Here is a 54870-nt window from a genome sequence, read left to right as displayed (position 1 = left end):
GTCGTCGACTACGGCACCAGCGACCTGGAAAAGCTCGCGGAGTTCCTGCGCCAGCTTATAAGGCTGTTGCCATCCGACGATGTCTCTGCCTCGGTGAACGTTTCCGGGCTCGAACTGCGCAAGGTCCGCCAGATCGACAGGGGCAAGGCGGACATCGGCCTGTCCGGCGAGCTGGACACTCCGGTGCTCCGTGGATCACCGGCGTCGGTTCGCATGTCTCTAGGCAGGATCCGCAGCAGGAATTGCTCTCGGACATCGTGGCCAGGATCAACGCGCCGTTCGGTGCGGAGTTCGCCGATCCACAGATCCAGGGCTTCGTGGTCGCCGCGGCTGGCATGGCGGAGGATGATCCGCGCATCGGCGAGAAGATCGACCACAACGCGCTCGACCAGTTCATGGCGTCGCCGGAACTGCGGGAGATCCTGACGGATGCGGCAGTGCTCAACGAAGGAGCTTTCGGGAAGCTCACCGGTGCGCTGACCGGCGAGAACGACCGCGCGGATGAATTCATCCGGCTTAGAGGCCGCTATCTCTATCAAACTCGTCGTTCGAGAACTGAGAATTCTGAAGATGAGGGGAACGAGGGATCATGAGTCGACCGCAGCGAGCAGGCTGACTCACTTACAGCCTGACCGAGAGGGACCTTAGAATGTCCAACCCTCGCGGCGCACATAATCGAAGAACTTTAGGACTTCCACGCCGTGCTCAGCCGCGACGTTGGGAATCTTGAGATTCTTCTCAGATGTGTTGGGCCCTTTCCTGCGCTCTTCGGTGACCAGCAACGAGCGCTCGACTTTCGCATGGGCGATCACGAATGGATCGGCCTCGTTGAGCTGGCCTTGTACCCATCCTGGATGCGCGTTAGCGATCTCCGCTACCATGTTGAGTTCGTCTTCAGAAATTGCGCAGACGAAGTCGGGAAGTTCCTTGGCCCACTTGTGGAGGGCGTCACCACTGCGATTGACCTCCCGGTGGACGGCCTCGCAAATGCAGCTGTCTCCGTTGGTTGCTGATACCTCGATACTCTCCCAGATACTAGGGAAGATGTCGCGCGGATACACCCGCTGCAGATTGATGAGGATGTTGCTGTCGAGGGTGTAGGTCACTCCGCACCCCCAGTTCTGTAGTATTCGGTCAAGAGCTGTTCGACCATTGGAACGCGCGCATTGAGGAGATAAGTGGCATCCATCATGTCTACCCGTCGGTCCTCGATTGCATGAGCAACGGCGCCAATGTAAGAAGAGCCGAGATCTCGATAGCGGAGTCGCCATGGTGGCACAATACTGCCAGACTTCTTTCTCAACTCTCGCACTTTGCTCCACTCAGCGTCACTGCGCAACCGGATCGCGGCTAAGCCTTCGTCATCGATGATGTTGAGGGTCCGAAGACGTACGGCGGCGGCAAGCGGACTGACCTTGAAGACCGACGCTAGGTGTCCAGACAGTTCATACGGATCGTCGATCGGGCGCAACTGTCGGCGAACAGAGTTTTCGGGCATTAAGAAATTGGCCGCGAAGCTGTTTGCCAACGCCTCCTCGTTGATGTTTTCTTTGAGTACACAGAGGCCGCTGGTGCGGTTCGCAAGGTGCGCGAGCTCGTGAAACAAGGTGAATGTGCGACCGGAAGCGCTGTCCCCACCGTTGATCAGGATGACAGGCAACCTGTCATGATGGATGGACAATCCGCGGAAGGTCCCCAACGCGATCTTCGTGGTCTGGAACACGAGGATGTTCCTGGCCTCGATTAGTCCGCGCCAGAAGTTGAAGACCTGGTTGATCTGGGACTCGGTAGGGACGAAGGTGTCAAGGAGACCGAACTGTCGACGCACGTCGGCGGCCTGGTCTTTCAAGTTTTCCTAAGACAAGGGTCGCAGCTCCAACTTCTCACCGTGAGTGGTCGCCAGATCGAGCATAGCGTCTCTATGCTGCTCGGCCCGGCGCATCTCTCGGGCGAGGTCCGCCGGCAGCTCGTCGTGTAGGCGACCTCGGAAGTCGGCCGTATCGGGTACGTCAGGCTCCGCCGGGGCCGGGGCGAAGAAGAATCCAAGTGGGCGATCAAGTTTGCTTGCCATCAGGGTAAGCTGTCGGAAGGTAGGAAGACTCTCGCCTGCTTCGAATTCCATGACCCGTTCAGTCTTGACCCCTACAGCCTTTGCGAGGTCTTCCTGCGTCACGCGTCCGAGTTCGCGTGCCCAGTTCAACGTGTCACCATTAATCGGGGCGCGGGCCATGAGCACTCACCTCCGTTCATGACCAGTATGCTTTAAAGTTGGTCTATTTCGACTTATGTCAGTTAATCCTAAGGCGGGACCATCCTTTAAAAGGAAATATGACTCTCGTTTCGGTCCGAGGTTTAGCGCCGGATCCGCGTGTGGGACCGACCGCGGCTTCCCTTCGGAATGTGCGTCGTTCGGCTGCTGTAGTTATCCCACTATTTCGCGCCGATGATCGAGCATGGGACTAAAGGTATGCCAACCGGACTGTACCCGACGCTTGTAGGTCGCAGAAGCATGGGGCGGCCGAGAGTTGGCCGGATCGTGTAGCGAGTGCGTAGCACGTGTAGCACGTTCTTGTTTCGTAATTCAACGATGGTGCCCGTCCTCGTCTCCTGCATGCCTTCTGCGACCAGATGGCAGCACTTGACCAAAACGGGATCATGTCATGCTGTCGATCGCCGCTCGTCTTGGGCCGCATCGCCGATGGTGAGCCTTGAAAGTTAGAGTGTAATCATGTTGAGGTTAGGAGCGTGCCAGTAACTTTCGCTCTTTCCAACGTCGGTCTCTGCTGCTGCCGGTGCCTTACTGGCGACCGACGGAACGAGGATGAACTTCGAACCCGAACTGCGTCCCCGACTCGCCGAGCGCGTGGTTCCTGCCGGCAACGGCGATCATTTCCCACAGGCGTTCGATGGAAAGTGCGATTCGTTCATGGAGCGAACGATGGAAGGAATCCCACAGTTCATTGTCCGATACGGAATTCATGGCCTCATTGAATAAGTCCTTGATCTCCGGTTCGAGCATCACGGCGTCTTCGATGCGCTGCCAGTGTTCTTCGGGACTTTCCCACACCTGCGGCGAGTCCCCAAGAACATCCAGATAGTAAAAGCGACCACTTTGCCCGTATCTGCCCAGCGCCGCGATCAAAGGCTTGACTACGAAATCGTCCTCAACTGAGGAGAGCAGACCACGAACATATTCGGACTTATCCGCTGTTAGTTTCCTGAGTTCGTCGAAGACGGCATCATGCATGTCTACGAGGTTGTGCCCGTGCGATTTCATCTGCGCCTTTGTTGGCCATTTGCCATCGCGTTCCAGGTCGACTAGCCCCAACGTCAGCTTGTATAGCTTTTCCACGCCGATGGAAAGCATGGTGAAGATGGGATCTCGTGTGGTTTCGACGAACGCTGCGGTTCGCATCGCCCGTATCCCGTAGGCCAATAGATTGCGAGTTGAATTCATTTCAGAGATCAACGCGAAAGTCTGATCGCGGTTGAGATTTTCTATCATGAGAGTCCCCTTTTTGTTTTCGGATGGGTAGTTAAGGAGGAATAGATTACACGTAGATCGCTATCGGGATCACTTTGAACGAAGCCCCGTCGATGCGCGCAGAGAGGCCAAGGTCGAAGGCCATTGCTCCAGTGATCTTCGCTTTCTTGAGACCTTGATCCGCCTGCTCCATCAGTTCGTCCACCAGTGTTTCAAAGCTTTCAACAGGAACAGAGCTGAGGAGCTTGTTACGCTCAAGGGTGGGACGGTCGTGTTCGACTGACTCCGCGACCTTGCCCAAAACAGTAAAGCGCCCGTCGAGGATCCGATCGGTGTCCTCGACGGTGAAATAGGCAGCATCGCACATAGTTATCGCCGTGACTTGGTAGTTCTCCGAGCCGAGATTGCCAAAGAACTCACGTGTTCCATCGCTACGGAAGTCCTTCCGAATCGCCCTGGTTACGGATGCCGCAAACTCGGCCTGGGCATCGGCCCGGAATCCAGTTTCGGCGAAGTAGGCCTGCTGCGCATCGAAGTCGCCCCACTTCTCAAAAGCTTTCAGCGCCTTCTGCTTTGCTTGGAAGCGAACGACGGATGCTATGAGTTCTGGCGAAAGTACATCAAGGAACGCTGACATCTGATCTGGCTTGAACTCAGTAGTGTATTCAACGAGATCACCAACTTTCAGAGTCTCCGCGTCGGACAGAGTTGCGACCGTGTGAAGCAACCCGAAATGACGCAACGACTCGCGAACGACATGCAGATAGTATGCCTGGGTGTATTCCCAGACTGAGCGGCGGTTCTGAGTCGAGGCCTGTGCCTCGATAACCTCTTCACCTGCGGACATTCTCGCAGTGAGACCCAATTTCGACCCGAGCCAACCGATGTTTCCTGTGCCTTCCGCCGAACCGTCAACAGTGGTTGTCTCCGTTGCGGTATTGGTTCCGCCGCCTTCAGTCGTATCCTCTTTTACCAGCGGGGCTCGATAAATCTGCTGAAGTATGCCGCTGACATGATCGGGATTCTGATAGACCGTGACTGTGGGAGCTGACTGTTGTTGATTGAACGCGGTGTCCTGAGTCTTTCGGGTGGCCATTCTCTCCCTCTTTCTGAATATTGCTTTTCAGTATATGAATGAGAGGGGACAGTTTAGTTCGAAGGTGAATTCCAGGCACTTTGCGTGAGATCAACGAGCACTTCTGCTGTTCAGAAAATTCGAATACAGGTATACCAAAGAATCATTAGCGGAATTGAGCTTAATTCATAACCTCGTTTAATGAGGTTCCTCAGGCTCGCAGGCAACGAGTTTTACGTGAAAAAATTTCTTGGTGAATCTTCGGGCAATGAGCTAGATTTAGCCTAATCATCAATTCATCGGCGCAGGACAGAGCGACTTTAGCAATCATTGCTATTTTATTCTGTTGTGAGGTTCTTGCGCCGATTCGCACTCTTTGAAGCAGGATAATTGAAAACCAAATTAGGCGCGGCGGCAATGTCGACGGCACTGATCACGGGATTGGTGCTTAGCGGCCCGGCAGCAAATGCAGAAGTGATTTCGGATGAGGTCATCTCAACGCCAGTGGAATCGTCAACGTCAGCGGACGCGCAGGCGGAGCCAGTTGCGTCGCAGTCTCCCGTAGCGGACGTCGTTGAATCCGAGGAAAGCATCCTTCCAGCTGAGCCAGAGACGATGCTCGATGCCGACGAATCCAATGAGACAGAAACGTCGGAACCTGCCATTGACCCCGCAACCGCGTCCTCGGCTGCTCCAACTGCTGTTTCCGATGTGGCCGAAGAATCAAAACCCGCGGTGACGGAATCAGCTGCTTCGTCAGAACCTGAAGCTACACCTGAGCTCACTGCTGAAGTTGTTGAGTCGGTCAAGGCCACCGAAACATCATCGGACGTTGCCGTCCAAGACGAAGACCCTCGCTGGGCCCAAATTGACGCGCTGATGCCCGAAAGTAGTGAGGACTGGGACGAAGCCCAGTGGGAAGCTTTCGATCAGACCGAAGCCGGGCAGGAGATGAACCGACTTCTTGATGAATTGCTTGCTGAAGATATCATCTGGTACGAAGAATTCGACCTTTCTGATGAAGAGCTGGCTTTCTGGCAGTCCATTAACGAGCTTATTCCTGAGGAAAGTTTCGACTGGGACAAAGCCCAGTGGGAAGAATATTTCCAATCCGACAACGGGCTCGAGCTGATTGACTTGATTCTGCCTTTCATGATGGAAGGCATTGAAAGCGATGAAGACGCCGCGGAGATCCAAGCATTCCTCGAAGAGGTTTTTGCTAACGACCCCGAACTGCGAGCGTATTACCTTGAAATGTACTTCGGCATCCAGCCGGAGACTGAAGGCGAAGGTTCGGGAGATCCAGAAACCGAAGAGGAAACAACTCCATCCGAAGATAAGTCTCCAACGGCTGCCGCCGAAATCAAGCCAGCAGGTGAAATTAGCAAGGCTCCTGCAGTCGAGAAACAGTCCATCACGAAGGCTGCCGGTTCCACCGCGCCAGAACTGGCAAACACCGGTTTTGACGGCTTCGCCGCTGCAGGGCTAGGACTTCTCATGGCCCTCGCTGGTGCGGTATTTGTGGCCCGTGGACGCAGGAAGTCCGCCAAGCACTAACTCGCTGCAGCACAAGACCGTCAGTGCAGTCTGAGGCTGTTCGACCGGTGTCCCAAGGGGCAGCGGCCGGACAGCTTCAACTGGTTACCTGCGAGTTTTCATCCAAGCGGTGCCAGGCGCGATTATGGTAAACCAGTCCATTGCCGGGTTGACCGGGTTCGCTATCGCGGTCAACGTGCGACTCAAAGGCGCGCGCGACAAAAACTGTGGATGTTCCTGCCTGAACCCGCTCGATGACCGCGCAACGAACCCAGGCCCGGACGCCATCAAATACCGGTTCGCCGGTGCTCAGCCTTGACCACGTTTGCTTCTGTGCGAAGCGATCGATCCCACTGGTTGCTCCCAATTTAGCCACCTCGATGTCTTGTGCATCCAAGCTGTGAACGACAAGAGATGTTGCGCGGGTGAGCACTTTGGCCGCCGAGGACAGCGCAGAAATCGAGAAGACGAGCAATGGCGGATCAACGCTGATCGAAGCCACGGACGTTGCCGTGAGGGCAACTGGTCCGTCGCCGGCATCGGCGGTTATCAGGCTGACGCCACCGGGATGCCCGCGGAAGATTGCTTTGAAATCATCTGCGGGCAACGATGGTGTCGCCGATTCTGTCACTTCAGACGCGGGCACCAACAAGCTCCTCGCGCAGGATGCCAGCCCCTGCGCTGAGCGCGCTGAGCTTGGCCAGGGCAACATCGCGACGGAATGGAGCCATGCCGCAGTTGGTGCTGGCGATCAGCTTGTCCGCATCCACAAATTCCAGTGCATTGCGCAGAGTCTGCGCTACTTCGTCCGCTGTCTCCACAGCGTCATTGGCCACGTCGATAGCTCCGAGCATCACTCGCTTGCCGCGGACCAATTCGACGACCTCCAGCGGGACATTCGAATGGTGGGATTCCAGCGAAACGGTATCGATGGAGGAAGCCTGCAACAGTGGGAAGGACTTCTCATAGTGGCGCCACTGAGCGCCGAGGGTGGCTTTCCAATCATTGTTCGCCTTGATGCCGTAGCCAAAACAGATGTGGACTACGGTCTCGGCTTTAAGTCCCTGGCAGGCACGCTCCAAAGCTGCGATGCCCCAGTCGGCCACCTCATCGAAAAAGACGTTGAAGGCAGGCTCATCGAACTGGATGACGTCCACTCCAGAGGCTTCCAGTTCGCGAGCTTCCTGGTTCAGGATGGTCGCAAACTCCCAGGCCAGCTTCTCGCGGCTGCGGTAGTGCGCATCGTACAACGTATCAACCATGGTCATCGGGCCAGGCAGGGTCCACTTGATCTGACGGTCGGTCAGCGTGCGCAGGAACTGCGCGTCCTGAACGAATACCGGCTTTTCACGTTCAACGGCACCGACCACGGTGGGGACACTGGCATCATAGCGGTTGCGGATGCGCACGGTCTCGCGCTTCTCGAAGTCGACACCGCTCAGGTGCTCGATGAATGTGGTGACAAAGTGCTGGCGCGACTGCTCGCCGTCGGAAATGATGTCGATGCCGCGCTGGGTCTGTTCAAGCACTGCTGCGCGCATGGCATCTTGCTGGCCCTCGCGCACTTGCGCGCTTTCAAGCTTCCAGGGGGACCAAAGTTTTTCAGGCTCGGCAAGCCATGAAGGTTTGGGCAGACTGCCGACAATAGACGTGGGGATAAGCGGGGAAGTCATAGAAGAATCTTTCGGAATATCAGGCGACAGGAGTCGGGTAGGAGGAAGACCACTGATCGAGCAGTTCCCGATTCGGAATAATGAAATGCTCTTCGGCGAACTTCCCTTGGGTCTTGCCTAGCTGGGTTCGTTCTTCGCGGTCATAAAAAACGCGGGTAGGGGAGAAGTCCTGGGCGCCGAGACTCGGGTGGTACACGGCAGGCGCTCCCGAGTTGGCATTGTAGATTTCCGGGCGGTAGATCTTCTGGAAGGTCTCCATGGTGCTGATCAGGCTGATCAGCTGCAGATTGGTGTAGTCGTTGAGCAGGTCACCGCGGAAGTAGAACGCCAGCGGTGCCACGGCACCTGGCGGCATGAAGTAGCGGACGCTCAAGCCCATTTTCCCGAAGTACGCATCGGTCAATGAATTTTCGTCCTGCTGGTATTCCAAACCGAGCACTGGGTGGCTGTTGCCGGTGCGGAAATAGGTCTTGGAAGTCGAGACGCTGATGCAGATCACCGGTAGCTGCTCAAAACGCTGACCATAGGCCTGCGAGCTAAGGAAGTGCTGGAAAAGTTGCCCGTGGAGATCGCCAAAATCTTCGGGAAGAACTGGGGTGCCGGCGCCACGACTCTGCGCAGGAAGCACCACACTGAAGTCATAGTCGCGGACGTACGACGAAAAATTATTGCCGACTATTCCCTGGGTTCGAGTGCCTAGGAGTTTATCCACGATCGTGGTTTCAAGGACTTCTAAAAGGGGAAATTTCTGGTCGTTATTATCGGCAGTGAAATGCACGTTGGCAGAAATGATTTCCAATTCCAGCGCATATCGGTCTCCTTGGGGATTGTCCCAGTGAGCCAAGGAATTGAAGCGGCGGTTGATCATTGTTAGAGCATTGTTCAGGTTCTCTGCGCGGCGCTCTCCACGCGCCAAATTGGCGAAGTTCGTGGTGGTGCGCGAATTTGCTGACGGGGTGTAATTCTCGTCGAATTTAGTGGTGCTAATGCTGAAGGTCAACGCGTCTGCCATGATGGCCAATCTGTTTCTTTGGGGGCCGTGGTGGGCCGAGGGGAAGTCGATGCGTCAATCATGCAGGGTGATTCTTGATATCGGGTAACTCGATATAACTATGGATTCATATAGACTCTGGCTATGGTTCAGGGAACAAATGGTTTGACGCTGCAGCAACTTCGCTATTTCGTGGCGGTGGCCTCCGAGGGGTCGATTTCGGCTGCCGCCGACCTGATTTACGTCGCACAGCCCAGCATGTCCTCAGCGATGAAGGAGCTTGAATCACGGGTGGGGCGCACCTTGCTGATGCGTTCGGCCAGGGGAGTAACGCTCACCGCCGAAGGCGCCGAATTCCTCGGCTACGCCCGGCAGGTCCTCGAGCAGGTGGAGCTTCTTGAACATCGCTATCTCGGCCGCCCCTCCGCCCGGCGGCTGCTGGGCGTCTCCACCCAGCACTACTCGTTTTCGGTGGATGCTTTTGTTCGGATGGTGCAGGCCAGCGGGGCCGAGGAATACCAGTTTTCGCTGCGCGAGACCCGCACCGAGCAGATCATCGAGGACGTGCGCACGCTGCGCAGCGACATCGGGATCCTGTACCGCAACGACTTCAACCGAAAGGTCATCGACAAGCTGCTGCGCGAATCCCGGCTGGTCTTCCACCCGCTGTTCCTGGCTGATCCGCACATCTTCATCTCGCGCAGCAACCCGCTGGCCACCCGAACCCAGGTCACGCTCGAAGACCTCGAAGACCTGCCCCGGCTGACCTTCGACCAGGGCGCGAATAATTCCTTCTACTTCGCCGAGGAGGTGCTCTCCACGCGCTCCAGCCAACGCGAAATCCAGGTCTCGGACCGCGCCACCATCTTCAACCTCATGATCGGCTTGGGCGGGTACACGATCTCCACCGGCATCATCAGCGACGAGCTGGATCCCTCCATCGTGGCCATCCCGCTGGCCATCGAGGAGCGCATCGAAATCGGCTGGATCGACCACGCCGCTATCCCGCTCACCGACCAGGCCCAGCGCTACCTGCAAGAAGTGCGAACGGTGGTCGCCAGCTTCGGGGTAGAAGTGCTCGGCTGAGCCGCCAGCAGCGTAACCCCCGGTCATCGAGCACCGGCACATCGTCACAAACTTCCAGCAAAACCCCTGCATCACGCCGATTCATCTCAAAAGGTCGCGTCATAAAGTGCTGCCGGCCACCGCGTCATCATGACAACGAGAAGTCATATGAAGCCTGGCGGCCTTGTATGAAGCCGGGCGCCGGATACCGCTTGCACCGTTTGCGGCGGATAGCCAACCATGGAAGAACAACCCATCAAGAGCGGCTGAGAGATCTGGCTCGGAGACGCCGCAGCAACCATCGGGAAACCGAAAGGTGCTACCGCCAGGAACGATGGAGCAGTTCCGAACGCGTTTTTGCGTAGCTTCGTGCCGCCGCACGATGCCAATCGGTGCACTCCCTCGCAGAGAATCGAGGAGGAGCCATGAGCCAGGAAACCGACGCGGTGCACGCAGGGTACCGCCCGAGCGGAGACTTCCGCCCGATGCTGCCGCCACTGCACAATTCCGCGGCCTACCAATTCGCATCGCACGCCGAAGCGGTGGAGAAGTTCGCCCTGCGCCAGGCCGGCTTCACCTACTCGCGCACCGGCAACCCCACCGTTGCGATTCTCGAACAGCGCGTGGCCGCCCTGGAAGGCGGGGCCCACGCGGTGGCCACCGCCACCGGGCAGGCTGCCGTGGCCCTGTCCCTGCTGGCCCTGACCCAGGGACCCAAGCACATTGTGGCTTCCTCCTCGCTCTACGGCGGCACCGTGGATTTGTTCACCGACACCTTCGCCGACTTCGGGATCCGCGTCAGCTTTGTCGACCAAGCCGATCCGGCCGCCTGGGCCGCTGCCATTGAGGAGGACACCCGGGCGTTCTTCTTAGAATCGGTCTCCAACCCGCTGTGCACCGTGGCCGACATCCCGGCCATTGCGGCCATCGCGCACGAGCGCAACATCCCGGTGGTGGTGGACAACACCCTGGCCACCCCGCTGAACGTGCGCCCGCTGGAACTCGGAGCGGACATCGTGGTGCACTCGGCCACCAAGGCTCTGGCCGGGCACGGCTCGGTGCTCGGCGGGATAGTGGTGGATTCGGGAACCTTCGATTTCTCCGATTCCTCCCGCTGGCCGCAGATCGCCGCGCCGCGGGTGCGGCTGAATGGCGCTTCGCTGCTTGAACGCCACGGGCCGGCGGCCTACGCGATGCTGGTTCGTTCCAAGTTCCTGCACGATCTGGGCCCGACCCTCGCACCGGCCAGCGCCCAGGGCATCCTTGCAGGCATCGAGACCCTGCCGGTGCGCGCGGCCCACGTGCAGCGCAGCGTCGCCCGGCTGATCGACGCGCTTGCCGAGTATCCGGGCATTGCCGCCATCCACCACCCCGCGCTGCCCGAGCACCCCAGCCACGAGCTGGCCCGGGCGCTGGCGCCGAAGGGCACCGGCTGCGTGCTGGCCATCGAGCTGGCCCACCCATCCCTGGTTTCCCCGGTCATTGACGGGCTCAAGCTGATCAGCCTGGCCGCGAATGTGGGCGATACCCGCACCATGGTCGCCCACCCGGCCACCATGACGCACTGCCGGCTCTCCGAGGCGCAGCTGGCAGCCGCCGGGCTGAACACCTCGACCCTGCGCCTGTCGGTGGGACTGGAAGACCCAGCCGACCTGCTGGCAGACATCACCCAATCGCTGGATCTCGCGCTGGCCGCAACCACCGCCGACACCAAGGAAGTGAGCTTCGCATGAGCGGCTTCAACACCCTGGCCGTGCACGCCGGCCAGCACAAGGACCCGCACACCGGTGCGGTGATCCCGCCGATCTACCAGACCAGCACCTTCATCCAGGACGGCATCAACGTGCTGCGCGCCGGGCACGAGTATTCGCGCGGCTCCAACCCGACCCGCAACGGCTTCGAATCCCAGCTCGCCGCGCTGGAAGGCGGCGCCGCCGGGTTCTCCTTCGCCTCGGGCATCGCGGCCGAAGATGCGCTGCTGCGTGCAGTGCTTGAGCCGGGCGACCACATCGTGCTGGGCGCCGACGGCTACGGCGGCACCAACCGGCTGATCTCGAAGCTGCACGGCAAATGGGGGATCAGCTCCTCGGCGGTGGACATCACCAACCTGGATGCGGTGCGCGCCGCGCTGCGCCCGAACACCGCGCTGCTCTGGGTGGAGACCCCGTCCAACCCGCTGCTGGGCATCGCCGACCTGGCCGGCTGGGCCGCCATCGCCGCCGAGCACGGCGCCCTGCTGGTCGTGGACAACACCTTCGCCACCCCGTACCTGCAGCGGCCGCTTGACTTCGGAGCGCACGCGGTGGTGCACTCGACCACCAAGTACATTGGGGGGCACTCCGACGTTCTCGGCGGGGCGGTCATCGTGGCAGACTACCTGCACCGCGGCCAATCGTTGGCCGAAGCCGTCGGCTACCAGCAGTTCGCCGGGGGAGCGGTCTCCGGTCCGCAGGATTCCTACCTGGCCGCCCGGGGGCTGAAGACCCTGGGCCTGCGCATGGAACGCCACTGCGCCACCGCAACCACTCTGGCCCGCTGGCTCGATGACCGTCCCGAGGTCGCCCGCGTCTACTATCCCGGGCTGGAAAGCCATCCGGGCCACGAGCTCGCCAAGCGCCAGCAGCGCGGTTTCGGCGGGATCCTCTCACTGCAGCTCTCCGATGAAGCGGCAGCCCGCGCCTTCGCCGAGTCCATGGAATACTTCCAGCTCTCGGTGTCCCTGGGTGGGGTTGAATCCCTGGTCTGCTATCCGCGCGAAATGACCCACGCTTCGCTGATCGGCACACCGCTGGAGATTCCAGCGAACTTGGTCCGCCTCTCGGTGGGCATCGAGGAGCCCGAGGACCTGATTGCCGATCTGGAACGCGGGCTGGCCGCAGCCGCGAAGGCTTCCGAGGCCGACAGCATCCAGCACCGCAGCCTGGCTACCGCCTGACCTGCCGTCGCAGCACGCGGGCCGTCCGCACAGGAAGGCCCGCGTGCAAGACGTCGGCACCGCTTAGCGATTCGCGCCTCCGGGGCACTCCAAGCTTGCAAATCTGGGTTCCAACCTAATGATCTCCGGCATCGCGATCTGCGCCCCTCACGACGATTGCTTTCGAGGAGCCGCCTATGCCGCGAAATCCATTAGTTGGCGATGGCAAGGACGGGGCCGTGGTGCAGTGGGCTCCTCCGAGGAGGTTCAGGCCTTGGAACCCGACTTGCCCAATGCGAAGGTCGGTGCCGTCGGCGCGCACGCCGGGGGATCGCCGCATGCGTTCGAGCTGCACACTTTCTCCCCTGAAGCCAACGTGTTCGAGGATCAGGTATGCGGATCGATGAACGCCTCGGGCGTCCAATGGCTCACCAATACTGCGAAGACACCTGCGAACTATCGAGCCTCCCGGAGAACGCTGATGGGCAGGTCCGGCGAGCACGCAGTCAGATTCCAGGGCAGGATGGTGTGGGCCGGAGGAACGGCCAGTATCCTATACTGAGGCACAACGGCAGTCTGACGACAGTGCGACGTCCATCTGCTCTGAGCAGGCACATCCACGTCAGGAGTTCGCCAGCCGAGACGGCGGAAGATCCTTCGCCCTGGCGCCATGGCTGAAGAGGAAATTCATGCCAAGAACCTCTGTCTGGTACTGGTCTTAGCCGCCGGTCGCAACTAACATTTACCGGCTCCGGCGATAAGCAGGGTCTTTGCATGTCAGAAACGCCGTTTAAAACCAAAATAGGTCGAAGGGCTCAAGGTCCTGTTGTTGCTATGGCAATTATCGGATACGCGCGAGTAAGCCGGCACCAGGGGACCCCAACGCCGCAGGAAGCCAAGATGCGTGCCGCTGGCGCGGAAAAGGTGCTTACCGAGCGCGGGGAATCGAGCCACATCGCCAGCCGGTCGCGATGGGAAGCATGACTGAGATACATGAGGGCCGATAGCAGGCGCGTGATCTGGGCACATCGGATAGCCGGCACCGAACGTACCCTTGAAACGCTCCGCGAGCTGGGAAACGCGGATTAATCCACTCAGTCTCGCCCAACCGCTCCCCGACATCGCGGCGCACACGCCTTTGGGCGATGCCGCAGCAGGGGCACTGACCATGCTGATTCATTTGCGCGTGCTCCACGGTCCGCGAGAACATTCGCAGGATCGCGGAGCACGCGCTGCAGCGGGCCGCCGGCTCGATGACCTATATTCGATCAGTCTCCTAAACACGGTACCTAGCCTCGAAACGCCTATTCCAACACTCGAAGGTCGACGATCAACAGGCAGATAGGCGAATAGTGTGCGGTGGCGGAATGCCTGTGAAGTTATTGAGGCCCCTCCCGGGGTTGGGAACCATACAGTGAGTCGTTGACTTGATCGATCATTTCTTGTATCGCGTGGACTTTGCTCTGCCAGTACTTGTTGTTCTCGCGAGCTTGCGGTCCTTCTGCTTCTTCGTTCAACTCAAGAAGCTCGCTGAAATGGTCTCGGTAGGCGCACAGCGCAGCATTGAGAACTTCGATTTGCTCGTCATTGAGGTGGACGTTGAGCAATGATTCACGCATGGTGCTGATCCTTTCGTTGCCAGGGTGCGTCCGGTGCGTTCCGGACGCACCCCCGAATCAACCACTCCTTAAAAGTTTCCCCGGGAGTCATCTCTTGTTCGGTGGCGAGCGTGAATACACCCGGACGGGACCCGCCCGACGCACTGAACGTTGAATTGTTCGTATTTCGTTAGTTCCTTCCGGGCACCGCTGACTGGGCCGCGGAACATCCTCGATCGAGGTGCAAAGGTGCGATCGAGGCGGCTGATGCTGACGGGAAGCTGTGGATAGCTCGAGCTCGTATATGGCCAGAAGCAACTCGTCATCAGCGACCAGCGGATCAAGTTCCGAATCAATGTGGGCAGACATGACACATCATCTCCGCACAGGCCTCCAAGGGGCCTTTCTTGGGTTAACTGGTGATTTCCTTGGGGTTCTTCTTGCCTTGGCCGACCGCGACCTGAATCCGGCGGGGTTTGGCACTCTCGGCGACAGCGATGTCGACACGTAGCACGCCATCCACGTAGATGGCCCGGATACTTTCAGTGTCCAAATGATCCCCAAGGATAAGTTCCCGGGTGAAATGGCCCCAGAGTCGTTCCGAGCCGGCGATGTGCTGGCGGTCTCCTGGTTTGGCGCGTTCAGCGCGGATGGTCAGGATGTTCTTTTCCACTGCCATGTCGATCTGCTCGGCGTCGACCCCTGGCAGGTCGAACTCAGCGTGAAATCCGGTGTCGTCCTTCCAAGCCTCCATTGGCATTGGGTGGACAGGTTCGGAGCTGAGCTGGGTGTTGAAAGCTCGCTGTACCAAGCGGTCGAAATCGCGAAGTACCTCGGTCTGCATCATCTGAACTCATTCCTTTCTGGTGTGACTCTCTACGATGCTGCAATTCACTTTCCGTTAGATCTATGTCTAACGATGTAGATTTTATAGCATGGGATTCTGAGTTCATGCAAGCCTATTGGAAGCAAGAAATGACAAAAAATTCGCCGCGATCCGTTCCTGTTGCTGGATCGCATTCGATTGCTGCCGCTGCCCAGAGTGTGGGAGTGAGTGTGCAAACAGTGCGGTTGTATGAGTTGCGTGGTTTGATCACCCCGTCACGTACCAGCGGTGGCACGCGCAGGTATCAAGCCAAGGATTTAGCTCGGTTGCAGCAAATCTCAGAGTTGATTGATCGAGGCGTGAATTTGGCAGGCATTGGCATCATCTTGGAGCTGGAATCTGAAAATGAGGGGTTGCGTAAGGCACTTGCAAAGCAGTCTCATCGGCAAGGCGCGGATTGAATTATCAAGACCGTTGAGGGTCTATGCTTCTCGGCAGGGTGCCGACGAATTCTTGCCTAGGCGCCGCGGAGCCTGAAAATGCACGTTCTGCTCGAGCACTTGGCAGTGGCCCTTGCTGTTTGGCGGACTGGTCCCTCCTGAACCTTCTCTATGGAGCAAATAGTGGAGAGTGCTAGTGTTCCGTGTTAATTATTTGGTTGGGTTTCATCCAGCTCCAACACATTAGCCTTCGCCTTGCGAATCATCTTGCCCAAGAGGTGATCCGCGGTCTTCGTCCAGGCAAACGGTTTCGCCTCCTCGTTGTACCGTTCGATATACCGGTGCACCGCGGCCTCCAACTCCGGAATCCAGGCGAAGTTTGATCGCTTCAAGCACTGGCGAGTGATGATGCCGAAGAAGATCTCCACCATGTTCAGCCAGGAGCAACTGGTCGGAGTGAAATGCAAGGTCACCCGTGGGTTCGCTGTCAGCCAGCCCAACACGTTCTGGTACTTGTGCGTGGCGTAGTTATCGCAGATGCACGTGCAAGTCGATCTCCGGGTTCGCCTCGGCGACCTGCTGCAAGAAGTCCACGAACTCGACGTTGGTGTGCTTCTGGTAGAACTTGCTCGCGCTCAGCTTCCCGGTGAGGACATCCAACGCGGCAAACAGCGTGGTAGTGCCATTGCGCCGGTAATCATGAGTTTGCTGCAACGGATGCTCAGGAGCCAACGGCTGCACCGGCTGCGTGCGCGAGAGGGCCTGGATCTGGGTCTTCTCATCAATGCTCACCACCACCGCGTTCTCCGGTGGGGACAGGTGCAGGCCCACCACGTCGCGCAGTTTCGCTTCCAGTTGCGGGTCGGTGGAGAACTTTAACGTCTCGATCCGATGCGGTTGGATTTTCCAGCGCCGCCAGATCCGGGCTACCGAGGAGAAGGAGACCTGATGGCGTTCGGCCATGATCCTGGCTGACCAGTGGGAGATCCCCAGTTCGGCCGGGGGAACCCCGTCGTTGGCCAGGGTGTCGGCGAGGATCGCCAAATCGTCGATCTTCTGCGTCTTGCCTGGGCGCGGCGCGTCGCCAAGACCGTCGATGCCGGATTCTTCGTAGGGGTGCGCCATCGGCGCACCGTCGGTTCCGAGAAGCCGGTGGATTCAACGATGTGGATGGTTTGGTACGCCGTCGGCGGCCAGCAGGACGGTGGTGGCGCGCAAGGCCAGTGAGGCGTTGGAGTCCTTGCCGCGGGTCATGGATTCCAGGGTTGCCCGGTCGCTGTCGCGTAGCTGCCGTGGTTTTGCGTAGTTGGCCATGGAACCAATTGTCCCACCTGCTCAAAACAGGTGGAATTAAAGGCACGCTACACTAGCTCCAAGCCTGCAGGACTATGAATGCACATGGACACAATCGCGGCAGATGATGCCTTGCTTGGTATGTTTTTCGTCCTGGCTTCGATGGCGAATAGTAAAGCACTCCCCGCAGACGAATTCGTCATTCCCTGGCGGAGTCACGTTAATGGAAAGTTCCTCATCAACGATGGCGCCGGGAAGTTCCAACCCGTCAGCGAAATCGTTCTCTTCAAGCTCCGCTGACACGCTCGTCGCCGTGGGCGCATCCATCTTCTGTACATCTTGGAGGGTCTTTTCTGATGCTTCGGCAACGTCGGGTCGTGCCTCCTCGTAGTCAGTAGCAATGGCCAGTCTATTCTCCTGTAGTGAATTATCCTGACGGCATATGGTAATGACGCCCGGGGACCGGGCCAATTCAATGGAGATACGCTCAGGAAAACTCCTTTACTATTTGTCAGAGGTGTTTCATTGGCTGAAGATTCTGATCCAAAATCCAGCGGTATGCGAGGTCCTGATCGCTTCGGATCTTCTGCGATCATAGGAGCCGATGAGGTAGCGAGGGGCCGTTTCCCATAGTCTGCTGGGAATTTCATTGGATGTCGGGGCGGCCGCCGGGGGAAAGATACTCTGCGTGGAGAGTCCTATTCTTCCATGCGAAAACGAACTGAGAACCGGAGAAACCGTGGCATTCCACGTAGTTGATACGCCTGCTCCCTTGAGGATTGCGGTGCTGGCCCACTTGCATTACCCGATCTGTCCACCGTATGCCGGTGGGATGGAATCGCACACCGCGCATCTCGTCAAGGATTTGTCTGATCGCGGCCACCACGTGACGCTCTTCGCCAAAGAAGGCAGCAACCCTTTTGGCCCTGGTTCGGAAGGGATGGCCGTCGGCGTACTGGCCGAAACCTTCACGGTTCAGGGGTACCCGGATGAGGACGGACGTAATCATCAACATCACGTTCTGGACAGTTCGATGCAGGACGCTGTGCGAAAGGCCCGCGACGGAAATTTTGATGTGGTGATCAATAATTCGCTCAGCCCGGTCCCTCACGTGCACCTTCGAAACATCCCGACGCTGCATATTCTGCACACTCCGCCGCTTCCACGGATCACCGCAGTCATTAGCAAGAGATCATCCTCGGGCCAGATGCATCGCTTCGCTACAGTTTCGGAATCGAACAGCCGCGCGTGGAAGCAATGGTTGCCTGAACTGCACGTGATTCCCAACGGAATCGATCTGGACGCCTGGTGCGGGGAACCTGGGAACAGGATCAACCCCGGAACAGCGGCTTGGACTGGCCGAATCACTCCGGAAAAGGGGTTGCACATCGCCATCGCAGCGGCGCGAGATGCAGGGATGAAACTGGCTATTGCCGGGCCTGTTCAGGACAAGGAGTACTTCAACAGCCTTATTGCCCCGAATCTGGATCAGGACATCGAGTATCTGGGCCATCTTGGTCAGGAAGAGTTGAAGACACTCATCAGCTCGCGTGAAGTATTTATCTCCTCGCCCCTGTGGGCTGAGCCTTTTGGATTGACGACGCTCGAGGCAATGGCTAGCAGCACGCCAGTGGCTGCCCTGCCATCTGGAGCGATGGGGGAAATCATCGGTACCAGCGGAGGGGCACTCGCGGATGGCTCCGATTCAGCCGCTCTTGCTGCCGCAGTGCTGAGGGCAGCGAAGATGGATCGCGAAGCGGTTCGGCAAAGAGCAATGCTATTTACACGAGAGCGCATGCTTGACGGGTATGAGGCTCTCATAGACCAGATCGTTCCCCGAGTAGGTTCAGCGAGGCAGAATCGATGAGTAGGCCAAAGATCTCCTAATTACGCCCACCACGTGGGAACAGGGCATCTTCGCCACGCCCGTAGGCTCACCGAAACTGGCGCTTTCGAGGTGCAAGTGGCAAGTACGGGGGAGGAAAACCAAGGATTGCTCCCGGTCGGAGCCAACTATGTTCCTTTGCGGCCTGATATCGATGATCAACGGCCGGAAAGCCCTGTACCTGTATCAGGAGAATTTCTGCACTACGCTCCCACTGGCGATCATATCGTTGAACGCTTCGCCGCTCTGAACCGTGCGTGGGAACAGTTCGCCCCCGATGTAGTCATGGTTGACGTATCGGTGGAGGTTGCTCTTTTTGCCCGGCTTAGCGGCTACCGGGTTGCTTTGCGCCGGATGCCTGGACGGCGGAATGACAAAGCGCACCTGATGGGATACGAGATTGCAGATGCGCTGTTCGCCTACTTCCCCGAAGCCTTGGAAGAGCGGGAACATCTGGCCAAATTCGGTTCAAAGAGCCATTACTTCAAGACTCCCGAACCTGCCTCGGGCTTCGATATGACTCAGCATGTCGGCGCATCATTGGCGGATCCTGTGCCGGGGGAGCGCAAAGTCGCAATGCAAACCTCATTGGCGGCATCGATCGGTTTGTCCGATATTGCGCATGCGGCGGCTTCTTCTCCACAGTGGTCATGGGACGTTCTAGGCTCTGTGCATGAGGACACCGATTGCATGCCTGAGAACCTCACGCTGCATGGAACAGTCCAGCAACCATCGCGCATCATGGCACAAGCCGATGTAGTGCTCACTTCCACCGGCCACAATGCCGTGGCCACCGCCGCAGCCTGCGGCAGACCGATGCTTCTGATTCCGGAGGAACGTCCTTTCGACGAGCAGCGAGTCTACGCTCGGATGCTGCAAAGAGCGACCGGTTGCATGACACTCGATTCGTGGAAGGAACCGGTAAATTGGAATGCTGTCCTGGAGCAAGCTGCTGCCAGCGACCCGCATGCTCTTTCCCGGGTTCTGTTCACCGATGCGGACGAATTCACGCGGCAGGTCGAAGCCATGGTTCGAGAGCTGACGAGCTGATGGGCAGCCTAGTAGGCGTCTTGGCTTCGGACGTGTTGAATCTGAAGCGGCGTGGGATGTTGCAAGATTTCGAGTGTTCGGCCATCGGACGCCCAGCGCAGCAATCCCATGTGGGCGAAAGCGGTGAGCCATCCTTCCATCGGCCACACGCCCCATCGAGCATGGAATTTCGATGCATTGGCTACGATTGCGTCGAAGTGGTTCAACGGCGGCTTGGAGACACCGTGATGCTGGTGGAAGACCACCGCACGGGTGAACACTACGGGGATGCCATGGCGGCGGGCGGTGAAGGCGAAGTCTGTATCTTCTGCCCCGTACCCGCTGTATTCCAGGCAGAAACCTCGGACTCGCTTGAAATCGCTGGAAGAGATCGCAAAACCCAGCGACCAGAAATGCTCGTGCATTTCACATGGCACGTCGGTCGGCAGCGCGGCTCTTGCATGGTGGGGAACCGAAAGCTCGTCCAGAGTGAAATCATAAGGCGTGGGTCCGGACGCTATGGGGCCTTTCAGATACCGGGGTTCGGCCATCGCCAGGGCAGAATGCTCGCCCAAAGCCTGCAGCAGGCGCTCGAATGCCTGTGCCGAGGGGATGCAATCCACATCAAGGAAGACCAGTTGCTCCGTGCTGGCATTGGCCGCAGCAGTGTTCCGTGCGCGGGCCAGAGGTAATCCGCTTTCCTCGGGGGTGCTCTGGATATGGAGGGCTTTCAATGGCACATCGCACGAGACCGGTTCCGGGTAGGGGTCGTCCATGTAGACAACGATGACCTCTTGCGGCAGGACGCTACTTCGCTGCACTCCATCGAGCAGCCGTTGCAGGTGGCCTGCTCGTTGATGAGCGATGACGAGAACCGAAAATTCCATTCCAAACCAATTCTTCCTGCAGCCCAACCGATATAGGTGAATAGCAAATCAACTTCGACCCTACCCATCCGCCGCTCGACAGAGGAGAATTCGGCATGACTTCCCAGAATGCTTCCACGATGATCCGTGTTGCTTCAGTACCTCAAGACCAGGTCTATATTCGGCATTTGGAACCATTGCAAGAACAGGACCGCGGGTCGCTTCGGTTGCCTGACCCCATCCATGCGCCAGGCTCCCAAAGCGAACAGTCACCGTGGTGGCCTCCGCTGATGCTGACTCCCGAGTGGGTGAGGGACAACCATCAGCGGTTCGATTTGATGCATATACATTTTGGTTTTGATGCGGTGGACCCACAGACATTGCGCAATACCATCACGGAATTGCGTCATTTCCACAAGCCATTGGTCTATACGGTGCATGACTTGATCAACCCCATCAGCCTGATGCCACGGCCCACCGCCAGATGCTAGATATCCTCATCGCCTCAGCTGATCAGCTGATCACCCTTACCGATGGAGCAACCGCGGAGATCGCGGCGCAATGGCATCGTGCCGCCCACGTTCTGCCACACCCCCACGTCGTTGATTTCGCAACCATGGATCGGCTACGCCGACGCAGGGAGGTTTTGGCGGTGTCTTCCCAGAGTAGGACTCGTCATATCGGGGTGCACCTTAAAGGTCTCCGGGCTAATATTTCTCCAGCCATTCTGGAACCTCTGGCCCGAATCGTCGCGGGAATTCCAGACACTGAACTGCAGGTGAACATACATCGTCAGGTGCTTGATCCATCCAACCGCGAGTACAAGGCGGATCTCGCAGGGCAGCTCCTAGAGGGAGAAAAGCAAGGAAAGTGGAATCTTGAGGCGCATGAGTACTCTCCGAACAGGAGCTCTTCGAATACTTGGGTTCGCTGAATGTGAATGTCCTTCCCTATCGATTCGGCACGCATTCCGGGTGGCTCGAAGCGGCTTTGGATACTGGAGCTGCCATCGTCGCTCCTGATTGTGGTCAGTATGTGGGGCAGCAGGCGTCGGTGGCACCGTATCGATGGGATGACGACCGTGTTGATGAGTACTCACTGGAAGAAGCAGTGAAGCATCAATTGGCTTTATCCAGCGTGCCGGGGATGGATGCAGAGGAGCGCAAGCGCCAACGTATGGCAGTAGCGGAAGCCCATGAGCGGATCTATTTGGATTTGCTAGCAAGATAGCGGGCGTGACAGGTGGTGGAAGGTTTGCCGGTGAATTACAGAGCTTCTGATGGTCGTTCTCCAGTAGGCAGGAGCCATAAAGTGAGTCGCTGACTTGGTCTATGAGCTCTTGGATTCGGTGAACTTTGCTTTGCCAGTATGGCGCGATGATGCTGCCAGCAGACCCCTTCACCAAGGCCCATACCGGCCAGTACCCGGTGAAGTGGATGTGCCAGAAACTGCAGGTTTCCAGGGCATCCTATTACCGGTGGCTTAACCCCTGCGAGGAGCTGAGCGAAGCCCAAGCACTGCGCAGGCGCCGCACCGAACTGATCCACACCGAATTCGAAGCATCCAACCAGGTTGCTGGGGCAGGCCAACTGGTGGACTTGCTCCGCAACAACCATGAGGAACAGATCGCGAAGTCTACGGTCCTCTCGATTATGAAAGACCTGGGAATCCAGGCCAAACGGATGAGTGCGTTCAAAACCACGACGGTGCGTGACCACCAAGCGCGAACAGCGCATATCAAGAACCATATGGTCGATAAGCTCGGCCGGCGGGACTTCCGCTCTTGCCGGCCTGGGGCGAAGCTGGTTGGCGATATCACCTACCTGCGCACCGGCGAGGGCTGGTTGTATTTGGCGACGGTCATCGATTTGTTTTCGCGTCAGATCGTGGGCTGGTCAATGGGTGAGAACATGCAAACTCAGCTGGTCATCGATGCCATGGAGCTTGCCGCGTCGCGGGGCTTTATCCAGTCTGGCAGCGTGTTCCACTCGGACCGGGGAACGCAGTACACCTCGGACGCGTTCCAAGGGTGGTGCGCTGTCCACGGCGTGCGGCAATCGATGGGGCGCACCGGGGTGTGCTGGGATAATTCCGTGGCCGAGTCAACGTTCTCGACCATCAAGAACGAAATGTACCATCACCGGGCATTTACCAGCAGGGTGGCAGCGCGGACCGCGGTGATGGAATACATCGAAGTCTGGTACAACCGGAAACGACCGCATACAGCTAATGGAGGGCTCAGCCCCCAAGCAGTTCTGGACTCGTATTGGGAAAGGAATTCTCTGGCCCTTGCGGCTTGAGAATAATTAGAAAAGATCAAAGATCGTGTCTCAGAAACTTGACCAGCTCAGTTCTGCCTCGTGCTTTGGTGAGGTTAGTTTGAGGCCTAAAGTGGACATGTATATAAAATTCTGTGAAAAATTTGCGAGAGGGTCTTCCGTGGTGACGCACCTAACGCTAGGATCATATTATCCACTGACCTGAAATATTATTTCTCGTCAGATCAGGGATTCTTTTTCGTTGAATGTGCGTTGGATGCGCTATGTGTTTTTGTGCTTCTTTATGTTCATGTTTGACGGGTTACTTGGATCATTACTGCTACGTGCTAGGGGTTGTGTTTTGAAAAAACGTCATATGCTCGCGGGAATCGCCGCTTCGAGCATGCTGGTCATTGGTTCGGCTATGCCGGCGTTGGCTGATACGGGAAACGGTTCTTTGAATGAGTTGGCAAGTCTCAATCCTGGAACCTCAGTCACCGAGCTGAAGGATTCGCTGGGTGAGTTCGCACAGGATGAAGGAATCAGTTTGGACGAAGCCGTTAATCGGGCTTTGTCCGAGAGCAAGGCTTCGGTTAGGGAAGCAAAATCGGTCGATTCTCTGGCTAATCGAAGCGTGGCTTCGGCCGCCAGCAGCGGAGGCAGCGGTACCGTCACCTTAGGTTCTGCAACGCGTAAGGGTGATCTTTTCGTCTCTCCTGCTTCGACGCTTTTCGTTCAGCATGGGCACACAGGAATTTACTACTCAACCGCAACCATTGTGGAAGCTCCCGGCACTGGAAAGAACAGTCGATCGATCGCTGGCAGCTCGGTGAAGGTAGGCAAGGGTGCAGTGAAGCAGTACGTATCGACTACATCGACCAACAGAGGCAAGGCTGCCAATCATGCCTTCAACAAATTGCGCGGCAAGGGATATAACTCCAACTTTGCCGTGAACAAGTCGACGACCGGTTCGAAGATGAACTGCTCGCAGTTGGTGTGGGCGGCTTACAAGGCGGCTACAGGGATTGATCTGGACGGCAACGGCGGTTTGGGCGTTTATCCTTACAACATCAAGGATTCCTCAAAGACGGTGACGTACAAGACCCTCTAAGCGTACTGGAAAACTAGTATCTGGGCCGGCCTGAAATTGGGCCGGCCCAAACTCTGCACCAGAATGGAACATTCCATGATTCACACCCGTCGTATCATCACCGCAGCGGCAGTGGCGACCACTGTTTTTACCCTGGTTAGCTGTTCACCAGCGGATCCCTCACCCCAAAAAACCGAGGCTCTAGGCAAGGCCACGTACGCACTGTGCTTCAGTGCTGCGAGCAGTGACATGGATGGGGAAAGCCAAGACGGAAAGGTTGTTCTGTTAAAGGATGATGGTGCTTTTACAGAGGTACAGACCTGGGGCATGGACATGTGCTCGATGGAGTGGACTGAGAAGGGGTTGTTCTTCAGTGATATGAAGACCGACTATCTGATTGATGGTGCCGGTTTGAAGAGTTTTGAGAATGCAAAAACTGATAGCCAATACGCCATGCTTGCCACAGCAGCGGATACTGCAGTGGGACTTTATAATCTGGGCTTCAGCGACGTGGGGTATACGACTCAGGTTGTGACCACTACCAGTTCCGGAACCTCTTTAGCCGAGGTTGAAGGTAGCTATTTCATTGCTGCTCAGTGCGAGGGGGAGGTCTTCGGAATTGGTTTGGCTACCGGCCCGTATTCGAAGACGGGGGATCCTGATACGGAGCCCATGGTTCTCAGCCAATTGACTGGCACGAAGGACGGCAAGGAAAAAGTTGTCGGCAGCAGTACACGGGCTAGAGAGGGCGCGGTACTCAATGATGCGCCATGCCATGATGGAAAAATCTACTACATCTCTGATGAGAGACGAGGTGGATTGGATGTTGCTGCTAAGGCCGTCTTATCGATATGGGACACCAAGACCGGTAAGTATGAGAGCAAGGCACTGATCTCAGATGAAGCGACTGAGCCTTTCATCAGTGAAGATGGTACGGGCCTTCCCCAGGTAACCCGCCAGTCGCTGAAGGACGGAAAGCTTGAATGGTACGGGGTTAAGGACTCGATCATGTCTACGGACATTCAGACGGGACGGACAGAACGCAAGTTTACGGTGGAAGCGTATAGCGATAATTCGGCTTCGTCGAAGGCGATCTTCACTGATGCTGACGTTGTCATCATGGCGGATAACAATGATGGTTCTCCGTACAGGGTTTTGCGTTATGACCGGCACACCGGGGAAGAGGTGGGGCGGGCCGTGTTGGATGAAGATCCCGCAAACCTCAGCAGCGGTTTCTTCTTTAGGGGATTTGCGGTGAAGCCGTGAGGGTCTACTTTGTTCTCGTTTAGCCGATTGTTTTGGTTATGGAATTGCATTTCTCTGGTTGTGGTGACCCGGGTCTGATGACGGCTGGTTCGTATCGAGTTAGATCGACTTTCTGTGTAGATGACCAGCTTTTTCGTGTGATATCGACCTTTACGCAGCGGCCGGGGATAGCCGTCTCGCGGCAGGCTACCCTTCAGGGGCGACGCAGGTTGGTAGGGAACGGAAAATTGGCTCGGAGTCATAACGCCAGGACTCTGAACAAACCTAGTGATCAAGAACTGGCCGATGGCGGTTCGAGAAGCGATCACTGAACCATATTCTGCCGATGGCCCAGCTGACGGCCGCCAGCGGCACGGCAAGGATCGCCCCGATAATTCCAGCGAGCACGGCTCCGGCGCTTAACGCGATCAGAATAACCAGAGGGTGGATATGGAGGGTTTTTCCCATCACCAGCGGTTGCAGAAGGTTGCCCTCTAGTTGATTCACAGCGAAGCTGACGCCAATGATGATCAGTCCTGCCGTTGGGCCATTGGCCACGAACGCGACCAGAGCAGCAAGAAGTCCGGTGGTGGTGGCGCCGAGTATTGGGATGAAGGCACCGATGAAGACCACGACAGCTAGAGGAAGCGCCAGGGATACCTGCAAAATCCATAAGGTAAGGCCGATCAGCACGGAGTCAACCAGAGCTACGATGGCTGTGCCACGTACGTATCCGCCTAGCACCTCTATACCGTGTATTCCGGCGAGCCGGGCTTTTGCCAATTGCCGCCCTTTAAGGGGTATCAAACAGAATGCCCACAACTTCCTGCCGTCTTTGAGGAAGAAGAACAAAATGACTGCCATGAGGATGAAACCAGTGAAGACCTGGGTGGCAACGAAGATGCTGTCTACCGCGGTGTTCCCTGCCGCCTTGCTGGTAACGAAATCGCTCGCCGCGTTGCGGGCATCCTGGATCATGGCATCATCTACGGGCAATGGTCCCTGTGCGATCCAGGCGTACAAACGGTCAAATTTTTTCACCGCCTGATCCACGAGCTCCGCCCACTGGGCACGGATGGTTACGACGACCCCGGCGATGACAGCCGCGAAACCGGAGAGTACGAGAATGTAGGCCGTCCCGCTAGCAACCGTGTTAGGCAACCCTTTGCCACGCAACCAATTCACCAGCGGTGCGATGGCTGCTGCCAGAATTACGGCCAGCAAGAATGGGATGACAACCAAAGTGATCTTGTGCAACCCGTAGACCGCAACCACAACCAAGGCAAGCAGCCATAGTATCTGGCGGGAGCGTTCACCAGCCCAGCTGAGGCTGTCGGGCCAGCGCATGCCCTCGGCCTGGTTCCGTTTATTATTTATCGTCTCCACGCGGGTCTCTTTTCTTGGGCATGCTGCAGAAGGCCTCGTCAATTGCATTCAACTGCTCACGGCCGGTGCAAGAACTATGTTTCTTCGGGTGGGTAGCAGTGGTGTATGCTCCGCAGTTCTTGCAGCGCCAGAGGGTGCGGACGGCACTGGTTTCGCCGTCTTGACGAACTTGTTTTCGCGTCCATCACAGCGCGGTTGGTTCACAGTTGTTGACCCGAGCACAGGCCTTCAAGGCATGTGCTCGTGGCGGTGTTGCTAGCAGGGAAGTGTTTCAGATGGATTCTATACATCTTTGGGCAGTGGACTTGCGTTGGGTGAGCTGGCTGTCAGCATTAAACACTGAAGCATCCCGCGATGTCCGTGGGATGCTTCAGTGCGAATAGGCTGATTTTCAGTTATACACAAGACCAGCTTAACTCTCCGCACCGCAGGTCAGTCCGCAAGTTCTGGATCATCCAGGGAATCTTCAGCTTGCGATTTACCTAATGCACCGAGGTGCGTGTTGTACGAGGTGCGATGTTCTAGGTCGCTGCGCACGTAACAGGGGATTTCAAAAGTGATGGCACTGTGTGCCCAGTGCCGGACACGGAACGTTCTCGCCCCGTCAGGTGTGCCAGGGGCGATGAATTCCCCCACTGTCTGGCCTCGCGGTTCGACCAGTACGTTTTGCAATGCCGGGTTTGGCAGAGAGACGAACCAGAAGCTTAGGTGGTCGTCGGGTTCGTCGTAGATCGCGACCACTGCGGATCGTCCGTGGATGGAGACCAGTCCCATGACGTCATCGAGTCGTTCGTGGGGTTGTGCCAGGACGATGGGCATCCCTTCCCTTCAGCCGTAGGATGCCAGATGGATGCGGGCTTGGCGGGAGCCAAGGATATGCTTGACGTGTTCAGCGGTGTGGGATCTTAGGCTGTGGATGGACATGGAGGGCCTCCGCTCTTGCGGCTCGTGCGGTATTTCCAGTTAGAGCCCTGCCGCGATGCGTTGTCGTGGATGGTGCAGGTGCCAGGTTTGCCACGGGTACTATCGCGGAGTGTTCTTTCGACGGTACGCGCAATTCCCTCATATGGATACCCGACAGTTGAGTGTTGCTCTGAATGGAGAGCTAGTTCGCGGGTGATAGCCCAAAGAATGATCAGCTTGTTATGCAATTCCTTCGCGGAGAAGAATCGAATACGGTTCGTGCTGCTAGTTTCTATCGGTCACGTTCGCGGAGTTCAGCCAGGCTGCGTCAACCATGTCGAGTAGCCGGCGCATGCTGTGCAGTTCGGGCTGGTGGTGCTCCTGTGCTGAAAGGTATCGACGGTAATGCTGGAGCGCCTCGAAGAGGAAGCAGCTGTCGTCATCGCGGTTAATATCGAGCACAACTCGGTAGGGGATAAGGTTTTTCGCTGAGCTCATCGAATCCGTCCTGAAATGCTCAATTGCCGACCTTCCGATGAAAGTCGGCAGTTGATTGAAGTGGACGCTGCGTCCCGGGTAACTTTCCGTGCTGATGGTGAGCATTTCTTAACGCCTTTCACGAGAAGGCGTCATTGAAAGAAGGCGTCATTGAAAGGGGACTGGCAGGCAGAAGAGTCCGGTTCGAAGGCTACGAAATGGGAACGTTCTCGCTTCATAGGTGATGCCATCACGCGTTGTGCATCTTGTTGCGGCTTCTTGGCTGTTCCGGGTCCTGGTATCCGCAAACCTGGATAGAGGACCGAGGCCAACAACTAGCCCCAGACGGGGCCCGGTTCTGGCTCGCCAGCCGTTCCACGGGGGTATTGGCTGGCTGGCCAGGTCAATGAGCCAGAACCGGGGCTAAGGTGTTTACCTGCTAGTGCCCGCCGCGACGCGCTCGGCTCCATGCTGGTGTGCTGGCATTGGGTATCGAGTCGGTGAGGTGGTTCGCGACTGCATAGCGGGGCAGGCTGGGATCTTGTGGGCGACGGCAGTGTTCTTCCAGAATTTCACGCGGAACTCAGCAATGAGCTCGGTGGCCAGGCGTTCGAAGAACTCTCCCATGGTGAGTCGATCAGCGCAGGCCTTGGTCACTTTCAGTGCTGCTTGGGGGACGGTGACATGCATCATGTGCAGTTCTTCGGTTTGCGGATCGAGCATGGCCACCAGCACTGCACGGCCATGGATTGATGCCATGCCCATGGCATCGTTGAGAGATTCGGCAGGCTGCGTCATGACGATCGGCATTCCCTGCGCCCAGCCGTAGTCGGACAGGTGGGCTTTGCCTTCACGGGTGGCGAGAAAATCAGCGACTCTGACTGCGGTTCGGGTTCGTACGATTCGACCTGGCATTTTAGATACTTCCCTTTCTTGCACTGCTCATGAAAATAGCGATATTGACGTAAGGCTCCGCAGCGGGATGCGCTTTGGAAAGGTCCTTTCGTTTTGGTGCTGCCGCTCTTGGCGGGCGGCGGGTGCTGCAGATCCTAGGCCATGCTCAAATCTGCATGGGATCCATCTGATTCACTTCCCAAACTTGCAGGTTCGAGCCCTGACCCGGGGGTGGGGGTCTGCTTCGGTGCGGCGAAAGGCTGATCGAGCCAATGCGCGGGGAGTTCGGCCTCGGGTGCGTGCTCTGGTGCTGCGAGCAGGCTCTCCTTGCCCGCGACGGCGAACTGCAGATTCTTCACCTCGAATCGGACACCGAGCGAGCTTTCCATCTGCAGAAGGAGGGTGTCGTTGACGTACTGCATCAACTCGGGCACCTGGTCTTCGCTTTTTGCCGTGCATGCCAAGTTGATGACCAGCTGCTCCGGGGAGCCGGTAATAGTGCACATTGCTGAATGCACGGTATCCCGGCTCCGGCACTGTTCAGAGGCGAAGGTGGCGATCTTCTGGATTCGCGTGCTCCACGCGCTGCCTTGCTGCGGGGAGGTTTCTACGGGAACTGCTAAGGATTCTCTCATCTTTCACTCCGGTACTGATAGCTGTTTCGTAGTAGAATATCTTTAGACAGGCTAACTATTAGCTAGGTTACATGAATTTTTCGATGTTAGGCAAGCTGGACCTCGCGGAAAAGGGGCATTGGAAGCCCCCCGGGGTTGCGGGCATGGCGTTCGTATCCGGCGGAAGGAGTTCTTCTCATGAGCAGCTATCAAGCCAGCGGGTACTGGTACCGCGAGGGCGGTTCGGTGCCCGAGGCAGTGGATTTGCTGAATCTGATGCGCAAGTACCGTGAGGTGGAGCGCAAGATGCGAGCTGCGACCCGCGGTTCGATGGGGATGAACGAGACCGATATGTCCGCGCTGCGATTCCTGCTCGCCGCGCACCGCAAAGGGGTGACTCCCCGCCAGCGGGATTTTGCTGAGGAACTGGGGATCTCCAATGCTTCGGTGTCGGTATTGATCGACCGGTTATGCCGCGATGGGTATGCCGAGCGTGTCGTGCATCCTGCGGATCGGCGGTCTGTGGGAATTGTGCCCACGGATTACAGCGATACGGAAGTTCGTGGAACACTGCATCGGATGCATGAGCAGATGATGGATGCCGTAGGCACGCTCTCCGAGGACGAGCGGGTTGCGGCAGCCAAGTTCCTGGAGGCTATGATCCGCAGTGTCGAGAGCGATGACGAGTCAAGCCGGCCATCCGCGGGGAAGGGCGCGGTGAGGGAGAGTGCCCTGCCTTCGCGGTAGGCGCAAGGCGCAGGGCATGTGATTCGCCCACGGCGCGTGACCTGGCTGACGGCTTGACTGCTAGTCTTGCCGCGGGGGGGCGACCCTGGCTGGTCGGCTAGGGCATTTGTCGGGTGAGTGCCAGATGTGCGAAAGAGCCCATTTCCGGGTTTCTGGGGAAAGGCTTATGGCTACTGCCATGGATAACCCGGGGCCGTAGGGTGGGAGCATCAAAATTATTTAGCCTGTCTAACAAGTTAGGATGATGCAAATGCGACGAAAGCACCTTGACGTCAGTGTCAGCCATGACGAGTTCGAAGATCTGAATAACGCTCTGGAGGACCATCGAGATGGTTTCAAGAGGATGGCCGAAGAGGCGGCCAATGGCTTCGGTTTGGAGCCGGAATACTGGGAGCGGCGAGCCAAGGAGGTCGAGGGTCTGCGCGAGACGATTCACGAGCACAGTACTGACGAGCTCGAACAGGGCGAGTCTTCCGCCAAAGAAGCGGACGCTGGCCCCGGGGTCGATTCGGCTCGGGATCGGGACTTCGAGTCTGATTCCCGTCAATGAACATCCGGCGCAGGCATGCCAGATGCGCTTCCTCGCAGAGCAGCGGTCCACCGCGATTCCGTGGTGGACCGTTGCTCTGCAGGTGCAGTTAGGCATGCTTGCGCGTGAGCACTCCCCAAATGACCAGTACGATCAACGAACCGCTGATGGCCAGAAACCAACTGGATAAGGACCAGAACTGATCCACTCCTTCACCGAAGACGGCTGAGCAGATCCAGCCACCGGCAACAGCGCCGACGTCGCCTAGAACCGGGATACTTTGTCTTGCGGGAGCCGACTGGCGAGGAAAGGCAGGAAACGGTGCACAGTAGTTCTTGCAGCGATGCGCCCGTATTGGCTACTGTCGCAAGCTGGCGTCATCGGACTAGCTGATCGGAACGAACCGCGAAAGTCGGGCGCTACGATGCCTCCCCTCGGGATAGTTGATGGCGAAGGGTGGGAACATGATCGGAATTCTGAATCGGCTCATGGATCAGATCGAACAGGAGCTTGATGCGGAAATAGATTTTGGCCAATTGCTGGAGGGCTCGGGTACCACCGTGTGCAACGTGCGCCGCATGATGCCAGCCCGGGCGAAGCCCGCTGTGCAGGTGGACCCCTTCGAAGCCAAACAATACTCAGGTTCAGCCTGACCGTCGAGGGGATCGTCGCCACGGATGCCCGAATTGTTGAACGCCCGGAATTCAAACTGGTGGGCCACCCAGCCCGTGTGCCGTTGGTCCATGAAGGAGCCAACCCGAAGATCCAGGCGCATATTGCTTCGCTTCCGATCAGCGAGCATGACAGGCTCAATGAATTGGGCAACACCGAACCTGCCGACTTGCTCCAGATCGCCTCCAATCTAGAGACCGATTATACGGAAAGATCCGAGCTGACTTACCTGCACGGTGTCGGGGTGCTGGACGGATCGGTGCCGGAAGACTTGTATGCCATCACGGTGCCTGCCGGTACATGGGCGGTGTTCCGTACCTCCGGTCCGTATCCAGCGGCTTTGCAGGAGGTCTGGGCTTCCACCGCAAAGCAGTGGTTCCCATCGAATCCGTGGGTGCTACGCGAGGGCCCGTCCATGGTGGCGGTGCTGGAACGAGCCGAAGATTTCAGCACCGCTACCTGCGAGTTGTGGCTACAGGTGGAACGCGGACTCTAGGAGCGCGAACGGCGTCCTATGAGTTCCAACGGATGTCGATAACCAAGGTTTGCCCACAGTCCGCACAGTCATGCCCCGCAGATCCTTATCTGCGGCGCATGCTGGTTCCCATGAGCACAGACATCGCGCAAGCACTGAAGGACCTGGCCAACGCCAAAGCGTTGGCCGCTTCAGCGACCCGGCGCCTGACCCACGCGGATCTCACCGCAGGCCAGGCCGCCTATCTCGCGCTGCTCACCGAAGACATGACCCAAGAACTCACCCGCACCCAGGTCCACGCGGCTGCCGCACTGCGGAGCACCGGCGCGCACAAGCTGGACCAGGAATCCCTCCAGGCCATCACCGACCTCGAGCCCGACCCCACCATCGAGGAGATCGAAGAGGCGAAGGGGCGCACCACCTCCGGGCGCACGCATTTCAAGGGCCAAAGGGCTGATGACCGGCTGGCTGGATATCCCGCGCAGCACCGCGGCCGCCCGGTTGGTGCAGGCCGACTGCCTGCTCAGTGGCGTGGACGAAGCAGGAGAACCAACGGAGCCATGGCTGCCCGAGCTCGCTGCACAGTTCCAGGACTCGAACATTGATCCGCGGCTGGTCGCCTCGGCGGCGATGAAGCTGCATTCGGTGCGCAAGGACCTGGGCGAAGGGAAAGCCGCTGAAGCGAAGAAGCAGCAGCTGCAGGCCGAGTCCGCGGCGTTCCTGCGGTCGGAGCCGAAATCGGCGCGCAAGCACATCAAGGACCTGGTCGCGCAGGTGAAGGCCGGCAAGCGCCCGCTCAAAGCACTGCTGGATGGTATTGGGATCTTCAAGCGCGGTATGCGCAAAGGGGTTGTCGAATACCTCATCCGTGTTCTCCCTTCGCAATCCGCATATATCGAGGCGTATTTCGCGAATCTGGATAATCCTTCCACCGTTGCCGGGAACCGGCAGGGGTTGAAAGGCGTGGATGCCCAGTTCACCGGTGAGGAAACTAGTGGCTGGGATGATGAGGACAGCAAACCGGATTGGGCGAAAGGCAGACCCGATGACGAGGACGTCGAGGGCATCGAGGATGACCCGCCGGGAGAAGGACTCAATCCAGACGCAGAGGATCCCCGTTCCCAAGGGGACGGTCATCGGCCAGAAGGGGAAGACGAGGATCACCAACCAGAAGATGATGGTCATCAACAAGAAGGTGATAGTTCCGAACCGGAGCTGGCAAGCGGTGAATGGGAGGATTTGAAACCTGAGCGGCGGCGGCTCGTTGGTTTCATGGCTTTGCTGATGAGCGAACGGAAACCGAATGGGAGCCCGCCGGACCAGCAGGCGGGGTTTACCAGTTCGCAGGTGAGCATCATCTTGGATTGGGAGAAGCTGCAACGGAAAATGGAGGATTTCGCGGTGACGTCTTCGGGGATCTTGCTGTCCCCGGGCGAGGCCAGGACGGCATTGTGCACTGCCGGTGTTCTTCCGGTGGTGCTCAACGGCAAGAGCCTGCCACTGGATTTGGGGCGGACCCAGCGGTTGTTCTCCAAGGGGCAGGTGCGTGCTTTGCGGGCGGCTTATCGGGGGTGTTCGTATCCTGGGTGCAGCATGCCGGCGCAGAGGTGCGAGGCGGATCATCTGGATCCGTGGGAGAAGGGCGGGCGCACTGATATCAAGTCTGCGGTGTTGAATTGCTTGATTCACCATACGGCCAGGCATTGCGGGTTGTTCCAGGCGGTGAAGGTTCCTGGGAGCCGGCCGATGGTGCTGTTGCCGCCGGAGTTGGATCCGGAGCAGAAATTGCGGGTCAATACGTATTTGATGACTCCGGCCGAGGGGTTGGAGGCTGAGGCGTTGGCGGAGGAGAGCACTGCGCGGTGGCGTGCGGGGTTGCTGGACGTCGAAATCGCCGAGCCATAAGCAACACACACAATGCTTAAGGCGAAAGGTCCTGGAAGCAGTGCGCTTCCAGGAGCTTGCAAACTCTAGGCGTTGGCTTCCAGATGCTTGGCTGCCAGCACGAGATAGTGATCAGCGTTGGTCTTCAACCCGGCGACTTCTTCATCGCTCAGTTCGCGGCGGACCTTGGCCGGAACACCTGCAACGAGGGAACGCGGCGGAACCTGGGTGCCTTCCAACACCAGTGCACCTGCAGCAACCAGCGACTGCTCGCCGATCACCGCGCCATTCATGATGGTCGCGCTCATGCCCACAAGGCAGCCGTCACCTACGGTGGCGCCGTGCACCACGGCCGAGTGGCCCACCGAGATGCCCGCACCCAGGGTGCAAGGAAAACCCTCATCGGCGTGAAGCACGACGTTGTCCTGCAAGTTGGTGCCTTCACCCACACGAATCGGCGCCGAATCGCCGCGCACGGAGACGCCATAGAAGGCGCTGGAGCGATCCGCGAGGGCGACATCCCCGCTCAACACTGCGGTGGGTGCGACAAAAACGTTCTCGCCGACCTGTGGAGTCGACCCGTCAATAGTAATCATGTGGCTCATGCCACCTACTCTAATTGGCTCAGGCGCACGGGGCGAGTCACGAGAAGACGATGGTGCGCTGGCCGTCGAGCATCACGCGATGCTCAGCATGCCACTGCACAGCGCGGGTCAGCGTCCGGCCCTCCACGCTGCGGCCCAGCTCAACGAGCTGCTCGGCGGTGCGGGTGTGCGAGACGTGGGTGACTTCCTGGTCGATGATCGGACCTTCATCGAGGTCCGCGGTGACGTAGTGCGCGGTGGCACCGATTAGCTTCACGCCGCGGGCATAGGCCTGGTGGTACGGCTTGGCGCCCTTGAATGAGGGCAGGAAGGAGTGGTGGATGTTGATGACCCGGCCTTCCATGCGCTCGCAGAGCGAATCCGAAAGGATCTGCATGTAGCGGGCAAGCACCACCAGTTCGATGCCGTAGTCCTCGGCGAGCTTGAGCAGCTCAGCCTCGGCCTGGGACTTGTTCTCCTTGGTCACCGGCAGGTGCACGAAGTCCACCCCGTAGAAATCGGCCATCGGCTTCAGATCCAGGTGGTTGGAGACGATCACCGGCACATCGATGGGCAAGGTGCCAGCACGCTGGGCGAACAGCAGGTCGTTGAGCGCATGCCCGGCCTTGGAACACATGATCATTGTGCGGGTGCGCTTGGCGCCATCGTCCACACGGAGGGACATGTGGAAATCGTCGCGGATGGGCGCGAGCCCCGCGCGGATCTCTTCCAGGGACTGCTCGGTGGCTACCTCGATGCGCATGAAGAAGGTGCCGGTTTCGGGCGAGAGGAACTGCTGGGACTCGGTGATATTGCAACCGGCACCCAGAAGACCCCCGGAAATAGCATGGACGATGCCGGGACGGTCGATGCAAGATAGGGTGACGATGAAATTGTTCATGCATTGAGATTAACCGGCTGGCGCGCTGCATGCACATTCGTCTCGGTGGAGTTACACAGTTAGGCGTCGAAGCTACTGGATCATCAGCAGGTTTCCGCACTCAGCCGAGGTGCTTTATGCGTCTTCAAAAAACACCGTGCGAACTGATGATCAATACCTGGCCGCGCTATGACATGATGTCTATAAATTTGGCATTTTCACGCTTGGGGAAACACATGAGGCTGCTGCATCGTTTTACTTCGGTTATAGGCGCCACCGCCTTGGTATTCGCCGGGCTCGTGCCCCCAGCCCACGGTGCTATCAGCCCTGCAGACTGCTTCGAGTACATGGATGAGACCGCTAGTGTCGTCGTGGGTTTGTCCTGCAAGAACGTGGCATCGTTGCAGGAACTGCCGATGACGCGCGATATCCAGTGGATCGGCGTCGACACCCAGAAGGAGCAGGCGCTCGGTGGGCTGGAAGTCCTGGCCGCCAACCCCCAGTTGCAATCGGTGCGGATCAATAAGGCTCCACAGGAAATCATCGCGGAACTAGCCAAGCTGCCAGTGCTGGAGTCACTGTCATTGACATTCCCCAAGGGGCAGCAGGTGCAGCTGGCTGGGCTGGGACAGTTGTCTGACCTGAAGGAACTTGAAGTGCTCGCCACGAGTTCGACGGATTATCGCTGGGCCAAGGATCTGTCTGATCTCGAAGTACTGGATCTGGCCAGCTACACCAAGCCGCTCATCGAACTGAAGATCGGTGCCAGCACGGAAATTGAACCGGTGATCACGGTGGATGGCAGTGTGCTCAAGCCGTGGGAATACACCCGCGAACGAATCCTGGGCCAGATCAGCCCCACCGGATTCACCGCGAACAAAGCTGGATTCGCGGGTGTGGCGGCTGAACTCACCGACTTCGAGGCGGTGATCCCGGGACAGGAGAATCTGAAGTCTGTCAGCTACGCAGCCAGCTGGCACATTGGCGTGCGCGATACTGCCCAGCTCGGCCGAATTTCACTGAACAGGAACCCGTCGCTGGCGGGCCATGACGCGGCGGTCGTGGGAGATGCCCTGCTGGCACCGACAACCAATTACCCATACACGGCCCTGCAGTGGACCCGCAACGGGGCACCGATTCCCGGTGCCGTGGGAGAGAGCTACCAGCTGGTGCGCGAAGACTCCAAGAAAGTCATCGCGCTGAACTATGAGACGAAAGCAGTTCGTCAAAACGGCGAAGTATGGGTCCCCTCGGCGCAGGGGACGATGAAGTACGGAGCGCCGATTGCCGCGACAGTCGCCTCGATCGCCAAGCCGACGATCAGCGGCAGCAAGATCGTGGGACAGAAGCTCACCGCTTCCCTCGACGCCGCATACTTCCCGGAGTTCACACGCCATTATCAGTGGCTAGTCGACGGTTTCGAGATTCCGCGGGCTACCGCGAAAACCTATACCCCACCTCAGTCCTATGCCAACCGCAAGATCGCCGTGCGGGCAACTCTGCACGCGGCGGACGGAGAATCGGTATGGCTGCCGGCCAGCTCGGCAGTCAAGGTCGTCAAGGGTACGATCACGGTTGCCAAGCCAAAGGTCTCTGGAACCTCAAAAGTCGGTTCCAAACTCACCGCCAAGGACGCCACACCGGCTCCCTCCGCCCAGTCCACTAAGTACCAGTGGCTGCGCAGCGGCCAGAAGATCAAAGGTGCCACGGCAAAGACCTACGCGCTCAAACCCGCAGATCTGAACCAACGGATCTCAGTCTCGGTGACCTATGCCAAGGCCAACTACACTACCAAGACCGTGACCAGCACTGCGACCGGGAAGATCGCAGCCGCCAAGCTCAAGGTCCTGAAGAAGCCGGTGATCACCGGCAAGAAATCCACCGGCAAGACCTTGAAAGCCACGGCAGGCAGCTACAACACTAAAAACGTGAAGATCTCCTACCAATGGACGCGCTCCGGAAAGATCATCCCCAAGGCCACCAAGCCGAACTACAAGGTCGTCAAAGCCGATGCCCGGAAGACCTTGGGCGTGTGGGTGACGGCCTCGAAACGCGGCTACACCACCGTGCTAACCAAGGTGAGCAAGAAGTAACTGGGCACGCTATACCGCAACCGCGGACAGGAACTTGCTGGCTGCCAGCGCCGCCTTCCTCCCTGCCCGGGTAGCGCCCAAAGTCGAGGCCGACGCGCCATAGCCGACGAAGAACAGCCCCGGCACCGCCACGGCAGCCACCCCGTCCTCCATCAGGATGCCGCCTTGAGCCGTGTGCAGTTTCAGATCGCGCAAATGCCGGTGGGCATGCCGGAAGCCGGTTGCCCACAGGATCGCATCGATCTTTTCGCCTGACCCGTCGGAGAAGACGACGGCGTCGGATTCCAGATGGTCGATCTTCCCCCGCGAAACCAGCGCCCCGGAGGCGATCCCGGCACGCATCTTCTCGGTGAGCAGCAACCCGGTGGTGCCCACCACCGACTTCGGCGGCAGTCCCGCACTGGTGCGCTCGTTGACCTGGCGCTCCACTTGCTGGCCCCATTCGGCTCCGGTGGGAACCTCGCGCCAGTCCGGTGCGCTGCGCGTGGACCACAGGGTATCCACGCCGGCAGCGCGCAACTGCACGATGAACTGGGTGGCACTGGCGCCGGCCCCGACCACCAAAACGCGCTGCCCGGCGAATCGCTGCGGGGAGACGAAGCCATTCGTGTGCACCTGCGGACCGTCGAAGTGCCCGGGGTAGACCGGCCAGAACGGATTGCTCCAGGTTCCGGTGGCGTTGATGATGGTGCGCGACCGGTAATCCGCATCGGCGTGCACCACGAAGTTTTCTCCGTCGTTTTCGACCGAGGTCACCGGTGCGCCGTGGCGTACCGGCAACGCGAAGCGCTGTTCGTATTCCGCATAGTATTCGGACACCACTTGCGAGGCCGGCCGGGTGGAATCCTGCACTTCGAGCGGGAAATCGGGCAAGGGGTGGATATGATGCGCGTCGCCCAGCGTGAGGGTATCCCAGCGGTGCTGCCAGGCCCCGCCTGGTGCAGGGTTCGCATCGAGCACCAGGAAGTCGATGCCGCGCTTGGCCAGATGGTAGGCGGCGGCAAGCCCGGCTTGCCCTGCGCCGATCACGATTGTCGAGTACACGCTTAAGGTAACCCTGCGCACTTCAAAGTCATTCCCGAAGCCATTTTCGCTACACTGGAACGCGTGACTGGCGTTAGGTGGGTAACCACCAGGGAGCTAATCGTGCGAGCCGCGCGCCTGGGTTTGCACACCACCCGCCTTGGGAACAGGGCACCTACGGAAGGAACAGCGTGAGCGCACGCATTCTCGACGGCAAGGCCACCGCGGCCGCCATCAAGCAGGAACTGGCCGAACGCGTTGCCAAGCTCAAGGCTGCCGGGCACACCACCGGACTGGGCACCATCCTGGTTGGCAACGACCCGGGCTCGGCCTGGTATGTCGGTGGCAAGCACAAGGACTGCGCCGAAGTGGGCATCGAGTCGATCCGCGTGGACCTGCCCGAGGAAACCACCCAGGACGAGCTGCTGGCCAAGGTGCGCGAGCTGAACGAGAACCCGGACTGCACCGGCTACATCGTGCAGCTGCCGCTGCCCAAGCACATCGATACGGACGTGATCCTCGAAGCCATGGATCCGGCCAAGGATGCCGACGGCCTGCACCCGATGAACCTGGGCCGCCTGGTCGCCAACGTCAACCGCCCGATGGCCTCCCCGCTGCCATGCACCCCGCTGGGCTGCGTGGAACTGCTGGCCCGCCACGATATCGACCTGAACGGCAAGCACGTGCTGGTCCTGGGCCGCGGCGTGACCATCGGCCGCCCGGTCGGCCTGCTGCTGACCCGCCGCGACGTGAACGCGACCGTCACCCTTGCCCACACCGGCACCACCAATCTTCCCGAGCTGCTGGCCCAGGCCGATGTCGTCATCGCCGCTGCCGGAGTGCCGCACATCATCAAGGCCGACGCCATCAAGCCCGGCGCGATCGTGCTCGACGTGGGCGTCTCCCGCGTGGATGGCAAGGTCACCGGCGACGTGGATCCGGCTGCTGCCGAGGTCGCGTCGTGGATCTCGCCTAACCCGGGCGGCGTGGGTCCGATGACCCGCGCGATGCTGCTGAACAACGTGGTCGAAGCCGCCGAGCGCAACGCCCGCTAGTCTCAACAAAGCCCGCGCCGGTTCCCGGCGCGGGCTTTGCTGTACTCCCGCGGGAGTACTGCGCGCACGCCGCCAGTGGCATGTGTCGACTCGGCCCGCCAGAGCATCCTCTGTTTCATGAGAAGACGAGCGCTGTTCCTCCCCATGGCCGTCGCCGTCATCCAGATCGTGGGCACGCATATGCCCGCTTGATGCCAAGGCGTCGATCTCACGGTCGGGACGGTGGCGCTGTTGCTGGCCGGGCCAGCCCTCTTGATTTTCCGGCGGCGATCGCCGGACCTGGCCGCGGCCGGATGCGCCGCATTGAGCGCCGCCGCGCCTGGCCGAACTGACCGCTCGGGAGCGCGAAGCGCTGACCCAGGTCGCACCGGAAAGAACAGCGCCGAGATCGTCGCGGAACTTTTCATCCCCCGCTGACTGCAAAAACCCATGTTTCGCGGGTCATTGGCAAGCTGGGGTTCACGGTCGCACCTCGCTGGTGGTCCTTGCCTACGAATCCGGCTGGTCACTCTCGTAGAAAAGTTGGGCAACGAGTAATGCTCGTCCGGTTGGGAATGAATTCTCAACTTGTCGGATAAAGTGGTGGTGGAATCATCACACGCAACAAACACTATCGAGGTACCCATGACGGAAAATACTGGCGGCCAGCCACAGCGCCCTTACGAGCAACCACAGCAGCCCATCCAGATCAACAACCACATTGTTGTGGTGAACCAGAAGAGCACGCTCCTGGCCTACGTCCTATGGTTCTTCCTCGGCCAGCTGGGCATCCACAAGTTCTATCTCGGCCAGGTTGTGGCGGGCGTCGTGTACCTGGCCCTGGGTGTTATCGGCTGGGCAACGACCTTCATCCTGATCGGCTGGGTGCCCTTGGGCGTGCTGTGGATCTTGCTCATTATCGACATTTTCACCATCCCGGGCACGGTGCAACGCATCAACCAGCGCGGCGCCACCCGATACATGGCATAGCGTACCGGCAGTCTGCCTAGGGGAGTGCACGGCCAGTGCACAGAGTCTTCCGTAGGCGGATGTGCCGGTGGGCTGATCGAGGCAGAGTGGATGCATCCGTTCCCACTGCCCAAGGAGCATCATGATCACGACTCTCGCCCACGCCGCAGGCTAGGTATAAGGCCCGTTCTGGTTCTTCCCGATTTCCTGATTCCTGGTGATCGCCGGTCTTCACTTTCAAGCGCGGGCGCTGGCAGCACCAAGGCCCGGCCAGTGCAGAAGGGTGTTGCGCGAACGCTTCGTTCGCGGGGAGATCGATGACACCGAGTACCGCCAGCGCCTGGAAGTCTTGCGCACCAAGCTGAAGTAGCAGAATGCGCAAATGGCCCGTTCCAAAAGGAACGGGCCATTTGCACGGAGATTAGGCGTCCTGGGTGGACTTCACGGCTTCAGCGCGGCGCTTGTCGAAGACCAGCGCGCCCACTTCCTGCTCCGCCTGGTTGCGGAAGGACAGGTCGATTCCGGCCCGGTCGCGGATCAGCGAGACCGCGGTGAACGAGATCGCGACGACGATCAGCAGGTAGATGGCCACCGCGGTGGTGCCGCCGGTTGCCTGCACCAGCGCCTGGGCGATGGTCGGAGCAAACGCGCCGCCGACGATCGCGCCGATCGCGTAGGAGATCGAGACGCCGGAGAAGCGTACCGAGGCCGGGAACAGCTCCGAGTAGAGCGCCGCCTGCGGGCCGTAGGTCAGCCCCAGTCCGATGGAGAACAGGCCGAAGGCCAGGTAGAGCAGGCCCAGCGAGCCGGAGTTGACCAGTGCGAAGACCGGGAAGAGCGAAGCTGCCAGAGTAATGAAGCCGATCTGGTAGGTGCGTTTGCGCCCGATCTTGTCGGCCAGCAGGCCAGCGACCAGGGTCATGACCAGCCACACTGCGGCGCCGAAGGCCACGGCGACCAGCACGTCGGTGCGCTCCAGCCCGACCGGGCCATCAGGGTTGGTGGTGTAGGCCTGGAAGAAGCCGCCGGTGGTCATGTAACCTGCGGCGTTGTTGCCGGCGAAGACCAGCGCGGCAATGAGCACCAGTGGCCAGTGCTTCTTGAACAGCACCAGGATCGGCACAGCGGTCTGCGCCTTGTTCTCGCTGATTTCCTCGAAGACCGGGGACTCGTCCACCGAGCGGCGCACGAAGTAGCCGACGGCGATCAGGATAATCGACACCAGGAACGGAACGCGCCAGCCCCATTCGAGGAACGCATCGCCGGGGGAGATCACCCCGGTCATCAGCGCCATGGTGCCCGAGGCCAGCAGCATGCCCAGCGGCACGCCCACCTGCGGGTAGGAGCCTGCGCGGCCGCGGTGGCCGTCGGAGGCGTGCTCGACGGCCATCAGCACCGCGCCGCCCCATTCGCCGCCAGCGGAGATGCCCTGCAGGATGCGCAGCAGCAGCAGCATGATCGGCGCCCAGATGCCTGCGGTCTCGTAGGTCGGCAGCACGCCGATCAGCGTGGTGGCTGCACCCATCAGCGCCAGGGTCAGGACCAGCATCGCACGGCGGCCGATCTTGTCGCCGAAGTGCCCGGCCAGGAATGCGCCCAGCGGGCGGAAGAGGAAGGACAGGCCGACCGAGGCGAAGGAGATCAGCAGCGCGATCTCCTGGCCTGCTGGTTCGAAGAACAGCTGGCTGAAGACCAGGCCTGCTGCGGTGGCGTAGATGAAGAAGTCGTACCACTCCACGGTGGTTCCGATGACCGTCGCGAAAGCTACGCGGCGCTGGTTGGCCTTGGCGGCCTTGGATTGTGTCATAGTGCTTCCCTTGCGAGTGGTACCGAGGCGTCGATCACTGGCACCTGAGTTTTGGGTCACTCCAGTGTGGCACCAAGCACAAGTAAGGTAAACTTCAAATATCTGCAAAACTTCTGAAGGCTGGCTTATGTATTCGATGCGCCATCTGGAAATCATGGCTGAACTTCCCGCCCACAGCACGCTCGGTTCGGCGGCCAGCGAATTGAGAATCTCGGAATCGGCCTTGTCGCAGGCAATTACCGCCATCGAGAAGCATGCCGGGGAGACGTTGTGCCTGCGCCGCAAGGCCCACGGGATCCGGCTCACCGCTTCGGGTCAGCACTTCGCCGCCATGGCCCGGAAGATCCTTTCCGATGTCGGCGAATTGCGTGCAACATTCCCGCAAACCGAAGGAGCGCTGCGCGGGCCGGTGCGCTTCGGCTGCTTCGCTTCGCTCTCTCCGCACCTGATTCCGGCCACGCTGGAAGGGTTCGACCACCCCGAGGTGCAGCTCGATGTGCGCGTAGGCACCCACGAGGACTTGCTGCCGGCCCTGCGAGAGGGCGAGATCGATGTCGCTTTCGTCTACGACCTGCAGCTGCCCGCGGACATGGACAAGCAGAGGATCTACCAGACCGAGATGCAGGTCGTGCTGCATCCCGAGCACCGGCTGGCCAACCTCGCCCGGCCGCTGGAATTGGCCGACCTGGTCGACGAATCGCTGATCATCTACGAGTCCGACCCGAGCACCGAGCACCAGCAGCAGCTCTTCGCCTCCCAGGGCCTGCTGCCCAGGATCGCCGCCTCGGTCCCGCAGATGATCCTGGTCTCCGCGATGGTGGGCCGCGGCCTGGGGTACGGGCTGCTCATGCGCCGCCCGAACAATGCCGAGGTCTCCATCGAGGGCCGCCCGCTGGCCTTCCGCGAGCTCAAGGCCCCCAACTACCCGAACGCGGTCGTGGCGATCACGCCCAAGGGGGTCCAGATCCCGGCCCGCGTCCAGGCGCTGATCGACCACTGCACCTGCGCGATGGCTGAGTCCTGGTAGACGCGCACCCCCGGGGCGCGCATAATGGCCACATGATTGGCACGTGGCAGGCCATGGTCATCGACTGCGAGGACCCCGATGCACTGGCCGGATTCTATGAACAGCTCCTCGGGATGGTGCGCATCGACAACGAGCCCGACTGGGTTTCCATTGGCGATGCGCCGGACCATCCTGCGCTCGCCTTCCAGGCGGTCAGCCCGTACGTGGCCCCGCAGTGGCCCGGGCATGTGCACCCGCAGCAGGCGCATATCGACGTGAAAGTCGCCGACCTGGACCTGGCCGAAGAACAGGTGCTGCACCTCGGTGCGCGCTGGACCGGGGAAGGGTCCAAGACCTTCAGGGTCTATCTGGACCCGCAGGACCACCCGTTCTGCCTGGTGAGGTGGTAGCCGCGTAGGCGATCTTCGCCGCCTGCAGCCGGGTCGAGACTCCGAGCTTGGCCAGCACCTGGGAGACATGCGTCTTCACGGTGCTCTGCCCGATGCCCAGCCGCTGCGCCAATTGCGGGTTGCTCAGCCCTTCGGCCAACCCGTCGAGCACCTCGCGTTCCCTGCCGGTCAAGCCATCGGGCAGTTTCGCGGTGCCGGGTTCCGGCGCCAGCGCCCGGGCCAGAATCCGCGAGGTCACCTGCGGATCCAGCACCGATTCGCCGCGGCCGGCGGCACGCACGCCCATGATGATCGCCTGCGGTTCGGCGCTCTTGAGCAGGAACCCGTGCGCCCCGGCCTGCAGCGCGCCAAAAAGGTACTGGTCGTCATCGAAGGTCGTGAGCACAACGACGCGGCAGCTGCCATGCAGCGCCTTGGTGGCCTCGATGCCATCGAGCACCGGCATGCGCAGGTCCATCAGGATGACGTCGGGGGATAGGGCACGGGCCATGGAAATGGCCGATCGTCCGTCGGCCGCTTCGCCCACCACTTCCAGGTCTTCCGCGGCCTGCAATACCAGCCGGATCCCCATGCGCACGGTCGCATGGTCATCGACGATCAGGACTTTCACGGCTTCTCCATTGCTTCAATTGGTCCGGGGAATTCGACGCGCACCTCGAAATCCGGGCCGGTGCGTATCCCGAACCGCCCATCGAGCGCGGCGACGCGGGTGCGGATATTCTCCAGCCCGGTGCCCGCCCCCGGGCCGCGGCTGGCGTTGGGCCGCAGGCCATTGCTCGCCGTGATCGCCAGGCCCTGGTCCTGGACCACGCTCAGTTCCAGGGTAGTGCCCGGCGCATGCTTGGCGTGGTTGACCAGCAGCTCGCAGACCGTGCGGTGCGCGGCGGTATGCACCGCAGGGCTGAAGCGCTGCGGATGCGCGACCCGGTACTCCCAGCGCACCGGGCTGCCGAATCCGGCCACCAGCTCGGGCAGATCCTCGATCCGCGCCTGCAGCGCAGGGCCCCCGGCATGCAGCATCCGCACCATCGCGGCCATGTCTTCCAAGCCGGACACCGACTCATCGCGGATGCTCTGCAACGGAGCCCGCACCTCCTGGGGTGCGGCCGGAAGCAGGGCGCCGGAGAGCAGGGCGATTGACGAGAACCTGGCCGAGAGCACGTCATGCATCTCGCGGGCCAACGCAGTGCGCTCCTGGACGCGGGAAAAGTCGTGCTCGGCGACCAGCTGGTCCTCGCGGGCATCGGCCGCCGACTGGACAGCCTGCGCCCGCTGGGCTTCGGCCCGGGCCAGCTCCTTGGCGGTGCGCACATTCTCGGCCCAGAGCATCGGGGTGAAGAGGATGAAGCCGGCCATGAACAAGGCCAGCACCACCTCCTGCGGATTCCCGGTGACCAGCCAGGTGGCGATGGCCAGCGAGATGGCGGCCAGGCACAGCAGCGCCAGTGCCAACGTCCGCATGCGCACCGAACCGAGCAGGAACAACCCGAATACGCACTCGAAGACCAGGAAGTATCCGCCGATGCTGCCCACGGCCAGCAGGCCGGCGCCGGCGAGCAGCATGGCCACGGAGCTGGCTACGAGAAAACGGCGACGGACCAGCACGGCGGCCAAGCCGATGAGCAGCAGGGGGATCCACTCGTATCCGCGGATCGCGAACCATGGGGGATTGGCCAGTCCCGAAAGATGCAAGATGGCGGTGAGCACCAGATAGGTGCCGACGACCTCGGGTTCCTTGTCTCCGCTGCCCATCCGCCGAATGAAGTTCATGCTTCCAGCATCCCCGAACTGGCTGCCCGCCGGTATCCCCCTTAAGGAGGAGAAAGCGCAGCCCACTGGCCGATACCGCGAATCGGCAGGCCGCGGAACAGTGGAAACCATGGACATCATGACGAGCAATCCCGAACTATCCCTTCTCATCCTGGCGCTAATCGACTCGACCAGCATCGGCACCCTGGTCATTCCGCTGTGGCTGCTGCTGCGGGGGCGCCGCGAAGCCATTGCCAAGGTCTTGGCCTACCTGCTGGTGATCGCCGGATTCTACTGGATCGTCGGGGTGCTGCTGCGCAGCGGGTTGCTGCTCATCGATCCCGGCATCTTCCAGCACCGGTTCTTCCGGCTGGCCGGAATGGCGGTCGGGGCGCTGATGATCATCTGGGCGCTCACCTACCGCACCGATGCGCAGAAGGAAGCCAGCGCACGGAAGAAAGCCATCGCGCATAGCGGCGCGGCACTTGAAGGACCGGCACCGAGCCCGGCGGACGCAACCGGCCAGGTGCCGCGGCGCTTGCGCAGCCGTTTGGGAACTGCGCTGGATACCCGCACCGGGCTGATTGCCCTGGCCCTGTTCGCCGGCCTGCTGGAACTTCCCACGATGCTTCCCTACCTGGCCGCCGTAGGCGTCATGCAGGGCGCCGGCTGGGGCACCGGTTTGCAGCTGCTTGCGCTGATCGGCTACTGCTTGGTGATGATCGTCCCGGCGTTGGTGCTGGTTGGCGCCCGTGCGGTCGCCGGCCCGCGCATCGAAGCCTGGATGCAGAAGATGGGGGCCAAAGCCTCGGCCTACGCCCAGGAAACCCTTGGCTGGGTGGTGGGCATCGGCGGATACCTGCTGATTCGCGCATGCCTTTCCGGGCAGGATCTGCACAGCTTGCTCGGCTAGCCACGCTGTGGGCGAAAGGGCACGGTTCCAATTGGCTTGAAGCGGGGTAATGATGCGAGAATTGACGGCATGGAACCTCTAGGCAGCAGCGCGAAGCAGGGCAGGAAAGTCACCCTGAACGCATCAACTTTGGCAATGTCCGTCATGGTCATCGTCCTTCTGGTGGCAGTGGTATTCGCTGCCAACTCCAATGAGATCGTCGGCTGGTTCGTTGTCGTCATCTCCGCCGGTTGGCTGCTGCTGGCCGCATTCATGATGTTCGGCCTCAAGCGAGGCGCGGACAAGATCAACAACTCGCTGCGCGAAGCCACCGCGGCGGCTACCCCGCGCGCCCAGCCAGGCACCGTGGTGGTTGACGAAGCTACCAGCCAGCGCGACATGAAGCTCGATCACTCGTTCAAGATCGTCCAGGTCCAGGCGCGCGTGATCGCCGAACAGCGCCAGAGCCGGGGCGAGGATTACGAGGGCATGATCGACCGGGCGCTGGAGACAATCCAGATGACCGCGGCGAATGCGCGGGACATGATCAAGCCGGCCAAGCCGATGGACGGCGAAATCATCGACTAACCGATCCGGGCAACGCGCAAGCGTTGCCCTTTTTCGTTGCGCATGTTCCGGCGCAGGCCAGATCAGCGCGTAATGGAACACATAATTTTGTAAGGTGGAACAGTGATACCTACCAGTGTGGAAATTCTCAACAAGGACGCCGGCGCACTGCGCGTCGCGTCGGTCAACGTCAACGGCATTCGCGCGGCCTACAAGCGCAATATGGCGGACTGGATCGCCGCCCGTGACGTGGACATCCTGTGCCTGCAGGAAGTACGCGCACCGGACAAGATCCTGCGCGACCTGATTGGCGAGGGTTGGCATATCCTGCATGCCGAGGCCAAGGACAAGGGCCGCGCAGGCGTCGCCGTCCTCTCGCGCACCGAGCCGGTAGCCGTGCGCGAGCACATCGGCGAGGACTACTTCGCCGAATCCGGCCGCTGGGTCGAGGCGGACTTCGATATCAACGGCGAGAGCTTCACCGTCGTCTCGGCCTACGTCCATTCCGGCGAGCTGGGCACCCAGAAGCAGGAAGACAAGTACCGTTTCCTGCAGCGCATGAACGTGCGCCTGGTGGAATTGAAGACCGAGAAGGACCACGTCCTGGTGGTAGGCGACTTGAACGTCGTGCACACCGAAAAGGACATCAAGAACTGGAAGCCGAACCACAACAAGCGCGCCGGCGTGATGGACGAGGAGATCGCCTACTTCGACGGGTTCTTCGGTGAGATCGGCTACAAGGATGTGGCGCGCGAGCTGGCCGGCGACGTGCAGGGACCGTACACCTGGTGGTCCTTCCGCGGACAGGCCTTCGACAACGACGCAGGTTGGCGCATCGACTACCACATGGCCACTCCGGCGCTAGCCGCCAAGGCCATCAAGTCCCACGTAGACCGTGCCTCGGCCTACGATTTGCGCTTCTCCGACCATGCACCGCTGGTCGTCGACTACCAGTTCTAAGGAAAACCATGGAAACAACCCGTCCCCGCGTCCTGTCCGGAATGCAGCCATCGGGCGATTCGCTGCACCTGGGCAACTACCTGGGCGCGCTGGTCAATTGGGTCAAGACCCAGGATGACCACGACGCATTCTTCTTCATCCCGGACATGCATGCGATCACCGTCTCGCAGGATCCGGCGGAGCTGCGCGCGCGTACCCGCAAGACCGCTGCGCAGTTCATCGCCGGCGGCATCGACCTGGACAAGTCCACCCTGTTCGTCCAGTCGCAGGTCCCCGAGCATGCGCAGCTGGCCTGGGTGCTGAACTGCATCACCGGTTTCGGCGAAGCCAGCCGCATGACCCAGTTCAAGGACAAGTCCTCCAAGGGCGGCGCGGATGCCGCCAGCGTCGGGCTGTTCACCTACCCGGTCCTGATGGCTGCGGACATCCTGCTCTACCAGCCCGAAGGGGTCCCGGTAGGCGATGACCAGCGCCAGCATGTGGAGCTGGCCCGCGATCTGGCCAAGCGCTTCAACCACCGTTTCGGGCAGACCTTCACCGTGCCAGAGGCGTTCATCCCCAAGGAGGGCGCACGCATCTACGACCTGCAGAACCCGACCTCGAAGATGTCCAAGTCCGCCGAATCCCCTGCCGGCTTGATCAACGTCCTGGATGAGCCGAAGCTGATCGCCAAGCGCATCAAGTCCGCGGTGACCGACGCCGGGTCCGTCGTGGCCTACGACAAGGCCGAGAAGCCGGGCGTTTCGAACCTGCTCGATATCCTGGCTGCCGTGACCGGCAAGCATATGCCAGAACTGGTCAACGAGTTCGAAGGCAAGATGTACGGGCATCTGAAGGTGGCTGTGGCAGAAGCCGTGGTGGAGCAGCTGGCTCCCATCCGCACCCGTACCCTGGAGCTGCTCGATGATCCGGCGGAGCTGGATCGCCTGCTGCTTGCCGGTGCGGCCAAGGCGCGCGTCGTCGCGTCGAAGACCGTTGCCGATGTCTACCAGAAGGTCGGCTTCCTGCCGCCGCTGGGAGTCTAAGAGCCAATGGTTTTCGAGTACACCCTGGGCGTGGTGATCCCGGTGCCGCAGCCGCACCGCGAGACTCTGCGCGCGTGGCGCCAGGAATACGGGGGAGAGGCCACCGCGCCGATTGCCCCGCATATCACCTTGGTGTCCGGGTCGTACCTGAATTCCTGGGAGAAGGCGGCTGCCCAGGTGCGCCGGGTAGCCGCCACGGCGGAGCCTTTCACCATCCATCTGGGTCCGGCCCGGACCTTCCGGCCGGCCAGCGAAGTAGTCTTCCTGCCGCTGGAAACCGGAGCGGACGAATGCTGGAAGCTGCACCGCGCGCTGCTGGGCGACGCGCTGAGGCACGAATCGGCTTTCGCCTACCATCCGCACCTGACCATCGCGCAGAACGTGGCTGCACGGCAATTGGACGCCGCGCAGGCAGCATTGGGCGAGGCGCACCTGTCCTTCGCAGCGGATCGTATCCATTTGTTCGATACCCGTGGCGGGGATTGGAACTTCAGCGAGCAGATTCCGCTGGGTTCCTCGCTTGCCTAGTGCACCCTGCAGAAAACGCCAGCCTCGCGGCTGGCGTTTTCCGTGTCGGCTGGCGAGTCACTTCTGGCGGACGTTGGCCTCGATTTTCGCTCCGGTATCGGCGTCGATGTTCTTCCAGTATTGGATCGCGTTGGACAGCACCGGCTCGATGACGCCATCCAGCGCCCCGGTGACGGTGTCCACCAGTTCGGCGCGCTGGGCATCATCCATCACCTCGCGGACCAGGATGCCGGGTTGTACGAAGTCTCCGTCGTCCTTGCGCAGCGTGTAGGCCTCGCGGACCAGCTCGCCGTCGGACTCGAAGGAATTTTCCGCAGGTCCGGTTTCATCGCTCCATGAATCCCCGAAGGAGTTCGGCGCATAGACGCTGCGATCCCCGGTGTGATCGTAGGTCATGCTCCCCTCGAAGTTGTACGAGTGGACCGGGCACTTGGGCTTGTTCACCGGCAGCTGCTGGAAGTTGGTGCCGATGCGGTAGCGCTGCGCATCCGCGTACGCGAAATTGCGTCCCAGCAGCATCTTGTCAGGACTCATCCCCATGCCCGGGACCATGTTCCCGGGGGAGAATGCGGCCTGCTCGATTTGCGTGAAGAAGTTCTCCGGGTTCCGGTTCAGCGTCATGGTGCCGACCTTGATGCGCGGATAGTCCTTCTTGGACCAGACCTTGGTCAGGTCGAAGGGGTTGAACCGGTAGGTCTTGGCTTCCTCGTAGGGCATGATCTGCACGTACAGGTCCCACTGGGGAAAATTTCCGGCCTTGATGGCATCGAACAGGTCGCGACGGTGGAAGTCGGCGTCGGATCCGGCCAGTGCCTCGGCCTGCGCCCCGCGCATGGTCTCGAACTTCTCGGACTGCTTGTTCAGGAAATGGTACTTGACCCAGAATTTCTCTCCGGCAGCATTGACCCACATGTAGGTGTGCGAGCCGTAGCCGTTCATTTCGCGCCAGGTCTTGGGCAGGCCGCGCTGGCACATGATGTAGGTGACCTGGTGGGCGGATTCCGGATTCTGCGTCCAGAAGTCCCACTGCATGGTTCCATCGCGCAGCCCCGAATCGGGCAGCCGCTTCTGGGAGCGGATGAAGTGCGGGAACTTCATCGGGTCGCGCACGAAGAACACCGGCGTGTTGTTCCCGACCAGATCGAAATTGCCTTCGGAAGTGTAGAACTTCATCGAGAAGCCGCGCACATCGCGCCAGGTGTCGGGAGAGCCGAGCTCGCCGGCAACGGTGGAGAAACGCATCAGCGTTTCGGTTTTCACGCCAGGCTGGAACAGGGCCGCCTTGGTGTACCGGGATATGTCCTCGGTGGTTTCGAATTCGCCGAAGGCTCCGGAACCCTTGGCATGCGGGCGGCGCTCGGGAACATTCATCCGGTTGAAATGCTGCAGGGTCTCGACCAGATGATGATCGTGCAGCACGATGGGGCCGTTGGCGCCCACCGTCAGCGAGTTGCGGTCGCTGGCCGCCGGGATTCCTGCTTGGGTTGTCGAGGTGGTTTCTTCACTGGCCATGTTTGCTCCTCAGCTAGGTGGTGCATTGGGAAAAGGGCGAGTACTGCCCATCATGCCACGCGAAGCGGGGGCGTTGAAGGGATGCAAAAAGGGCCCGAACCGTTGAACGGTTCGGGCCCTCAGCGCGTCCTTAGACGGTGCGCGCCAGAATTGCCTGCTTGACCTCGGCGATAGCCTTGGTCACCTGGATGCCGCGTGGGCATGCTTCGGTGCAGTTGAAGGTGGTGCGGCAGCGCCACACGCCTTCCTTGTCGTTCAGGATCTCCAGGCGCATGTCGCCTGCATCATCGCGCGAGTCGAAGATGAAGCGGTGGGCGTTGACGATCGCGGCCGGGCCGAAGTACTGGCCATCGGTCCAGAACACCGGGCAGGAGCTGGTGCAAGCAGCGCACAGGATGCACTTGGTGGTGTCGTCGAAGATCTCGCGATCCTCGGCGGACTGGTAGCGTTCCTTGGTTGGCTCGTGGCCCTTGGAGATCAGGAATGGCATGATCTCGCGGTAGGACTGGAAGAACGGTTCCATGTCGACGATGAGGTCCTTTTCAAGAGGCAGGCCCTTGATGGCTTCAACGGTGATCGGCTTGGAGGTGTCCAGGTCCTTGAGCAGGGTCTTGCAGGCCAGGCGGTTGCGGCCGTTGATGCGCATGGCATCGGAACCGCACACGCCGTGGGCGCAGGAGCGGCGGAACGACAGCGAGCCGTCCTGCTCCCACTTGACCTTGTGCAGGGCGTCCAGCACGCGGTCGGTGCCGTACATGGTCAGCTTGAAATCTTCCCAGTATGCGTCCGCAGTAGCCTCTGGCAGGTAGCGGCGAACGCGCAGGGTGATGTCGAAGCTCGGGATCTCTCCGCCGCCGCCAACGCCTGGCTTCAGGTCGATCTTTGACGGTGGTTCTGGCAGTTCGGTGCTCATTAGTACTTACGCTCCATTGGCTGGTAACGGGTAAAGACCACTGGCTTGGTCTCCATGCGGATGCCCTTGATGTCCTCGGTGACGGCTTCTGCATCACGGTAGGACATCGAGTGCTTCATGAAGTTCTCATCGTCGCGGTCTGGGAAGTCCTCGCGGTAGTGGCCGCCGCGGGATTCCTTGCGGTGCAATGCAGCAACGGTGATGACCTCGGCCAAGTCGAGCAGGAAGCCCAGCTCGATGGCTTCGAGCAGATCCAGGTTGAAGCGCTTGCCCTTGTCCTGGATGCTGATGTTCTTGTAGCGCAGGCGCAGATCCTCGATCACGTCGCGCGCTTCCTTCAGCGAACGCTCGTCGCGGAATACCTGGACGTTGGCGTCCATGGTCTCCTGCAGGATCGAGCGCAGGTCCGAGACGCGCTCGGTGCCGTTGCCGGTCAGCACGCCGTCGATCTGCGCGGTGACGAATGCTTCCGGGTTCTCCGGCAGCTCGACGAAGTCGGCGGTCTTGGAGTACTCGGCAGCGGCAACGCCGGCGCGCTTGCCGAACACGTTGATGTCCAGCAGCGAGTTGGTGCCCAGGCGGTTCGAGCCGTGGACCGATACGCAAGCAACCTCGCCGGCGGCGAACAGGCCGGGAATGACGGTGTCATTGTCCTGCAGCACTTCGGTGTTGATGTTGGTTGGAACGCCACCCATTGCGTAGTGCGCAGTGGGGTAGACAGGCACCGGATCGGTGAATGGCTCGACACCCAGGTAGGTGCGGGCGAACTCGGTGATGTCCGGCAGCTTGGATTCGATGTGCTCTGGTTCCAAGTGGGTCAGATCCAGCAGCACGTAGTCCTTGTTCGGGCCGCAACCGCGGCCTTCGCGGACTTCGTTGGCCATCGCGCGGGCCACGATGTCACGTGGTGCGAGGTCCTTGATGGTCGGCGCATAGCGTTCCATGAAGCGCTCCCCATCCGAGTTGCGCAGGATCGCGCCTTCGCCACGTGCACCCTCGGTGAGCAGGATGCCCAGTCCGGCAAGGCCCGTTGGGTGGAACTGGAAGAACTCCATGTCCTCCAGCGGCAGGCCCGAGCGGAAGGCGATGCCCATGCCGTCACCGGTCAGGGTGTGCGCGTTGGAGGTGGTCTTGAAGACCTTGCCGGCGCCGCCCGAAGCGAAGATGACCGACTTGGCCTGGAAGACGTGCAGTTCGCCGGTAGCCAGGTCGTAGGAGACGACGCCGGCAACGCGCTTCTGCTTGTAGGCGGTGCCGTCCTCGCGGTAGGCATCTTCTTCGACCATCAGCAGGTCGAGCACGTAGTACTCGTTGTAGAACTCGACGTTGTGCTTGACGCAGTTTTGGTACAGGGTCTGCAGGATCATGTGGCCCGTGCGGTCAGCTGCGTAGCATGCGCGTCGCACGGCGGCTTTGCCGTGGTCGCGGGTGTGGCCGCCGAAGCGGCGCTGGTCGATCTTGCCCTCTGGGGTTCGGTTGAATGGGAGGCCCATCTTTTCCAGGTCCAGCACGGCGTCGATGGCTTCCTTGGCCATGACCTCGGCTGCGTCCTGGTCAACCAGGTAGTCGCCACCCTTGATGGTGTCGAACGTGTGCCACTCCCAGTTGTCTTCCTCGACGTTGGCAAGTGCTGCGCACATGCCGCCCTGGGCCGCACCGGTGTGCGAGCGGGTTGGGTAAAGCTTGGTTAGCACTGCGGTGCGTGCGCGCTGACCGGATTCGATCGCTGCACGCATGCCTGCACCACCGGCACCGACGATAACAACGTCGTACTTATGTACCTGCATTCTTGATGCTCTCTTTTCTAAAAATCTGTGTGGCTATTGGCTGGAACTAGGGGAGTTCCAATTAGCACTGCGGCAGCTGGCTGCCGGCTACGCAAGGATCGAAGGTGAAGATCACCAGGGAACCAAGCACGATGATGAAGATCGTGGCGACGTACAGGATGCCCTTGAGCCATGCACGGGTAGCGTGCTTCTCTGCGTAGTCGTTGATGATGGTGCGCACGCCGTTGGTGCCGTGCAGCATGGCCAGCCACAGCATGGCCAGATCCCAGAACTGCCACAGCGGCGAGGCCCACTTGCCGGCCACGAAGCCGAAGCTGATGCCGGAGATGCCTTCGCCGACCATCAGGTTGGAGATCAGGTGGCCGAAGATCAGGACGATCAGCACGACGCCGGAGAGGCGCATGAACAGCCATGCCAGCATTTCGAAGCTTCCGCGGGACTTTGGTCCGCGCTTGTACTTTGGATCAATGCGCTGGCTGCGAGGAGCAGGAATAGAAACGCTCATGGCTTAGTGGCTCCCAAATGCGATCGACAGGTGACGGATGGCGAAGCCCGCAAAGACGATGACCCAGAGGATCAATACGCCCCAGAGCAACTGGCGCTGGTACTTGGTACCCTGCTTCCAGAAGTCGACCAGGATCAAGCGCAGACCGTTGAATGCGTGGAAGAGGATTGCTGCAACCAGACCGGTTTCACCAAGTGCCATCCACGGGGTCTGGTAGGTGCTAATGATTGCGTCGTAGGCGCCGGCATCGACACGGACCATGGCCGTATCGAGCACGTGCACCAGCAGATAAAGAAAAATAACGACACCGGTGACTCGGTGTCCCACCCAGGACCACATGCCTTCATGGCCGCGGTATAGGGTGCCTGACGAAGTCTTCGACACTGAACTAAACCTCCAAGGCTCGCAACGGCGCATGTGTATATTGCACACAATGAGATTTGACGCACTTGTGCGAGCGTTCCTTGTGCGAGTCTAAACCACTTGGCTAGCTCCAATCTATTTCGTGTCTCGTTCCTGTGAGCATGTTCACCGAAAAGGGGTAATTATGCGCTAAAAGGCCGAAATCCCGCCCGTAATACCTCATGCGATGTTTTCGTATTTAATCTGTTGCACAGGTTTCAATGGACAGGATTATCCACCGAATGAATTAGTCTGGAAGGCGTGAATGCAGACCTATTAGCCCGATTCCACGGCGTGATCCCCGCCGGCGGCGTCGGCACCCGATTGTGGCCCCTCTCCAGGGCTTCCGCTCCGAAGTTTTTGCACGATCTGACC

Annotated in this window: 56 protein-coding genes, 3 pseudogenes and 1 riboswitch; of the genes and pseudogenes, 29 read left to right on the top strand and 30 right to left on the bottom strand. The window is 59.8% G+C overall.

What is annotated here, in order from left to right:
- The first annotated feature begins 242 nt into the window (after positions 1-242).
- Entirely contained in the window at positions 243-593 is a 351-nt protein-coding gene (locus ACIP6G_RS16605) for a hypothetical protein (RefSeq protein ID WP_400291368.1), read from the top strand.
- A gap of 51 nt (positions 594-644) precedes the next feature.
- Here ACIP6G_RS16605 and ACIP6G_RS16600 read toward each other — a convergent pair whose 3' ends face one another.
- The 5 genes from ACIP6G_RS16600 to ACIP6G_RS16580 form a co-directional block, all read right to left on the bottom strand.
- Positions 645-1106, bottom strand: coding sequence for a DUF4411 family protein (locus tag ACIP6G_RS16600; protein ID WP_400291366.1), 462 nt, complete (start codon positions 1104-1106; stop codon positions 645-647).
- On the bottom strand, positions 1103-1849 hold the full coding sequence (locus ACIP6G_RS16595; RefSeq protein ID WP_400291364.1) for an ImmA/IrrE family metallo-endopeptidase: 747 nt from the start codon (positions 1847-1849) through the stop codon (positions 1103-1105). The genes ACIP6G_RS16600 and ACIP6G_RS16595 overlap by 4 nt, the downstream gene beginning before the upstream one ends.
- A 6-nt stretch (positions 1850-1855) precedes the next feature.
- Positions 1856-2230, bottom strand: coding sequence for a helix-turn-helix domain-containing protein (locus ACIP6G_RS16590; RefSeq protein ID WP_400291362.1), 375 nt, complete (start codon positions 2228-2230; stop codon positions 1856-1858).
- Between the two features lie 567 nt (positions 2231-2797).
- Positions 2798-3505 carry a hypothetical protein gene (locus ACIP6G_RS16585; RefSeq protein WP_400291361.1) on the bottom strand — a complete coding sequence of 236 codons (708 nt, stop codon included), beginning with the start codon at positions 3503-3505 and terminating at the stop codon, positions 2798-2800.
- A 46-nt stretch (positions 3506-3551) separates the two neighbouring features.
- Positions 3552-4580: a hypothetical protein gene (locus tag ACIP6G_RS16580; RefSeq protein ID WP_400291359.1), complete on the bottom strand. Its 1029-nt coding sequence runs from the start codon at positions 4578-4580 to the stop codon at positions 3552-3554.
- A 594-nt stretch (positions 4581-5174) separates the two neighbouring features.
- Between ACIP6G_RS16580 and ACIP6G_RS16575 the strand changes: the two genes are divergently transcribed.
- Positions 5175-6116, top strand: coding sequence for an LPXTG cell wall anchor domain-containing protein (locus ACIP6G_RS16575; protein WP_400291357.1), 942 nt, complete (start codon positions 5175-5177; stop codon positions 6114-6116).
- Between the two features lie 76 nt (positions 6117-6192).
- On the opposite strand, the gene ACIP6G_RS16570 is transcribed toward ACIP6G_RS16575, so the two are convergent.
- The 3 genes from ACIP6G_RS16570 to ACIP6G_RS16560 are packed head-to-tail and all read right to left on the bottom strand — an operon-like array spanning position 6193 to position 8780.
- Positions 6193-6741 carry a flavin reductase family protein gene (locus ACIP6G_RS16570; RefSeq protein ID WP_400291355.1) on the bottom strand — a complete coding sequence of 183 codons (549 nt, stop codon included), beginning with the start codon at positions 6739-6741 and terminating at the stop codon, positions 6193-6195.
- Entirely contained in the window at positions 6728-7768 is a 1041-nt protein-coding gene (locus ACIP6G_RS16565) for a methionine synthase (protein WP_400291353.1), read from the bottom strand. Before ACIP6G_RS16565 ends, ACIP6G_RS16570 begins: the two co-directional genes overlap by 14 nt.
- 19 nt (positions 7769-7787) lie before the next feature.
- Positions 7788-8780 (bottom strand): DUF1852 domain-containing protein, encoded by a 993-nt coding sequence (locus ACIP6G_RS16560; protein WP_400291351.1) that lies wholly within the window; start codon positions 8778-8780, stop codon positions 7788-7790.
- 123 nt (positions 8781-8903) lie between these two features.
- On the opposite strand from ACIP6G_RS16560, the gene ACIP6G_RS16555 reads away from it, so the two are divergent.
- The 4 genes from ACIP6G_RS16555 (at position 8904) to ACIP6G_RS16540 (ending at position 13300) form a co-directional block, all read left to right on the top strand.
- On the top strand, positions 8904-9845 hold the full coding sequence (locus ACIP6G_RS16555; protein WP_096256531.1) for a LysR family transcriptional regulator: 942 nt from the start codon (positions 8904-8906) through the stop codon (positions 9843-9845).
- 229 nt (positions 9846-10074) lie between these two features.
- Positions 10075-10165, top strand: a riboswitch (SAM riboswitch).
- A gap of 84 nt (positions 10166-10249) precedes the next feature.
- Positions 10250-11557, top strand: coding sequence for an O-acetylhomoserine aminocarboxypropyltransferase/cysteine synthase family protein (locus ACIP6G_RS16550; protein WP_400291349.1), 1308 nt, complete (start codon positions 10250-10252; stop codon positions 11555-11557).
- On the top strand, positions 11554-12759 hold the full coding sequence (locus tag ACIP6G_RS16545) for a cystathionine gamma-synthase (RefSeq protein WP_400291347.1): 1206 nt from the start codon (positions 11554-11556) through the stop codon (positions 12757-12759). The genes ACIP6G_RS16550 and ACIP6G_RS16545 overlap by 4 nt, the downstream gene beginning before the upstream one ends.
- A gap of 226 nt (positions 12760-12985) precedes the next feature.
- Entirely contained in the window at positions 12986-13300 is a 315-nt protein-coding gene (locus tag ACIP6G_RS16540) for a PhzF family phenazine biosynthesis protein (protein WP_400291345.1), read from the top strand.
- 817 nt (positions 13301-14117) lie between these two features.
- On the opposite strand, the gene ACIP6G_RS16535 is transcribed toward ACIP6G_RS16540, so the two are convergent.
- Positions 14118-14357 carry a hypothetical protein gene (locus ACIP6G_RS16535; RefSeq protein ID WP_022874873.1) on the bottom strand — a complete coding sequence of 80 codons (240 nt, stop codon included), beginning with the start codon at positions 14355-14357 and terminating at the stop codon, positions 14118-14120.
- A 391-nt stretch (positions 14358-14748) separates the two neighbouring features.
- Positions 14749-15183: an Hsp20/alpha crystallin family protein gene (locus ACIP6G_RS16530; protein WP_400291343.1), complete on the bottom strand. Its 435-nt coding sequence runs from the start codon at positions 15181-15183 to the stop codon at positions 14749-14751.
- A gap of 62 nt (positions 15184-15245) precedes the next feature.
- On the opposite strand from ACIP6G_RS16530, the gene ACIP6G_RS16525 reads away from it, so the two are divergent.
- Positions 15246-15623 carry a MerR family transcriptional regulator gene (locus ACIP6G_RS16525; protein ID WP_400291341.1) on the top strand — a complete coding sequence of 126 codons (378 nt, stop codon included), beginning with the start codon at positions 15246-15248 and terminating at the stop codon, positions 15621-15623.
- A 185-nt stretch (positions 15624-15808) separates the two neighbouring features.
- Here the strand turns inward: ACIP6G_RS16525 and ACIP6G_RS16520 are convergent.
- Both ACIP6G_RS16520 and ACIP6G_RS16515 read right to left on the bottom strand, forming a co-directional pair.
- Positions 15809-16916 (bottom strand): annotated as a pseudogene (locus ACIP6G_RS16520) (IS630 family transposase).
- A 72-nt stretch (positions 16917-16988) separates the two neighbouring features.
- Entirely contained in the window at positions 16989-17366 is a 378-nt protein-coding gene (locus ACIP6G_RS16515) for a DUF4193 family protein (RefSeq protein WP_400291339.1), read from the bottom strand.
- A 361-nt stretch (positions 17367-17727) separates the two neighbouring features.
- Between ACIP6G_RS16515 and ACIP6G_RS16510 the strand changes: the two genes are divergently transcribed.
- Entirely contained in the window at positions 17728-18762 is a 1035-nt protein-coding gene (locus ACIP6G_RS16510; protein WP_400291337.1) for a glycosyltransferase, read from the top strand.
- Positions 18763-18858: 96 nt separating this feature from the next.
- On the top strand, positions 18859-19830 hold the full coding sequence (locus ACIP6G_RS16505) for a glycosyltransferase (RefSeq protein ID WP_400291335.1): 972 nt from the start codon (positions 18859-18861) through the stop codon (positions 19828-19830).
- Positions 19831-19838: 8 nt separating this feature from the next.
- Here the strand turns inward: ACIP6G_RS16505 and ACIP6G_RS16500 are convergent, their stop codons facing one another.
- Entirely contained in the window at positions 19839-20696 is an 858-nt protein-coding gene (locus ACIP6G_RS16500) for a glycosyltransferase family 2 protein (RefSeq protein WP_400291333.1), read from the bottom strand.
- Positions 20697-20791: 95 nt separating this feature from the next.
- On the opposite strand from ACIP6G_RS16500, the gene ACIP6G_RS16495 reads away from it, so the two are divergent.
- The 5 genes and pseudogenes from ACIP6G_RS16495 (at position 20792) to ACIP6G_RS16475 (ending at position 25289) form a co-directional block, all read left to right on the top strand.
- Positions 20792-21166: a hypothetical protein gene (locus ACIP6G_RS16495; protein ID WP_400291331.1), complete on the top strand. Its 375-nt coding sequence runs from the start codon at positions 20792-20794 to the stop codon at positions 21164-21166.
- A gap of 430 nt (positions 21167-21596) precedes the next feature.
- On the top strand, positions 21597-21905 hold the full coding sequence (locus ACIP6G_RS16490; RefSeq protein ID WP_400291329.1) for a hypothetical protein: 309 nt from the start codon (positions 21597-21599) through the stop codon (positions 21903-21905).
- A gap of 167 nt (positions 21906-22072) precedes the next feature.
- Positions 22073-22975: pseudogene (locus ACIP6G_RS16485) on the top strand (IS3 family transposase); the annotation flags it as partial.
- Between the two features lie 319 nt (positions 22976-23294).
- Complete coding sequence (locus ACIP6G_RS16480; protein WP_400291328.1) at positions 23295-24044, top strand: YiiX/YebB-like N1pC/P60 family cysteine hydrolase; 750 nt, start codon at positions 23295-23297, stop codon at positions 24042-24044.
- 75 nt (positions 24045-24119) lie between these two features.
- Positions 24120-25289, top strand: a complete 1170-nt coding sequence (locus ACIP6G_RS16475) for a hypothetical protein (protein WP_400291326.1) — start codon at positions 24120-24122, stop codon at positions 25287-25289.
- A gap of 264 nt (positions 25290-25553) precedes the next feature.
- Here the strand turns inward: ACIP6G_RS16475 and ACIP6G_RS16470 are convergent, their stop codons facing one another.
- The 5 genes from ACIP6G_RS16470 to ACIP6G_RS16450 form a co-directional block, all read right to left on the bottom strand.
- On the bottom strand, positions 25554-26654 hold the full coding sequence (locus ACIP6G_RS16470; RefSeq protein WP_400291324.1) for an AI-2E family transporter: 1101 nt from the start codon (positions 26652-26654) through the stop codon (positions 25554-25556).
- A gap of 432 nt (positions 26655-27086) precedes the next feature.
- Complete coding sequence (locus ACIP6G_RS16465) at positions 27087-27473, bottom strand: hypothetical protein (protein ID WP_400291322.1); 387 nt, start codon at positions 27471-27473, stop codon at positions 27087-27089.
- 369 nt (positions 27474-27842) lie between these two features.
- A complete protein-coding gene (locus tag ACIP6G_RS16460) occupies positions 27843-28055 on the bottom strand; it encodes a hypothetical protein (RefSeq protein WP_400291320.1) in 213 nt (70 codons plus the stop codon).
- Positions 28056-28466: 411 nt separating this feature from the next.
- A complete protein-coding gene (locus tag ACIP6G_RS16455; protein WP_400291318.1) occupies positions 28467-28949 on the bottom strand; it encodes a hypothetical protein in 483 nt (160 codons plus the stop codon).
- Positions 28950-29083: 134 nt separating this feature from the next.
- Positions 29084-29563 carry a hypothetical protein gene (locus tag ACIP6G_RS16450; protein WP_400291316.1) on the bottom strand — a complete coding sequence of 160 codons (480 nt, stop codon included), beginning with the start codon at positions 29561-29563 and terminating at the stop codon, positions 29084-29086.
- A 177-nt stretch (positions 29564-29740) separates the two neighbouring features.
- Here ACIP6G_RS16450 and ACIP6G_RS16445 point away from each other — a divergent pair, with 177 nt between their 5' ends.
- Positions 29741-30289, top strand: coding sequence for a MarR family winged helix-turn-helix transcriptional regulator (locus ACIP6G_RS16445; protein WP_400291314.1), 549 nt, complete (start codon positions 29741-29743; stop codon positions 30287-30289).
- Between the two features lie 250 nt (positions 30290-30539).
- Positions 30540-30839 carry a hypothetical protein gene (locus tag ACIP6G_RS16440; RefSeq protein ID WP_400291312.1) on the top strand — a complete coding sequence of 100 codons (300 nt, stop codon included), beginning with the start codon at positions 30540-30542 and terminating at the stop codon, positions 30837-30839.
- An 88-nt stretch (positions 30840-30927) separates the two neighbouring features.
- Here ACIP6G_RS16440 and ACIP6G_RS16435 read toward each other — a convergent pair whose 3' ends face one another.
- Positions 30928-31095: a GlsB/YeaQ/YmgE family stress response membrane protein gene (locus ACIP6G_RS16435; RefSeq protein ID WP_400291519.1), complete on the bottom strand. Its 168-nt coding sequence runs from the start codon at positions 31093-31095 to the stop codon at positions 30928-30930.
- A gap of 276 nt (positions 31096-31371) precedes the next feature.
- On the opposite strand from ACIP6G_RS16435, the pseudogene ACIP6G_RS16430 reads away from it, so the two are divergent.
- Both ACIP6G_RS16430 and ACIP6G_RS16425 read left to right on the top strand, forming a co-directional pair.
- A pseudogene (locus ACIP6G_RS16430) lies at positions 31372-31986 on the top strand (GyrI-like domain-containing protein); the annotation flags it as partial.
- A 435-nt stretch (positions 31987-32421) separates the two neighbouring features.
- Positions 32422-33870: an HNH endonuclease gene (locus tag ACIP6G_RS16425; RefSeq protein WP_400291310.1), complete on the top strand. Its 1449-nt coding sequence runs from the start codon at positions 32422-32424 to the stop codon at positions 33868-33870.
- Positions 33871-33935: 65 nt separating this feature from the next.
- Here ACIP6G_RS16425 and ACIP6G_RS16420 read toward each other — a convergent pair whose 3' ends face one another.
- Together ACIP6G_RS16420 and purU are read right to left on the bottom strand one after the other, a co-directional pair.
- Complete coding sequence (locus ACIP6G_RS16420; RefSeq protein WP_400291308.1) at positions 33936-34454, bottom strand: gamma carbonic anhydrase family protein; 519 nt, start codon at positions 34452-34454, stop codon at positions 33936-33938.
- A 37-nt stretch (positions 34455-34491) separates the two neighbouring features.
- Positions 34492-35334, bottom strand: a complete 843-nt coding sequence (gene purU / locus ACIP6G_RS16415; protein WP_400291306.1) for a formyltetrahydrofolate deformylase — start codon at positions 35332-35334, stop codon at positions 34492-34494.
- A 215-nt stretch (positions 35335-35549) separates the two neighbouring features.
- On the opposite strand from purU, the gene ACIP6G_RS16410 reads away from it, so the two are divergent.
- Positions 35550-37406 (top strand): hypothetical protein, encoded by a 1857-nt coding sequence (locus tag ACIP6G_RS16410; RefSeq protein ID WP_400291304.1) that lies wholly within the window; start codon positions 35550-35552, stop codon positions 37404-37406.
- A gap of 9 nt (positions 37407-37415) precedes the next feature.
- Here ACIP6G_RS16410 and ACIP6G_RS16405 read toward each other — a convergent pair whose 3' ends face one another.
- Complete coding sequence (locus tag ACIP6G_RS16405; RefSeq protein WP_400291302.1) at positions 37416-38450, bottom strand: flavin-containing monooxygenase; 1035 nt, start codon at positions 38448-38450, stop codon at positions 37416-37418.
- 170 nt (positions 38451-38620) lie between these two features.
- Between ACIP6G_RS16405 and ACIP6G_RS16400 the strand changes: the two genes are divergently transcribed.
- Positions 38621-39484 (top strand): bifunctional methylenetetrahydrofolate dehydrogenase/methenyltetrahydrofolate cyclohydrolase, encoded by an 864-nt coding sequence (locus ACIP6G_RS16400; protein ID WP_332731643.1) that lies wholly within the window; start codon positions 38621-38623, stop codon positions 39482-39484.
- A gap of 624 nt (positions 39485-40108) precedes the next feature.
- Positions 40109-40453, top strand: a complete 345-nt coding sequence (locus tag ACIP6G_RS16395) for a TM2 domain-containing protein (RefSeq protein ID WP_193058526.1) — start codon at positions 40109-40111, stop codon at positions 40451-40453.
- Between the two features lie 400 nt (positions 40454-40853).
- Here the strand turns inward: ACIP6G_RS16395 and ACIP6G_RS16390 are convergent, their stop codons facing one another.
- On the bottom strand, positions 40854-42239 hold the full coding sequence (locus ACIP6G_RS16390; RefSeq protein WP_400291300.1) for an MFS transporter: 1386 nt from the start codon (positions 42237-42239) through the stop codon (positions 40854-40856).
- Between the two features lie 127 nt (positions 42240-42366).
- Between ACIP6G_RS16390 and ACIP6G_RS16385 the strand changes: the two genes are divergently transcribed.
- Positions 42367-43266, top strand: a complete 900-nt coding sequence (locus tag ACIP6G_RS16385; RefSeq protein ID WP_400291298.1) for a LysR family transcriptional regulator — start codon at positions 42367-42369, stop codon at positions 43264-43266.
- 32 nt (positions 43267-43298) lie between these two features.
- Positions 43299-43655, top strand: a complete 357-nt coding sequence (locus ACIP6G_RS16380) for a VOC family protein (RefSeq protein WP_400291296.1) — start codon at positions 43299-43301, stop codon at positions 43653-43655.
- Here the strand turns inward: ACIP6G_RS16380 and ACIP6G_RS16375 are convergent.
- Together ACIP6G_RS16375 and ACIP6G_RS16370 are read right to left on the bottom strand one after the other, a co-directional pair.
- Positions 43603-44265 (bottom strand): response regulator, encoded by a 663-nt coding sequence (locus ACIP6G_RS16375; RefSeq protein ID WP_400291294.1) that lies wholly within the window; start codon positions 44263-44265, stop codon positions 43603-43605. The two genes, ACIP6G_RS16380 and ACIP6G_RS16375, sit on opposite strands and share 53 nt — an antisense overlap.
- Positions 44262-45425: a sensor histidine kinase gene (locus ACIP6G_RS16370; protein ID WP_400291292.1), complete on the bottom strand. Its 1164-nt coding sequence runs from the start codon at positions 45423-45425 to the stop codon at positions 44262-44264. Before ACIP6G_RS16370 ends, ACIP6G_RS16375 begins: the two co-directional genes overlap by 4 nt.
- Before the next feature lie 109 nt (positions 45426-45534).
- On the opposite strand from ACIP6G_RS16370, the gene ACIP6G_RS16365 reads away from it, so the two are divergent.
- The 5 genes from ACIP6G_RS16365 (at position 45535) to ACIP6G_RS16345 (ending at position 49376) form a co-directional block, all read left to right on the top strand.
- Positions 45535-46317 (top strand): GAP family protein, encoded by a 783-nt coding sequence (locus tag ACIP6G_RS16365; protein ID WP_400291290.1) that lies wholly within the window; start codon positions 45535-45537, stop codon positions 46315-46317.
- Between the two features lie 69 nt (positions 46318-46386).
- Entirely contained in the window at positions 46387-46884 is a 498-nt protein-coding gene (locus ACIP6G_RS16360) for a hypothetical protein (protein ID WP_105657417.1), read from the top strand.
- A gap of 102 nt (positions 46885-46986) precedes the next feature.
- Positions 46987-47823, top strand: coding sequence for an exodeoxyribonuclease III (locus ACIP6G_RS16355; protein ID WP_332595414.1), 837 nt, complete (start codon positions 46987-46989; stop codon positions 47821-47823).
- Positions 47824-47831: 8 nt separating this feature from the next.
- Positions 47832-48848 (top strand): tryptophan--tRNA ligase, encoded by a 1017-nt coding sequence (trpS, locus tag ACIP6G_RS16350; RefSeq protein WP_400291288.1) that lies wholly within the window; start codon positions 47832-47834, stop codon positions 48846-48848.
- A 6-nt stretch (positions 48849-48854) separates the two neighbouring features.
- A complete protein-coding gene (locus tag ACIP6G_RS16345; protein ID WP_133833095.1) occupies positions 48855-49376 on the top strand; it encodes a 2'-5' RNA ligase family protein in 522 nt (173 codons plus the stop codon).
- Between the two features lie 57 nt (positions 49377-49433).
- Here ACIP6G_RS16345 and ACIP6G_RS16340 read toward each other — a convergent pair whose 3' ends face one another.
- From ACIP6G_RS16340 to sdhC, 5 genes are all read right to left on the bottom strand, one after another.
- Entirely contained in the window at positions 49434-50888 is a 1455-nt protein-coding gene (locus tag ACIP6G_RS16340; RefSeq protein WP_400291286.1) for a catalase, read from the bottom strand.
- Between the two features lie 130 nt (positions 50889-51018).
- A complete protein-coding gene (locus ACIP6G_RS16335; protein WP_105661693.1) occupies positions 51019-51801 on the bottom strand; it encodes a succinate dehydrogenase iron-sulfur subunit in 783 nt (260 codons plus the stop codon).
- A complete protein-coding gene (gene sdhA, locus ACIP6G_RS16330) occupies positions 51801-53588 on the bottom strand; it encodes a succinate dehydrogenase flavoprotein subunit (RefSeq protein WP_105661694.1) in 1788 nt (595 codons plus the stop codon). The genes ACIP6G_RS16335 and sdhA overlap by 1 nt, the downstream gene beginning before the upstream one ends.
- A gap of 61 nt (positions 53589-53649) precedes the next feature.
- Positions 53650-54093, bottom strand: coding sequence for a succinate dehydrogenase hydrophobic membrane anchor subunit (locus ACIP6G_RS16325; RefSeq protein WP_105661695.1), 444 nt, complete (start codon positions 54091-54093; stop codon positions 53650-53652).
- A 3-nt stretch (positions 54094-54096) separates the two neighbouring features.
- The gene (sdhC, locus tag ACIP6G_RS16320; RefSeq protein WP_388025151.1) at positions 54097-54510 is read right to left on the bottom strand and encodes a succinate dehydrogenase, cytochrome b556 subunit; all 414 of its coding nucleotides are present in this window, start codon (positions 54508-54510) and stop codon (positions 54097-54099) included.
- Positions 54511-54756: 246 nt separating this feature from the next.
- On the opposite strand from sdhC, the gene ACIP6G_RS16315 reads away from it, so the two are divergent.
- The coding region (locus tag ACIP6G_RS16315; protein ID WP_400291517.1) for a sugar phosphate nucleotidyltransferase at positions 54757-54870 on the top strand (114 nt) is incomplete at its 3' end.

The organism is Glutamicibacter sp. NPDC088483 (genome assembly GCF_044753145.1).
GTDB lineage: Bacteria > Actinomycetota > Actinomycetes > Actinomycetales > Micrococcaceae > Glutamicibacter.
This window is presented reverse-complemented; position numbering and strand designations above follow the sequence as displayed.

Excerpts from the sequence above, each read along its gene's own strand:
- ACIP6G_RS16500 (WP_400291333.1), bottom strand. The coding sequence starts at position 20,696 with ATGGAATTTTCGGTTCTCGTCATCGCTCATCAACGAGCAGGCCACCTG.
- ACIP6G_RS16575 (WP_400291357.1), top strand. The coding sequence starts at position 5,175 with ATGCTCGATGCCGACGAATCCAATGAGACAGAAACGTCGGAACCTGCC.
- ACIP6G_RS16410 (WP_400291304.1), top strand. The coding sequence starts at position 35,550 with ATGAGGCTGCTGCATCGTTTTACTTCGGTTATAGGCGCCACCGCCTTG.
- ACIP6G_RS16335 (WP_105661693.1), bottom strand. The coding sequence starts at position 51,801 with ATGAGCACCGAACTGCCAGAACCACCGTCAAAGATCGACCTGAAGCCA.
- ACIP6G_RS16460 (WP_400291320.1), bottom strand. The coding sequence starts at position 28,055 with ATGAGCTCAGCGAAAAACCTTATCCCCTACCGAGTTGTGCTCGATATT.
- purU (WP_400291306.1), bottom strand. The coding sequence starts at position 35,334 with ATGAACAATTTCATCGTCACCCTATCTTGCATCGACCGTCCCGGCATC.
- ACIP6G_RS16445 (WP_400291314.1), top strand. The coding sequence starts at position 29,741 with ATGAGCAGCTATCAAGCCAGCGGGTACTGGTACCGCGAGGGCGGTTCG.
- ACIP6G_RS16560 (WP_400291351.1), bottom strand. The coding sequence starts at position 8,780 with ATGGCAGACGCGTTGACCTTCAGCATTAGCACCACTAAATTCGACGAG.
- ACIP6G_RS16425 (WP_400291310.1), top strand. The coding sequence starts at position 32,422 with ATGACCGGCTGGCTGGATATCCCGCGCAGCACCGCGGCCGCCCGGTTG.
- ACIP6G_RS16345 (WP_133833095.1), top strand. The coding sequence starts at position 48,855 with ATGGTTTTCGAGTACACCCTGGGCGTGGTGATCCCGGTGCCGCAGCCG.
- ACIP6G_RS16360 (WP_105657417.1), top strand. The coding sequence starts at position 46,387 with ATGGAACCTCTAGGCAGCAGCGCGAAGCAGGGCAGGAAAGTCACCCTG.
- ACIP6G_RS16555 (WP_096256531.1), top strand. The coding sequence starts at position 8,904 with ATGGTTCAGGGAACAAATGGTTTGACGCTGCAGCAACTTCGCTATTTC.
- ACIP6G_RS16395 (WP_193058526.1), top strand. The coding sequence starts at position 40,109 with ATGACGGAAAATACTGGCGGCCAGCCACAGCGCCCTTACGAGCAACCA.
- sdhC (WP_388025151.1), bottom strand. The coding sequence starts at position 54,510 with ATGCGCCGTTGCGAGCCTTGGAGGTTTAGTTCAGTGTCGAAGACTTCG.
- ACIP6G_RS16340 (WP_400291286.1), bottom strand. The coding sequence starts at position 50,888 with ATGGCCAGTGAAGAAACCACCTCGACAACCCAAGCAGGAATCCCGGCG.
- ACIP6G_RS16475 (WP_400291326.1), top strand. The coding sequence starts at position 24,120 with ATGATTCACACCCGTCGTATCATCACCGCAGCGGCAGTGGCGACCACT.
- ACIP6G_RS16565 (WP_400291353.1), bottom strand. The coding sequence starts at position 7,768 with ATGACTTCCCCGCTTATCCCCACGTCTATTGTCGGCAGTCTGCCCAAA.
- ACIP6G_RS16325 (WP_105661695.1), bottom strand. The coding sequence starts at position 54,093 with ATGAGCGTTTCTATTCCTGCTCCTCGCAGCCAGCGCATTGATCCAAAG.
- sdhA (WP_105661694.1), bottom strand. The coding sequence starts at position 53,588 with ATGCAGGTACATAAGTACGACGTTGTTATCGTCGGTGCCGGTGGTGCA.
- trpS (WP_400291288.1), top strand. The coding sequence starts at position 47,832 with ATGGAAACAACCCGTCCCCGCGTCCTGTCCGGAATGCAGCCATCGGGC.
- ACIP6G_RS16365 (WP_400291290.1), top strand. The coding sequence starts at position 45,535 with ATGGACATCATGACGAGCAATCCCGAACTATCCCTTCTCATCCTGGCG.
- ACIP6G_RS16440 (WP_400291312.1), top strand. The coding sequence starts at position 30,540 with ATGCGACGAAAGCACCTTGACGTCAGTGTCAGCCATGACGAGTTCGAA.
- ACIP6G_RS16450 (WP_400291316.1), bottom strand. The coding sequence starts at position 29,563 with ATGAGAGAATCCTTAGCAGTTCCCGTAGAAACCTCCCCGCAGCAAGGC.
- ACIP6G_RS16420 (WP_400291308.1), bottom strand. The coding sequence starts at position 34,454 with ATGAGCCACATGATTACTATTGACGGGTCGACTCCACAGGTCGGCGAG.
- ACIP6G_RS16580 (WP_400291359.1), bottom strand. The coding sequence starts at position 4,580 with ATGGCCACCCGAAAGACTCAGGACACCGCGTTCAATCAACAACAGTCA.
- ACIP6G_RS16380 (WP_400291296.1), top strand. The coding sequence starts at position 43,299 with ATGATTGGCACGTGGCAGGCCATGGTCATCGACTGCGAGGACCCCGAT.
- ACIP6G_RS16585 (WP_400291361.1), bottom strand. The coding sequence starts at position 3,505 with ATGATAGAAAATCTCAACCGCGATCAGACTTTCGCGTTGATCTCTGAA.
- ACIP6G_RS16465 (WP_400291322.1), bottom strand. The coding sequence starts at position 27,473 with ATGCCCATCGTCCTGGCACAACCCCACGAACGACTCGATGACGTCATG.
- ACIP6G_RS16495 (WP_400291331.1), top strand. The coding sequence starts at position 20,792 with ATGACTTCCCAGAATGCTTCCACGATGATCCGTGTTGCTTCAGTACCT.
- ACIP6G_RS16385 (WP_400291298.1), top strand. The coding sequence starts at position 42,367 with ATGTATTCGATGCGCCATCTGGAAATCATGGCTGAACTTCCCGCCCAC.
- ACIP6G_RS16525 (WP_400291341.1), top strand. The coding sequence starts at position 15,246 with ATGTCTAACGATGTAGATTTTATAGCATGGGATTCTGAGTTCATGCAA.
- ACIP6G_RS16590 (WP_400291362.1), bottom strand. The coding sequence starts at position 2,230 with ATGGCCCGCGCCCCGATTAATGGTGACACGTTGAACTGGGCACGCGAA.
- ACIP6G_RS16545 (WP_400291347.1), top strand. The coding sequence starts at position 11,554 with ATGAGCGGCTTCAACACCCTGGCCGTGCACGCCGGCCAGCACAAGGAC.
- ACIP6G_RS16510 (WP_400291337.1), top strand. The coding sequence starts at position 17,728 with ATGGAATCGCACACCGCGCATCTCGTCAAGGATTTGTCTGATCGCGGC.
- ACIP6G_RS16535 (WP_022874873.1), bottom strand. The coding sequence starts at position 14,357 with ATGCGTGAATCATTGCTCAACGTCCACCTCAATGACGAGCAAATCGAA.
- ACIP6G_RS16370 (WP_400291292.1), bottom strand. The coding sequence starts at position 45,425 with ATGAACTTCATTCGGCGGATGGGCAGCGGAGACAAGGAACCCGAGGTC.
- ACIP6G_RS16455 (WP_400291318.1), bottom strand. The coding sequence starts at position 28,949 with ATGCCAGGTCGAATCGTACGAACCCGAACCGCAGTCAGAGTCGCTGAT.
- ACIP6G_RS16550 (WP_400291349.1), top strand. The coding sequence starts at position 10,250 with ATGAGCCAGGAAACCGACGCGGTGCACGCAGGGTACCGCCCGAGCGGA.
- ACIP6G_RS16530 (WP_400291343.1), bottom strand. The coding sequence starts at position 15,183 with ATGATGCAGACCGAGGTACTTCGCGATTTCGACCGCTTGGTACAGCGA.
- ACIP6G_RS16390 (WP_400291300.1), bottom strand. The coding sequence starts at position 42,239 with ATGACACAATCCAAGGCCGCCAAGGCCAACCAGCGCCGCGTAGCTTTC.